The following is a 54,237-nucleotide window of genomic DNA, read 5'->3' on the forward strand; positions in this document are numbered from 1 at the left end:
GCCAAACGACTGGCAGGTTGGCCAGACGGGCAAGGTTGTTGCACCGGAGCTTTACATCGCTGTCGGCATTTCCGGCGCGATCCAGCATCTGGCAGGCATGAAAGACAGCCGCGTCATCGTCGCCATCAATAAGGACGAAGAAGCGCCGATCTTCCAGGTTGCCGATTACGGCCTCGTCGGTGATCTCTTCACCGTGCTGCCGGAAATGGAAAAGCTGGCCTGATCCATTCCCGCAAAGGGACAGATTGAAAAAAAGCCGCTTAGAGCGCCGATCTGATTGGATCAGATCGGCGCTCTAAATGTTTATTTTAACGCGCATCCCGAAAACCGTTTCACACTTTTCGGGATGCGCTCTAAGCGGGTTTTTTATTGTTCAGTCTGCCAGCACCAGCAGATCATGGGCTGCGAAATGCACGGTCACCTTGTCACCGCGCTGTGGCGGCGGCTGCGTCGGATCGTTGAACGTGTCGAAGGACAGGCGGTTTTTGCCGAGCGCCACGCGCGTGCGGATGACGGAGCCGAGGAAATGCACATCCTCGATGGTCGCATCCAGCGAAGTGTCGTGGCTCTTGCGCGCTTCAAGGCTGATGGCTTCAGGGCGCAGCGCCAGCGTCACCGGCTTGCCCTTCGGATGATGGCCAAGCGTGTCGCGCACGGTGATCATGCGACCGTCGAGGTCGATACCGTTCTTCTCCGGTTCGCTGACCGAAGCTTCCAGCATATTGAGCGTGCCCACGAAGGACGCCACGAAACGCGAGGCCGGACGGTTGTAAATGTCGAAAGGCGAGCCGATCTGGTCGGCGCGACCTTCATGCATGACCACGATGCGATCGGAAATCGACAGCGCTTCTTCCTGATCATGCGTCACGAAGACCGTCGTGATGCCGAGCTTTTGCTGGATGGTGCGGATTTCCTCACGCAGGCTGATGCGGATCTTGGCATCAAGCGCCGAGAGCGGCTCATCGAGTAGCAGTACCTGCGGCTTGGTGGCAAGCGCGCGGGCAAGCGCCACACGCTGTTGTTGGCCGCCGGACATCTGATAGGGATAGCGGTCCGCCAGATGGTCGAGGCGGATGAGGCCGAGCATTTCCTTCACCGTGGCGTCGATTTCCGCCTTCGGCTTGCCAGCAACGCGCAGGCCGAACGAAACGTTCTGCGCAACCGTCATGTTGGGAAACAGCGCATAGGCCTGAAACACCATGCCGATATTGCGCTGGTTCGGCTTGAGGTCGACCACGTCGGTGCCGTTGATCTCGATGGAGCCGTTATCCGGGTCTTCGAAACCAGCGATCATCCGCAGCACGGTGGTCTTGCCGCAGCCCGATGGCCCGAGGAAGGAGACGAATTCGCCCTTTTCCACGGCGAGGTTGAAATCGTGGACGACGGTATTGGCGCCGAAGCTCTTTTTCAGGTTCTTGATATTGAGAAAAGCCATGAACGTTACCCGGCGGTTGTCTTGAATTTATTGAGGCGCGAAACGAGCTGCAACATGATGATCGCCAGCCAAGTGATGCCAAACGAAATGATCGCCAGCGCAGACGGTTCGTAAGCGCGGTTGGCGCCCACCAGCTGGAGATAGGGTCCGAAAGCCGGACGGTTCAGAAGCGAAGCCAGCGTGAACTCGCCGATGACGATGGCGAAAGTGATGAAGGCGCCGCTCATCACGCCCGAAATAACATTCGGGAAGATGACCTTGAACATGATCGTGGGCCAGCTTGCACCAAGGCTCTGGGCGGCTTCCGTCAGCGTATTCACGTCGATGGTGCGCATGGCTGTGTCGACCGCGCGATACATGTAAGGCAGCGACAATGTCATATAGCCAAACATCAACAGCACGTCGGTTGCACGCGTGGATGCGGTGAACGGCAGCCAGGAAGACGAGTTGTAGATGCGCAGATAGCCGAACACGATGACGATGGCCGGAATGACCAGCGGCATCAGAGTGATGAATTCCATCACTGGGCGCAATTGCGGCAGGCGCAGACGCACCCAATAGGCGGTCGGTACAACCAGCAGGACACCGAAAATGATGGTCAAAATGCCCAGCAGGATCGAATAGCCGAAGGTTGCCTGGAAATTCGGATCGGTGAAGACGACGCGATAGGCGTCGAAGGAATATTCGCCGCGCCGCATGCGCAGCGAGAACTCGAACGTGCCAATGAGCGGCACGAGGAAGTAGACCGCGCCAATGAAGAAGGCGATCCACGCTCCGATTTTCTGAGCCGTCGAGCCTTTCATCGCTGCCACCTTTCGGCGCGCATACGCAGCCAGATATAGATCAGGTTGGATATGCCGGTGATGACGATCATGCCGAGCGCCAGCGCATAGCCGAGATTCTGGTTATGCAGAACGTCACCGCGGATCTGCGCATAGAGCAGGATCGGCACGATGTTGAGCGACGAGCCGGTCAGCGCATAGGCGGTTGCAATAGCGCCGAAGGCATTGGCGAAAAGCAACAGCGTCGTGCCGAGCAGGCTTGGCCACAGGATCGGGAAGGCCACCATGCGCCAGTATTGCGCATTGGTTGCGCCGAGGATCGAGGAAGCCTCGCGCCATTCCTTCTTCAGACCGTCCAGCGCTGGCGTCAGGATGAGCACCATCAGCGGGATCTGGAAGAAGAGATAGGTCAGCGTCAGGCCGAAGAAGCTGAGGAGGTTAAAGCCGGTCGAATAGAGATTGAAGCCGAACCACTCTCGCAGCAGGATCGTCACGAAGCCAGTGCGCCCGAGCGTCGCCAGAAAGGCGAAGGCAAGCGGCACGCCCGCAAAGTTGGAGGCCACGCCGGAAAAGGTCAGAACGGTCGGGCGCAGCCAGGACGGCAGATTGCCCAACACCACGGCCCAGGCCAGAAAGAAGCCGATGATTGCGCCGCCGATGGCCGATGCAAGGCTGACCTTGATTGAAATCCAGTAGGCGCTCATGATCTGCGGCTGAAACAGGTCGTTGATGTTCTGGAGCGTGAAATTGCCCGCCGGGTCCTGAAACGCACCGATGATGAGATACATCGTCGGCCAGATCAGGAAGAGAATGGCGAAGAGGAAAAACGGCGCCACGCCAAGCCATGTCAGCGGTAGTCGGCGTTTGCGAACGCTACCGACCGGACTGGCTGGGGCTGCTGTATCGGCTACTGAACTCATGCGCTCTTTCTTCGGCTGTTCGTTTCGCATGCGCTGCATGCGAAAACAGGCAAGATACACGACAGATCCGTCGAGTAGAGGCCAAAAAACGGGAAAATTGGAATTGGACCAACCGGGAAACGCCCGGCTGGTCCAATACCTTTTTCACAGGTCCATCGTCAGAAACGAACGAAGTCGCTTACTTGACGTTGGCGCCGACGACGCTGTCCCATTCCTTGGTGATCGTTGCCTGTGCGGCGTCAATCTGTTCCAGGGTCGGGAAGATTGCCTTTTCATAGGCGGTTGCGTCCGGCAGCTTGTCGAGCAGATCCTGCGGGATCTTGCCAGCCTTGCTCATCGCGTTGAAGCGGATCGGGTGGCAGTAGCCCTTCAGATAGCCGATCTGGCCTTCATCCGAATAGATGTATTCCATCCAGAGCTTGGCAGCGTTCGGATGCGGTGCGTAAGCGCTGATGGCCTGCACATAGACGCCGGCAATCACGCCCGACTTCGGGATGATGGTTTCAACTTCCGGGTTGCCCTTCAGCGTGTCGCGGTCGGCGAGCGCGTTGTAGTCCCAACGGATGATGATCGGGGTCGAGCCCTGTGCCAGCGAAGCGGCCTTGCCGATAACCGGAACGAAGTTGCCCTTTGCATTCAGGTCCTTGAAGAATTCCAGGCCCTTCTTGCCAGCGGCTTCGCCCGGCTCTGCGCCAGCTGCGATGCCGGCGGCATGAACGCCGAGAATAGCCTGTGCCGAAACGCGCGGATCGCCAGCCAGCGAAACGGCATTAGCATAATCGCTCTTCAGAAGGTCAGCCCAGTCCTGCGGCGCGTCCTTGATGATGTCCTTGTTCACTTCGAAGGCCAGAACGCCGTAATAATCGCCGTACCAGTAGCCTTCGGCATCCTTGGCGCTATCCGGAATTTCGTCCCAGGTCGAAACCTTGTAAGGCTGGATCAGGCCGTCTTTCTTGGCCGAGGTGCCGAAAGCAAAGCCGACGTCGATCACGTCCGGAGCCTGCGGGCCCTTATTGTCCTTGTTGGCCTTGATGGCTTCAATTTCATCGCCCGAACCGGCATCCGGGTTCAGTTCGTTGACCTTGATTCCGTACTTGTCCTTGAAGTTCTTGATGATATCGCCATAGCCGCACCAGTCGTGCGGGAGTGCGATGGTGGTGAGTTCGCCTTCTGCCTTGGCTGCAGCGATCAGTTCGGCTGACGGCTCGGCAGCGGCGATGGAAACTCCGGCAACGGCGATAGCGGTCGAAAGCGACAGCAGACGCGCTGTATAGCTAAGCATTGTTTGACTCCCCTAATATAGGTCGACGAAAGCCCCCGGCCAATTCCGGAGCCCGCCTACCCGTTACCCGCCCGACATGACGGTTGGATGACAGTTTGCTGCTTGTCACAAATTGCCAACAGCAGAAAGTGAAACACGTTTTCAGTAGCTTAGCAATTCATCCCTGTGGGGAAGGGGCATTTTTATGACAAGAAATGTGACAGAAGTTTCGCGGTTGTCACATTTTGAACGGAAGCTGTTCCCGCTACGACAAGGATTTGCCTGCTCGCGGCGTGGTTGTGTTTTCCAACCCTTCAAACGAAAAAACCCGAAAGGCTTGTGAACCTTTCGGGTTTCGTATGAAAGCTTGGGAGGGTGCTTTCAGGGTGTCTTTTCCGGTCGGTCGGACGGCTAGTGCCCGCCGCCGCCACCGGCCACTTGCTTTGGCTTGCGCAACAGGATGGCGCAGACGGCCAGCGAGCAGAACATCATCGTCAGAATGAAGAACACGTCGATGAAGGACAGAAGCGTCGCCTGCTGCCGGACCATACCCGACAATTTGGAAATCGCGATTGTTGCGCCGTCGAGACCAGCGGCGTTGTATTTCGCTGTCAGGTTGGCGAGCATCTGCTCGGCTTCCGCATTGCCCCAGCGCACATGTTCGGCAAGCCGGTCATAATGCATGTCGCCGCGGCGCGTCAGGATGGTGTTGATGACCGCAAGGCCGACTGCACCGCCGAGGTTACGCGTCAGGTTGAAGAGGCCGGAGGCGTTCTTCAAAAGGGCAGGCGGCAGCGTGCCCAGCGCCAGATTGTTGATCGGCACCATGCAGAGCATCAGCGAACAGCCGCGCAGGATCTGCGGGATCAGCAATTCATGGAAATCCCAGTCGGCGGTCAGGCCGGTGACGGTCCATGTACCAGCGGCAAAGCCGAGGAAGCCGATCATCATCATCAGGCGCGGGTCCATGCGATTGGACAGGAAGCCAGCAACGGGTGCGGTCATGAACATGGCAAGACCGCTGACGAACAGCGCTTCGCCGATCTGCAACGCATCATAGCCGCGCACACTGGCGAGATAGAGCGGATAGAGATAGGTCAGCCCGTAAAGTCCCACGCCCATGACGAAGGAAAACAGCGAGCCAAACGCGAAATTGACGTTCTTGAAGGCACGCAAATCCACGATGGGTTCTTCGGATGTGAAGGCGCGATAGAAGAAGAGGATGCCGCCGACGGTCATGACAATGGTCAGGATGAATATGGCCTGATCCTGCAACCAGTCGTTACGCGGGCCTTCTTCCAGCACATATTCCATGGAGCCGAGGAAGGCTGCCATACCGATAAGACCCCACCAGTCGAACTTGCTGAGAAGCGAGCTGTCGCCTTCGTCGAAGTCGATCAGGTTCCAGGCGGCGATGGTGACCAGAATGCCGGGGCCGACATTGACCAGAAACAGCCAGTGCCAGGAAAAGGCGTGGCTGAGATAGCCGCCGACCGTCGGGCCGATGGTCGGTGCAAGCGTGGCCACAAGGCCGATCATCGGCGAGACGATGGAGCGCTTGGAGGGTGGGAAGATGGTGAAGGCTGCCGCGAACACGCTGGGGATCATGCCGCCGCCGATGAAGCCCTGAATGGCACGATAGACGATCATCTGATCGATATTCGTCGCGGTGGCGCAGAGCATGCTGGCCAGCGTGAAGCCCGCCGCCGAAAGCGTAAACAGCACACGTGTCGACAAGAGCCGCCCGAGGAAGCCGGACAGCGGGATCATGATGACTTCCGCGATCAGATAGGATGTCTGCACCCACGAAATTTCGTCGGAGCTGGCGCTCAGGCCCGCCTGAATTTCGGACAATGATGCCGAGACGATCTGGATGTCGAGAATCGCCATGAACATGCCGAAGACCATGGCCAGAAAGGCGACAGCCTTTTTGGGGTCGATGCGGTCATCTGCCGGGGCTATTGGCCCCATTGTCGTGTCTGCGGCCATGACGGCGCACTCCGGAATGAAGCATTTCCAGCAAAAGTGCGAAGCGGTTTTGCGTTGGACAATGCGGTGCGAAACAAGACTGCATTTCCAGCAAAAGTGCGAAGCGGTTTTGCGTTGGATAATGCGTAAAAATAACTAGAGCGGTTCCGGCGATTCCGTAAAGCGGGAACCGCTCTGGAAGAAAAGACGGCGCGGAACACAAAAGCCGCGCCGCTGCTTATCCTTGCGACAATCGCATCGTCGAACTGTTAGTTCGACTTGTCTTCAGGGGCGGTACGCGTATCGATGTCCACGACAACGCTTAGACCGGCGCGGATTTTACCGGAGTCCAGCGCATCCTGAGGAATGGCGATACGGACCGGTACGCGCTGCACCACCTTGGTGAAGTTGCCGGTGGCGTTTTCCGGCGGCAAAAGCGAGAACACAGCGCCCGAAGCGGGAGCGACCGAAACGACCTTGCCGTCAAACTTGGTGCCGTCGATGGCGTCGACATAGATATGTGCCGTCTCGCCGGTCTTGATGTTGGCGAGCTGCGTTTCCTTGTAATTGGCGTCGATATAGAGCTGACCGACCGGCACCAGTGCTGCGATCTTCTGACCGGCGGATACGAGGTCGCCCTTCTTGCCGGAGAGATTGCCGACCACGCCGTCGAACGGTGCGCGTAATGTAGTGAAGGCCAAATCACGAGCCGCTTTATCACGAGCAAGTTCTAGCGATTTCGTGCCGCTGTCGGTTTCTCTATACTGCGCATTGAGAACGTCGATATTCGCCTTGGCGGAAGCGATCTGTGCATCGGCGCTGGCAACATTGGCGCGTGCCTGATCGAGCGACGACTGGGCCGTGTCGAGATCGGCCTGCGCAACAAAACGCGTGGCGTGCAGTTTTTGCATGCGCGTCAGGGTGGCCTGCGCATTGATCAGGACGGCATTGGCCGCCTGCTTCTGGGCCTCAGCCTGCTGCTGAGTGGCCTGGGCTGCAGTCGTCTGCGCGACGATGCGGGCCAGGGTTTCCTTTTGCGTGGAAAGCTTGGCTTCCGTCTCGTCGAGAGCGATCTGATAATCGCCGGAATCGAGCTGGAAGATCACATCACCAGCCTTGACATGCTGGTTGGCGACGACCGGAATATTGTCGATATAGCCCGTGACTTTCGGCGCGATGGACGCGATATCGCCCTGTACATAGGCGTCGTCGGTCGAAACCATGAAGCGGCCCACGGTCCAATAATCATAGCCATACCAGAGGCCTGCGGCCACGGCGACGATCAAAACACCTGGCAGCACAACGCGTTTGCCGAAGCCCTTTTTCTCGCCACCTTTCACGGTTTCCTTATGCGGCGTCTCCTGTGGACGCGCATTGGGTACAGCGTGGGGCTGCGTTCTCTCGTTCTGCGGTGCATCATTTGTCGCCGGAGCTTCGTCCGGCGTAAAGGTTTTGGCCGTCGGAAACTGGCGAATATCGGCCTGATCTACAGACTTCTTGGCAGTCATAGGAGAAACTTTCTGCACATCCAGTGGATTGAACCGCTCGGTTCGATGTTGACATAATCCAATAAGATGCGCATATCAAGCGATATCGAACCGCTCGGTTCGAAAAAATATAAGAGTTTTGTGATATGAAGCCCGAACGGCACACCGAAGGAAGCCCCGAAACGCTCACCACGCCTGATCTCGATCGGCATGATGCGGGCGAAGTTGCGGCCAATTTCGTCAAGACGGGCTCAAAATCCGAAAAGCTTGCAAAGTCCGAAAAATTTAAAGCCAGTTCACTTGCATGCGCGCCTGAAACCGAATGCGGACGCACAAGGCTCGGCGCGGGTCAGGACCCGGCAAAGCGCAGCCAGATACTGGAAGGCGCGCAAAGCGTATTCCTGCGCATGGGCTTCGATGCCGCCAGCATGAACGATATCACCCGTGAAGCGGGCGTGTCGAAGGGCACGATCTACGTCTATTTCAACAGCAAGGAAGACCTGTTCGTCGCTTTGTGCGAGCATTACCGTCACACCATGTTCAGCACGCTGATCGGCAAGCTGGACAATGGTTTTTCCAATCGTGAAGAACTGACGGAGTTCGGCATCGCGCTGGTGACGCTGATTACGTCTTCGACCGCCATTCGCGCACAGCGCATCGTTCTGGGTGTCAGCGAGCGCAAGCCGGAGCTTTCCGCCCGTTTTTATGATCGGGGTCCGAAGCGCAGTCTGGTCGCCATGGCCGAATATCTGGAAAAGATGATCGAGGACGGCGTTCTGGAACCATTCGATGTCGATCGGGTCGCCTATCAGCTCTCCGATCTGTTTCTGGCCGGGCTTTATCGCCCGCGTCTGTTCGGTGTGATTGCCGACGAGCCATCGGACGAAGCCATCCGCAAAAACGTGGAAACGGCGGTGGATTTCTTCTTCAGAGCCTATGGCAAGACTAGCTAAGCGGCGTATTTGTTCCAATTGGGAACAAGCTTTTTGAAACTGTGCCTTATTTTCACTCTGTTCTTGTGTGTAACAACTTGCGGCACAATAATTGCGAGTTGCCATGAGGCGTATTTTTTTTGTCACTTATAAACAATTAAGCAGTTTGTCGGGCGCGATTCGAAACATGGTCGCCAGCAGGACATAAGGCGACGGACCGAAAGCTTAAGCGGCTTGATTCTTAAGGATATTTCGCATGACTCTTGACCTGATTCATTTTCCTAATTTCAAGAAGACGTTTTTTGGAGCAGCATTTCAGAGCGATACGCTCACACTTTTGACCCGCATCCGCGATGAAGTCGGCTGCCGGCACATCATGCACGCCTATCGTGGCCGCATGAATGAGTGTGCCAAGCTCAATTCCAACGATCTGACGCTGGTGATGACCGTTCCGACCGCCTGGTCGGCGCGCTATTCGACGAAGAACTACTTCGCCATCGATCCTATCTTCCAGGAGGATGCACCCTATTTCTCCAATGACGGCAGCGGCATCGTGCATGATCTGCAGGAAGACGCCAATATTTGTCCGTCAGTTGCGGAACTGTTGCAGGATGCTGAAAAGCACGGGCTCGGCAATATTTTCATTGCCGTTTCCGCGCGCAATCCGAAAGGCGCTTCCGGCTGCACGCTGTTCTCGTTCGAGATCGACAAGGACGAGGATCGCGAACAGTTTGTGGCCAAGCTGCGTCCGCGTCTGCTCAGTGTGTCTGGCGTGATCCACAATGCGCTGTGCGGCCATAAGGACGCCAGCTCTGTGGCAAGCCTGCTCACACCGCGTGAGGTGGATTGCCTGCGTTGGGCGGCCAATGGCAAAACCGACGGCGAAATTGCTGATATTCTCAGCATCGCCCGCTGGACGGTGGTGACCTATTTGCAAAACGCGAAAATCAAGCTGAATTGCTCGAACCGCACTTCGGCTGTGGCAACAGCTTTGTCGCTTGGCATTATCGAAATGCCGGGCACAGAACATCTTATGTAATTCAGTACTTGCCGGCTCGGTGACGGGCCGGTCATGATGCTTACGGACAGACCGGAAGCGCAAACTGTTTTGATTTATTTGGTTTTATTGATTGCATTTTCGAACGCGGGGCGTTCAGCCCCGCTGGAAATACACTAGCCGCTTGAACTGCTTGATGGCACCGGATGCGTTTGCTCGCGTCCGGTGTCATTTTTCAAGCCCGCATTGTCCCGCGCAAAACCGCTTCGCACTTTTGCTGGAAATGCTTTAAGCCCGCTTCTTCAGGGGCAGTCTGGCCTCGCGGAAAGCGTTGCGCAGGCGCGCCGTGTTTTTTGTAGGATCCTGATCGGCATCTTCAAAAGTAATGTGGTTCAGCTCCACACCAGCCGTTTTATCCGTCAGGATCAGCCGGAAATAGGCATAGACGCCCTGATTGCGGAATTCCATGTCCAGCACCACCGATGGCGGTGATTGCCAGTCGCAGCGATAATCGCCGCCATGGCCCAGTTCCAGCGTGCCGGGGAAGAAGTAAAGCTCCGTCGCAGAGCTGACGACATCGGCAATATTGGCAAAAAGCTCGCAGCGGATGAAGGCGATGTAGTCAGCCGGATCGACAAGACGCAGCTCCGTCACCACTTCATGCAGGTTCTCGGCGATGATCGCTTCGCGTTCGTTGGAAAATTGCAGACTCTTCATCGCGTCACCATCGATCGTTGAGAACAGGTCAATAATATTTGGGAATATAATGAAATCATAGTACTACCATTAGTGTACTGCATGCCGCGTATTGATGATGCGGATGAGTTCGGCAACGGCTTTATAGAATTCCGGTGCGATCATCTGGTCTACATTCACCTGTTTATAAAGTGCACGTGCAAGAGGCACGTCCTCGAAGACTGGTATCGAGTGCTGGGCGGCCACTTCTCTTATCTTAAGCGCGATCAGATCCTGCCCCTTTGCAACGACGACCGGTGCGGCGTCTTCATTCGGCTTGTAGCGCAGTGCTACGGAGAAATGCGTCGGATTTGCGACAATCAGTGTGGCGGTCGGCACGGCGCTGATCATACGGCGGCGGGCGCGATCACGTCCAAGTGAGCGCAGGCGCGATTTGACCAGCGGGTCGCCTTCGGACTGCTTCAGCTCGTCCTTGACTTCCTGCCGCGTCATGCGCAGTTCCTGACGCCAGTGGATGCGCGACCAGGCAAGGTCGAAGGCTGCGATGGCTGTAATCGCCAGCACATTGGCAACCAGCAGGCGCACCATGTTTTCGCGCAGGAATTCCGGCAGGGCGCTCGGTTCGGTCGCAATCGCGTCCGTGAACAGGCTGTTGCCCTGAAAGAAGACGATGAAAACGATGAGGCTGGCGGCGAGAAACTTCGCCACCGATTTCAGAAATTCCACCTGACCGCTGCGGCCGAAAATGCGCTGCCACCCCTTGAGTGGCGAGATGCGCGAAGCCTGCGGGCGAATGCGCTCACCGACGATGCGCGGCGCGTTCTGAAAGGCGGATGACGCGATGCCTGCCAGCGGAATGATGATGAAGACCGGCACAAGTGCTGCGCCGACCGCCAGCGCCAGCACGCTGAACAGGCGGCTTGCATCCTCGGCGCTGTTGAGAACCCAATCCTCGGGACGGTCGATCAGTTCGCGCAGAAACATGGCGAGCTTTGTCGTGGCGGGTGCGGCGACAAAGACGGCGATGATCAGAAACGAGGCGACGCCAGCGAGAATCGGCGTTTCGCGGGAGAAGGGCATATTGCCCTTTTCCAAGGCGTCGCGGATCTTCTGCTCGGTCGCTTCTTCTGTTTTGCTTTCCTTATCGGTATCGTCCGCCATGCGTCACACCGGCCTCAGGCAGAAGCTTCGTTCGCGTCGAGGGTGATGATGCCGCGCTCGGAAAGATCAATGGCAATGCGCGAGATCGTACGGCGTGCGTCGGCGATATTCTGGGCGGTGATGTTGCCCTGCTCGGCGCCAAGTTCCGTTTCCACCATGCGGCGACCGCGGGTGGAGAGCGAGGACAGGACGAGTTCCTGAAGCTTGGCGTCTGCGCCACGCAGCGCGGTTGCGATCTGTTCGGTCTGCACTTCATCGAAGAGCAGCAGACGCGCGCGCTGCGACAGGCGCTCGATGTCTTCGAAGGTGAAGAGCTTGGCCTTGATGCGATTGAGATCGTCGCGGTTGAGGTCCTCAAGGCTTGCCATCAGTTCTTCCATCTCGTTCTTGTCGAGCTGATTGAAGATATTGGCAATCTGGCCGTGATGGGCTTTGACCGGGCCGGAATCGCTGCGGCCCAGAAGGTCGCGGCGCAGCACATCTTCCAGCAGTTCGGCTGCGGCGGGCGCGACATTGCCGATATGCAGCGAGCGCTGCACGACGGCATTGCGCAGCTGCGGCGGCAAGGCGACGAACAGACGCGCGGCAAGGTCTGACGGCAGTTTGGAGACGATATAGGCGATGATCTGCGGATGCTGGTCGGCCAGATAGGCTTGCAGGCTGTCGACCGGCAGGCGACCGAGCTGTACCCAGACCGATTCCTGTACCAGCTGCGGCTGCACGCGTTCTTCGAACACGGCATCCACTTCTTCCTGCGGCAGCGTATCGCGCAGCAGGCCTTCGAAGCGTTGCCCCGCTTCCGAAACCGGCGCGCCCTCGGCGAACGAATCCTCGAACTCCTTCACAAGCTGTTCGAAATCGAGCGGCGAGATCGGGTCCAGCGTGCGGGCATGACCGGCAAGCTTGCGCAGATCCTCGGCGCTGAAATGCTTGAGAAGGCGCGACGCAGCCGGGCGGCCGATAGCCACAAGAATGGCTGCCGCCTTTTGCGCGCCGCTCAGCGTATCGATGATGCCGCTGGCGCTTTCTTCAGCGAGGTTTTGCTGCTCTTTTTCGGTCATGGAGATGTCCGGGCCGTTCTGTTACTTGCCGATGATTTCGGTGAGGCTGACGCCGAAACGCGAAGAATCGTCTTCGAGCACGATGACTTCACCACGTGCGATCACACGACCGTTCACGACGATATCGACGGGATCGCCGATCTGCTTGTCGAGGGTGATCACCGCGCCGCGACCGAGCTTCATCAGATTGGCCACCGGCATGGTCGTGCCGCCGAGAACCACCTGCACATCGACGGGAATGCCCATGATGAGTTCGAGATTGGGCTTGGAAGCACCTTTCTGTGCACTGCGCGGCTTATCTTCGCGCAGTTCCTCGATGGCTTCGTCCAGTTCCTGCTGCATGTTCTTGTCCTTGTTGTCAGCGCTCATGCCTGCCCCGCAATTTCAACGGTTGCCTTGCGGACCGCGCGATGCACGAACACCGGCAGCGCATTCTTTTCTTTTTGTTCGACGGCTGGCTCGCGGTTGCGGCCAGCACTGTCCGCGACCGAGCGGGCCAGGGTGTCTGCCTGACGCATGTCGCGGGAAAGTGCCTTGCGCAGGCGGTTCAGTTCCTCAATGGCTTCTTCCATCTCGCGGCGCACGCGCTGTGTTTCGCCAAGGCGGGCTTCCAGCTTCACATTCTCATCGACGAGATCGGTGCGCTCGCTCTGGATCGCCTTCACGGCGCGTTCCAGACCATTGGAGGCAGCCGCGACGCGCAGCGCCAGCACCTTGCCGAGCTTGATCGTTTCGTTGGCCTTGCGACCGACCACGATCAACGCGCCCAGCGAAGCAAGAGCCATCAGCGTGGAAAGAATATTAGCCAGCAACAAGCTCATCGATGAAATCCTCTTCCTGATTGACCGGGTCGCCGACCTTGACGGTGAAATGAATGCCCGACTTGCCGAGCGAGCATTTGAAAAGCTGCTGGTTGCCTGCGCGCAGACGCACCTGCTCCATGGCGTCGGCAGGCAGCTTCAACACCTGTCCGATCTCCAGTTTGGACAGCGCGTCCAGCGTCATCGAACCTTGCTGAATGAAGGCTTCAAGCTCGATGCGAGCGCGGCTGACTTCATTGCGCAGCTTCTTGGCCCAGGTCGGGTCGGCCTGATTCATGGGGCGACGCAGAAAAGCGGCGACGGCATCCTGCATCGGCTTGTGGGTGCTGCGCGGCAGCAGAAGATGCACTTGCCCGGTCTTGCCCGCTGCCGTCACATCGATCCGGCAGGCGAAAAGACGCGACCGTTCGAAATTGGTGCGGTCGAATTCGGCGATGTCGACACATTCACCGGCGGCGAACATTGACTGCGCGCCGCCCGCCCAGCCCGACAGGGAGCCCGCGTTGAACACCTGATCCAGCGCTCCGGCCAGATGACCGGCGAGAAGAGCGGAAATCTTGTGTTCGACCATGCCGAACGGGCGCTCGACATCGACATTGCCGAGATTGCCCTGCGCGCCATACATGGCTTCGATGATCGAGAAGACCAGCGGCGCATCAACAGTCAGATAAAGCGTCGAGCCCCAGCGTTCCACCTTGAGCGGCGCAATGATGGCGGCGCTGTCGAGAATGGCGGAGAAAGCCGCATCGTCCGCGCTTTCCACCGCACCGGCTTCAACTTCGAAAGCCGCCGCGCAACCATGCTTCAACCGCTCGCAGAAATGCGTGGAGGCATCCTTGAACACATGGGCAAGCGACTTCAGATCGTCGCCGGACAGTCCGGCTGCGCGCAGCAGATTGTCGGCCAGCACGTCATTCTTGCGGTGTTGTTCCGACATGGTCGCTTCAACAGTCGTTTCGGACGTTGTCATCTTATGCGGCCTGCTGTGTCGGCGCGCTCGCCATGGTTTCCTGCTCGACCACGTCGATGGTCGGGCGGTCGTAAGCGGAGATGGTCTTGCGTCCGTATTCCACGGCGATCTGCGGCAGCGAACCGTTCATATAGGCAAGCAGCGTCTGCTTCACGACGACATAAAGACGGTTCTTTTTCTCGCGGGTCGATTTGATCTTGGTCGCGATGGGACCGACAACGCCATAGGAAAAGAAGATACCGGCGAAGGTGCCGACAAGGGCCGCACCAATCAGGTGGCCGAGAACTTCCGGCGACTGGTCCAGCGCGCCCATGGCCTTGATAACGCCGAGAACGGCGGCAACGATGCCAAGCGCTGGCAGGGCTTCCGAGATCGTGACCATGGCCTGATAAGGCTTCAGCTTGTCGCGGGCGATGGTGTGAATTTCCTCGTCCATCAGCGCTTCGATTTCGTGCGAGCGCACATTACCGACAATGATGAGGCGGCAATAATCGCAGATGAAGTGGGTGAGGTCTTCGTTTTTCAGAACGCTCGGATAGGCCAGAAAAATCGGCGATTCCTTGGGATTGTCGATATGGACTTCCACTTCATTGCGCGACTTGGCGCGCAATTCCCGCATCAGGCTGTAGAGCAGGCCGAGAACATCCAGATAATCGCGCTGCTTGGGCACGGCGTTGGTGAACGCTTCCATGCAGGCGCGGCCGGTATCCTTCACAAGCGAAAACGGGTTGGCGACGAAGAACGTGCCGAGCGCCGCGCCCAGAATGATGACAAACTCCCATGGCTGGATGAGCACGCTGACATGTCCGCCCATGGCGATAAAGCCGCCCAGCATACAGCCCAGTGTGATGGCGAGACCAATGATAATGCCCAAAGCCCGAGACTCCCGCAGAATAGTTCTTTGAATCGAACATAGGCAGCGCGGCTTGCGCGAAACTTGCCGATGATCGCCCGAGGGCCACGGAGTTTCATCAGCTTCGGACAAGCTTGATCTCGCATAAAGGATGGAACTATCAGCAGGGGGTCATGCACATGGTCGATACGATGACGAGCTATCGCCTGATCGCGTCGGATATGACGCGGTCTTTGCAGCGCGTTTCGAAAGAACCGGTAGTGTCTCGGGAAACGGCGTATTTCCAGGAAAACATCGGCAATGTGAAATCAATCGACGATTTCATGTCGGATACCCGCCTTTTCAATTATGCGATGAAGGCGTTCGGTCTGGAAGACATGGCCTATGCCAAGGCTTTTGTGCGCAAGATCCTGACGGAAGGCGTCACGGATGACGACGCCATGGCCAACAAGTTGACCGACAAGCGCTATAAGGAATTTGCGACCGTTTTCGACTTTGCGGGCAAGGGCGCCGAGGCAACCCAAAGCACCGATGCACAGCAGGGCGTGGTGGATAAATATCTGCGCCAGACGCTGGAAACTGAAGCCGGTGACCAGAATGAAGGCGTGCGTCTGGCGCTCTATTTCCAGCGCAAGGCTTCGACCATCACCAATGCTTATGAAATCCTTGGCGACAAGGCTTTGCTGACCACCGTGCAGACCATGTTCGGCTGGCCGGCCACCATGTCCAATGCCGATATCGACAAGCAGGCGAAGATGGTCGAAGGCAAGATCGATATCTCGCAATTGTCCGATCCCGACTATGTGTCGAAACTCATTTCGCGCTTCACGGCCATGTATGAAATGAACAATCCGAGCGCCAGCAGCCCCGCCTCCATCGCGTCGTTTCTGCTCGGTAGTACGTCGTCCATCGGCATTTCGACGGCCATTCTTACCACCTTGCAGAACTTCAAGCCGGGCGGTCGCTGATCCATGCAGAATAATTCGATCTATGTCGGGCTTTCCTCGCTCATTACGCTTGAACGGCGAATGGATTCGATTGCCCAGAATGTCGCCAACGTTTCGACCGTCGGTTTCCGGGGCGAGGGCACCAAGTTCGATTCGATTGTCTCCAAAAAGGCAAGCGACGATGTGAGCTTTGCCAGCGCGGGCAAGAGCTATATTCGCACCGAGCCCGGCCCGATGGTCAAGACGGACAATCCGCTCGACATCGCCGTCAAGGGCGATGCGTGGCTGTCGCTCAACACGCCGCAGGGCCAGATTTACACGCGCGACGGGCGCATGAAGATGCTGGCGACCGGCGAGCTGGTTTCGATGATGGGCTATTCGGTGCTCGATGTCGGCGGTGCGCCGATGATGCTCAATCCGGACGGCGGCGCGCCCAAGATTTCCGCCGATGGCGCGGTCTATCAGAATGGCGCGCAGATCGGTTCTCTTGGTCTTTATTCCATTCCTGCCGATGCCGAGCTGAAATATGCGGGCAATTCCGGCGTGATCCCCAACAAGGCTGCAACGCCGGTCTTTGACGATAACAGCGTCGGTGTGGTGCAGGGCATGATCGAAGGCTCGAATGTCGACGCCATGACGGAAATGACGCGTCTCATCAGCGTCAGCCGCGCCTTTGAACAGGTCAATAATCTGCTGTCCCAGCAGGAAGCGACCGTGTCTGAAGCCATCAAGACGCTGGGCTCCAAAAACGGATGACGCCAGATTTACCGCTCGCGCGGCTTGCCGCCTTTGCCCGTCAACAGGCCGTGGAACCGAAGCCCTTATCCGGCATCGGCGGCACGGTCAGCGACGTGTCACGCTCGGCGATAGCCGTGCGCGGGCTGTCGCGCGATGCGCGGCTTGGCGATGCGGTGGCGATAAGGGCTGCGGGCGGCACCAGTCTGGCGGAAATCATCCGCGTTGCGGATACGCAGGTTCTCGTAAAGCCTTTCGATGACCGGATCATTCCCTCATTGGGGGCAGCGGTTTTCGAGGAAGGTCAGCTTAGCATCCGCCCCGCGCTCGAATGGCGCGGGCGGGTGATCAACGCGCTGGGGCAGCCGATTGACGGCAGGGGTGCGCTTCTGCCCGGTCCGCGTCCGATGGCGTCTGAAAATCTGGCGCCGGCTGCTCTGCGCCGGGGGCGTGTGGATCGCGGGCTTCGCACCGGCGTCGATGTGATCGACATTTTCACGCCGCTTTGCTTCGGACAGCGTATCGGCATTTTTGCCGGTTCCGGCGTCGGAAAATCCACGCTGCTGGCCATGATGACGCGTGCTGCCGATTTCGACACGGTGGTGCTGGCGCTGACCGGCGAGCGCGGACGCGAAGTGCGCGAGATGCTGGAAGAAACCATGGCCGGCCATCTCGACAAGACCATCACCGTCGTCGCGACAGGCGATGAAAGCCCGATGATGCGCCGTCTCGCACCCAACACGGCGACGGCCATTGCGGAATATTTCCGCGATCTTGGCCAGAATGTCCTGCTGATCGTCGATTCCGTCACACGCTTTGCCCATGCGGCGCGCGAGGTGGCAATTGCGGCGGAAGAGCCGCCGGTTTCGCGCGGTTATCCGCCGAGTGTGTTCAGCCAGCTGCCACGCCTTCTGGAACGTGCCGGGCCTGGGAGCGCCGATACAGGCGGCAGCATTACCGGCATCTATTCGGTGCTCGTCGATGGCGACGATCATAATGATCCGGTATCCGACACCATTCGCGGCACGCTGGACGGCCATATCGTGCTCGACCGTACGATTGCGGCGCTGGGGCGCTTTCCGGCGGTCGATGTACCGGGTTCGGTTTCGCGTCTTGCCAAGCACAACTGGACGGCCGAACAGCGCAAGCTCGTCAGCCAGCTTCGCAGCATGGTGGCCCGCTTCGAGGAAACACGCGATCTGCGCGCCATTGGCGCGTATCAGAAGGGACATGACGGGATCCTCGATCAGGCGGTGGATCTCGTTCCGCGCATCTACGATGCCTTGCAGCAATCGCCCGAGACACCGCGTTCAGACGATCCCTATCAGAAACTCGCCGCCGCGTTGCGCGGGGAAAAACAGGCATCCAATCCATGATGACGGGCAACAAGAACCGACGCAAAAACGCCGAAGAAAAGATTTTGGCCGATCTGGAAGCGGAAGTGGAATCCGTCGCCGCGCAAGAGGGCGGCAAGAGACCGCATAGCAAGGTCGATCGCTATCTCAAGATTGCGGCGGTCACGCTGGCTGCCGGTTGCGCCATGCTGCCTTTCATCACCTATCTCCAGCGCATCGAGCTTGCGCCAGCCGAAAAGGCGGAGCGCAAGATCATCGATCCGCTGGACCGTTCGGAACAGAAGACGGTGCGCCGCTTTCCGTCCTTTCGCCCCTCGGATCGTGTTGCCCCCAATGCGGATATCGACAACACCCTGACCGGCTCGGTCATGTCCAACGGCAAGGGTCTGCCGGGGACAGGTGCGGGCAATGGCGACGAAGGCGGTGGTGACGGACAGGCTTTCCCGAAGCCGGTTTTCGCGCTGCGCGAAGTCGTGGGTGGCATGGCGATGATCGAGGATACATCCGGCTACTGGTTCGTGGAAAAGGGATCGCTGCTGCCGGATGGCAGCCGCCTTGTTTCCATCGGTCAGGGCTCCGGAACCTGGCAATTGACCACGTCGTCGGGCGACGTGATTGAAATGCGGAGGTAGGGGAGTAGGGGAATAAGGGAATAGGGGAGTATGTTTTGGTTGCGGACGACCGCAGCGACCGTAATCTCCTACTGCCCTACTGCCCTACTGCCCTACTGCCCTACTGCCCTACTGCCCTACTGCCTTATTCCCCTACTCCCTTAACCCCCGCAAGCTTGACGCAAGTTCCGCCCCGTAAATTAACGAACGGTAAAGGCGGGAAACTCCATGAGCTCCATTCATCTTTTCGATCTGGCCGCAAGGCAAGTGCAGTGGCTGTCGGTTCGGCAGGCGACTGTCGCTGGCAATGTCGCCAATGCGAACACGCCGGATTTCAAGGCGCGCGACGTTCAGCCCTTCGCCGATGTGCTGGACAAGACGCAGCTCACCATGGCGGCGACCAGTCCGCAGCATCTCGAAGCCGAATCAAACGGCATCGCGGGCGCACGCCTGCGCCCCGACGACATCACCGAGGAAACCCATTCGGGAAATACCGTCGATGTCGAACAGGAAATGATGAAGGCAGGCGAGATTTCCCGCGAATATTCGCTCAACACCAGCATCGTCAAAGCGTTCCATCGCATGATGCTGTCAGTCGCGAAGGGATAATCCATGTCTTCCGACGCCTTGCAGAATTCACTGAAGATCGCAGCCTCGGGCCTTTCGGCCCAGTCGACACGTCTGCGCATCGTTTCGGAAAACATCGCCAATGCCCAGTCGACGGGCAAGACGGCGACCGACGATCCCTATCGCCGCAAGACGGTTTCTTTCCGCACCGAGCTGGAACATGGCACGGGCGCCGCAGAAGTGCGCGTGGCGGAAGTGGGTAAGGATACCTCGCCCTTCGTCGAACAATACGATCCGAGCCATCCCGCTGCCGATGAGCGCGGCTATGTCCGTTACCCGAACGTCAACATGGTCGTCGAAATGGCGGACATGCGTGAAGCCAACCGTTCTTATGAAGCCAATTTGCAGGTCGTCAAGCAGGCGCGTGAGCTGATCTCGATGACCATCGATCTCCTGAGGAGCACATAATGTACGACTCGATCATGAGCATTTCGGCGCGCAATGCCCTGTCGCGCCTTTCCGAAACCGTCGCCGAGAATGGCGTCGGTTCTGCCGCTTCCACGACTGCGCCGCAGGCTGTTCCGACAGCGCCTGGCGCGTCCTTCGGCGATGTGCTGTCGCAGATGACGGATTCGGTCGGCCAGAAATTGCAGGCGGCGGAAGCCACTTCCATTCAGGGCATCAAGGGCAATGCGCCGGTGAACGAGGTGGTCAGCTCGGTCATGGAAGCAGAGCAGTCGCTCCAGACGGCAATCGCGATCCGCGACAAGATCGTGCAGGCCTATCTCGAGATCAGCCGCATGTCGATTTAAAGCATTTCCAGCCAAAGTGCGAAGCGGTTTTGCGTCGGATAATGCGTAAAAACAAATAGTTAGAGCGGCTTCAATGATACCGTTCTAACTGAGCCGCTCTCATCCCGCATACGCTCAGCAGATCAAGGACGCGCCATGAAAGCCCTGACGATTGCCGCAACCGGCATGAACGCCCAGCAGCTCAATCTGGAAGTGATCGCCAACAATATCGCCAATATCAATACAACGGGCTTCAAGCGCGCGCGTGCCGAATTTTCGGATCTGCTCTACCAGTCCGAGCGCACGGCGGGCATCCCCAATCAGGCCAATGAGAGCATTGTGCCCGAAGGCGCGCTGGTCGGCCTTGGCGTCCAGACGGCAGCCGTTCGCAACCTGCATATTCAGGGCAGCTTCAACCAGACCGGCAATCCGTTCGATCTGGCGCTGACCGGGCAGGGCTGGTTCCAGATCCAGAGCCCGACAGGCGAAACGCTCTATACCCGCGCTGGCGCATTCAACAAGAATGCCGACGGACAGATCGTGACGCTCGACGGCAATATCGTGCAGCCGGGTATCGTGGTTCCGGAAAATGCGCTTGAAGTCACCGTCAGCGACACAGGACAGGTCTTCGCGAAGGTGCAGGAGCAGAACGGCATTCAGATCAACCAGATCGGCCAGCTTCAGCTTGCGAATTTCACCAATGAAGCTGGTCTCGAACCGCTGGGCGATAATCTCTATCGCGAAACGGAAGCCTCCGGCGGACCACTGGTGGGCGATCCGGGCGATCCGGGCTTCGGCTCGATCAAGCAGGGTTATCTGGAAGCATCGAATGTCGATCCGGTGAAGGAAATCACCGATCTGATTACGGCGCAGCGCGCCTATGAAATGAATTCCAAGGTCATTCAGGCCGCCGACGAAATGGCGGCGACCGTATCGAAGAACATGCGCTAACGGTGATCGCCATGAAACGCGCCAAAGGAAGTGACATCAAAGCCCGGTCCTGGTTCAGACGCGCCGCATTGGCGGCTGCCGGAGCGGCCGGTCTTGCAGCTGCTGCGATTTCGGGGGCTTCCGCCACCGACCGCATCGCTTTCGTCGTGCCTTCGGCGACCGTTTACCCGGGACAGGTCGTCAGCAATGTCGCGCTGGTCGAGAAGAAGTTCTACATCAGCGCTCCTGCTGCGCAGCAATATGTGCTGTCGGTGGATCAGGCTGACGGAAAGGTCGCGCGCAAGACGCTGATCGCGGGCAAGCCGATCCTCGTTGCTGCCCTTTCGGAGCCGTCGCTGGTCAAGCGCGGCGTGCCGGTGACGATGGTGTTCGATTCCGGCGTCATGACAATTACCGCCGTCGGCATTCCGCTCGAATCCGGCGCGGCAGGAGATTTCATCAAGGTACGCAACAGCGACAGCGGCGTCATCGTGCCCGGCACGGTGCTGGCTGATGGCCGTATTCAAGTGGGGATGCGGTGAGAAAAACCTGGGCTACGCTGATCGCCATTCTGGCTCTCGCGCTTCAACCCGTTGCGGTTCTGGCGGATGAGTCGGCCAAGAACGTGAAGGATTTCGGCAGCGCCGTGGAAGCGGATGCCGATTGGCTTGGTGCGGGCGGCGATCCGTCCAAGATGGCCTATGCGGAGCTTGGCCGTGGCAGCGCTGTCGCGCGCCTCAAGGACATCGCGACCATTCAGGGCGTGCGCGAAAACCAGCTTGTCGGTTACGGTCTGGTGATCGGCCTCAAGGGTACCGGCGACAGCCTGCGCAATTCGCCTTTCACCGAACAGTCCATGCGCGCCATGCTCGATAATCTCGGTATCAATGCGCCGCGCAACTCCACGCGTTCGAAGAATACCGCTGCGGTCATCGTAACCGCCAATCTGCCCGCCTTTGCCGGTTCCGGCTCGCGCATCGATGTGACCGTTTCGTCCATTGGCGATTCCACCTCATTGCAGGGCGGCACGCTGGTCATGACGCAGCTGATGGGCGCGGACAATCAGATCTACGCTGTCGCGCAGGGCAATATGATTGTCTCCGGCTTTACCGCTGAAGGTGATGCGGCCTCCGTCACGCAGGGCGTGCCGACATCGGGCCGCATTCCGAACGGCGCACTGGTCGAGCGCGAGGTTGCCGGTAACTTCGGCAAGGACAGCGAGATGATCGTCGAGCTGCGCGATCCCGATTTCACGACTGCCGTGCGCACTGCCGATACGATCAATATTTTCGCCAAGCGTCGTTATGGACGCGGCGTTGCGCTGGCGCGCGATGCCAAGACGATCCGCCTGTCGCGTCCGAAAAATGTGCCAGCCGCCCGCTTCCTCGCGGAGCTGGAAGGGCTGCCGATCACCACGGATGAAGTGGCGCGTGTGGTCGTTGACGAACGGACAGGCACCGTGGTCATCGGTGCGAAGGTGCGCATTTCCAAAGTGGCGATCAGCCATGGCAGCCTGACGGTGCGCGTGACGGAAACGCCGATGGTTGTGCAGCCTGAACCCTTCAGCGACGGCGTGACGGCGATGGAGCCGAACACTGATATTGCCGTCAACCAGCCAAACGCCAAGATCGGAATTCTGACCGGCGCCAATCTGGAAAATCTGGTCAAGGGCCTCAACCAGATGGGCGTGAAGCCGACGGGCATCATCGCCATCCTTCAGGCGATCAAGTCGTCCGGCGCGCTTCACGCGGAACTGGTGGTGCAATGATGAAGCCGGGGATGAGAGCGGACATGATGGTGAAGCAGGCGATCCGCTATGGTTCGGCTCTGGCGCTCCTTTTTGCGAGCGCCTTGCCGGCATTGGCCCAGGAAACACCGGCTGCCGCGTCGCAGCCAGCCGTGCAGGCAAGCGCGCAGCCTTCTGCGACGCCAGCCTCCATGCCGCCCGCAAATCTCGGCAATCTGGATGAAATCCGCAAATATTGCGGCAATATCGACAATCAGGCGGCAGATGCCCGCTATTCGTTGCAGGCCAAGCAGCTCACCGATCTCAAGGCCGAGGTTGACGAGCGGATGCAGGCGCTGGAAGAAAAGCGCAAGGAATACGAGATGTGGCTGAAGCGCCGCGACGACTTCGTCAGCAAGGCGCAGGATTCGCTGGTCGACATCATTTCCAAGATGAAGCCGGACGCGGCGGCAGCCCAGATGGCGATGATCGGCGATGAGGCCGCAGCCGCCTTGATCCTCAAGCTCAATCCGCGCGTTTCGAGCATCATTTTGAATGAAATGCCGCCAGACAAGGCGGCAAAGCTTGCGCGCATCATCGTCGGCTCGCAGCGCACAACGACCCCGCCGCCAGCGGCGAAGGACCAGCGCGCCCAGGCGCAAACCGGGAATACGGTGCAATGACAGGAAGCATGAACAAGACTATTTTCGCTGCGACCGCTCTGGCGCTTCTGGCGGGTTGCGCCGTGAAGCCGGAAGAAATTGGTCGTGCGCCGGACCTGTCGCCGGTCGCCGCCAATCTCGGCATGCAGAACAATCCGCAATATAACGGCTATCCATCGCGTCCGGCCAAGCCGGATTATTCGTTGTGGAACCAGCGCTCGACCAATTTCTTCAAGGATCCGCGCGCTGCCGAGCCGGGCGATGTCTTGACCGTGATCATCTCCATCAATGATCGCGCCAATCTCGACAACAAGACCGACCGCGAGCGTGTGTCGAAGGGCATTTATGGCGCTGGCGGTTCGTTCAAGACCAGCAGCAGCACCGGTGCCGGTGCTGGCGGCGACATGGATGGTTCCATCAACACCCATTCGGACACCTCGGCCAAGGGCAAGGGTACGATCAAGCGCAGTGAGGATATCAGCCTTCAGGTTGCGGCTATCGTCACCGACACCCTGCCCAATGGCAACATGATCATTCGCGGTTCGCAGGAAGTGCGCGTCAACAATGAGCTGCGTGTGCTGAATGTCACGGGTGTCGTGCGTCCGCGCGATATTTCCGGCTCCAACACCATTTCCTACGACAAGATCGCCGAGGCCCGCATTTCCTATGGCGGTCGCGGACGGTTGAGCGAGGTGCAGCAGCCGCCTTACGGCCAGCAGATCCTCGATCAGGTTTCGCCTTTCTGACCTTTTGTTTCCATGCACATCCCCATTTTCGGGATGTGCTTCAAAGTTGAGCATCGATGAGCGACACGGCACTGGACAAGAATGACGGCAAGGCGAAGGGCTCCATGATGGGGCTGCTGGCGGCTGTCGTTGCTCTCACCGCTATCGCTGCCGGTGGCGGCTGGTATCTGGGCGGGATGATTTCTGCCGACCAGCAGGCAACCGCCAAGACGACGGGCAAGGAAGACAAGCCGAAGCCGGGCGATTTCGAATCGCGTTCCATCGGCGCAGTCGTGCCGTTGAAGCCGATTGTCACCAATCTGGGCATTCCGCAGAACACCTGGGTCCGGCTGGAGGCGTCTCTGGTCGCCAAGCCCGGCCATGAAATACCGGCGGCCATGGCTGCCAATGTTGGCGATGATTTCCTGAGCTTTCTGCGCAGCGTCAATCTCATGCAATTGCAAGGCGCGGCAGGACTTGCCTATCTGCGCGCCGATCTCGAAGAACGCGCCCGCCTGCGCTCGGAAGGCGCGGTGGACCGGGTCTTTATTTCGGCACTGGTCGTAGAATGAAAAAACTCCTTGGTCTCGGCGTTCTCCTGACGCTTGCATTCACTGTTGCTGCCCATGCGCAGCAGGCCCAGCCCGCGCTGACGCTGGAAAATCTGCTGCCCGCAGGCAGCGGCGCGGCCAGCGGGCAGATCGTCCAGCTCTTCGGCCTCCTGACGGTGTTGTCCATCGCGCCGGGCATTTTGATCATGGTGACGAGCTTCACGCGCTTCGCCATCGCCTTCTCGCTTCTGCGGTCAGGCCTTGGTCTTCAGACCGCGCCTGCCAGCATGGTGATGATCTCGCTTGCTCTGTTCATGACTTTCTATGTCATGGCGCCCGCCTTCGACCGCGCCTGGAACAATGGCGTGCAGCCCCTGATGCGTAACGAGATAACGCAACAGGCCGCCTTGACCGAGATTTCGCAGCCATTTCGTGAATTCATGATGGGTCAGGTGCGCGACAAGGACCTGCGCCTGTTCGAAGACCTTGCCGATCCGTCTTTCCGCACCGGTGAGGACGGCATCGTGGATTTCCGCGTGCTGGTTCCCGCCTTCATGATTTCGGAATTGCGCCGTGGCTTTGAAATCGGCTTCCTGATCGTGCTGCCGTTTCTGGTGATCGATCTCGTCGTGGCGACGCTCACCATGTCCATGGGCATGATGATGCTACCGCCAACAGTAATTTCGCTGCCGTTCAAGATTCTGTTCTTCGTGCTGATCGACGGCTGGAATATTCTGGTCGGAAGCCTGATTCGCTCGTTCTCCTGACCCGATTTGGTACAGTTGCGAAAGCGCCCGGCAAAATTCGGCATCAGAATCTAAGTGTTCGTTAAAATTCGACCGAATAAATTAGTATTTCTTTAATGTTTGGGTCTTAAGTCTCGGCACATGGTGGGTTTCCGCGTCTTAGCGGAGACAGGCATGATGCCGCTCCACTATGCCGGTATCCCTCAAGTCCGGCCTGTCCCTCAGTTTGATTTTTCCCAAGGGGCAAAACAATGGCTAGCATTCTTACAAATTCGTCGGCTCTGACCGCTCTCCAGACTCTGGCTTCGACCAACAAGGCTCTGGAAACCACGCAGAACCGCATTTCGACCGGTCTGCGCATCGGCGAAGCTTCGGACAATGCTTCGTACTGGTCCATCGCAACGTCGATGAAGTCCGACAACAAGGCCAACTCGGCTGTTCAGGACGCTCTCGGCCTCGGCGCTGGTAAGGTTGACACGGCTTACACCGCGATCAACGACATCAAGGACCAGGTCGACAAGATGAAGACCCTCCTGATCAGCGCGCAGGGCGCAAGCCTGGAAGATCAGCAGAAAATTTCGACTGAAATCACGGCTATTCAGGGCCAGATCAAGTCGTCTGCAACCAACGCTAACTACGCTGGCGCTAACCTGCTGGTAAACGACGGCGCTGCTACGGAAGACCTGAAGGTTGTCGCTTCGTACAACCGCGTTGGCACTGACGTAACCATCGACACTGTTGATGTTGCTGCTGCTGACGTTCAGGTTCTCGACACGGCTGGCACGGGCGGCATCGTCGGCGGTCTCCTTGCTTCGACCTTCTTCGACACGACCGGCACGACCGCTCTGGATTCGGCTGCGATCAAGACCGCTCTGGAATCCGTTGAAACCGCGCTGGGCAAGCTCACCACCGGTGCAGCGACCCTCGGTGCTGCAAAGTCGCGCATCGAAACCCAGACGAGCTTCATTTCGAAGCTGTCGGACTCGGTTGAAAAGGGCGTTGGCCAGCTCGTCGACGCTGACATGAACGCTGAATCTGCTCGCCTTTCGGCTCTGCAGACCCAGCAGCAGCTCGGCATTCAGGCTCTCTCGATCGCTAACTCGTCGAGCCAGTCGATCCTGTCGCTGTTCCGCGGCTAATCGATAACTGAGTAGACAGCAAAGGAGCCGGTTCGCTGGCTCCCGCGAGTTCTCAGGCAAATCAGGGGTTCGCATCCGGACCGACCTGATCGGACCGGATGTCTTTGGGCGGAAAAGGGGCGCGGGATTTATTCCGCGCCCCGCTTCGTTGTCGGGACTTCTCGCTCCCGAAAACTCCTGCTTTATCAGCCGCCACTTTCGCGCAAGCTTCGCGGTCTAGTTTGCATCCATCATGATGGCGGTGGTGTCGATGCAGCAGAATTTCCAGCAATTGATCGAACAACTCAGGGGAACGCTTGGCAAGCTTGGCGTGCGCAAGCTTGTTGCGCTCGGGCTTGTGGGTGCCGCTCTGATGGGTGCGATCCTCTACACGAGCTTCTATCTCAGCCGTCCATCCTATGAGACGCTTTATGTCGGTCTGTCGCGCGACGACGTGAACCGCATGGGTCTGGCGCTCGGCGAGGCCGGTATTCCTTTCGATGTGAAGTCGGATGGTTCGTCCATTCTGGTGCCGATCGGCAAGGCTGAAACCGCGCGCATGTATCTGGCCGAAAAGGGCCTGCCCACCTCGAACAATGCCGGTTATGAGCTGTTCGACAATATGGGTTCGCTGGGCCTCACCTCATTCATGCAGGAAATCACCCGTGTTCGCGCGCTTGAAGGCGAGATCGCCCGCACAATTCAGGCGATTCGCGGCGTGAAGGCCGCCCGCGTGCACATCGTTCTGGCTGAAAAGGGCTCGTTCCGTCGTGGCGACCAGAAGCCGTCTGCTTCGGTGGTCATCCGCGCGGAAGGCGGTTTTGCAGCCGAATCGGCACAGTCGATCCGCCAGCTCGTTGCCGCCGCCGTGCCGTCGCTCGATGCATCGTCCGTTACAGTTCTTGATACCAATGGCCGTCTGCTGGCCTCCGCAGGCGAAGCCGCCAATGGTGCTGCCCTCCTGACAGCCTCGCTGGAACAGCAGGTTGCCGGTAATGTCGACGACAGCATCCGCAAGGCGCTGGCACCTTATCTCGGTCTCGGTCATTTCCAGACCAGCGTGCAGGCAACGCTCAATACCGACCGCCGCCAGATCAACGAAACGACCTTCGATCCCGAATCGCGTGTCGAACGTTCGGTCCGCGTGGTGCGCGAAAGCGGCGATTCCCGCAACAATCGCGATAACAACGCGACCGGCGTGGAGCAGAACATTCCGCAGGAAGAAATTCAGAACCGCAATGGCGAGACCTCGTCGGAGAAGACCGACCGCCGTGAGGAACTGACCAATTACGAAATGAACAGCAAGACGATTGCGACTGTCAGCGACGGCTATTCCGTCAAGCGCCTGTCGATTGCCGTTGTCATCGATCAGGCCCGCCTGCTGCAAACCGCCGGAACCACGCCGCCGCCTGCCAATTTCGTCGATCAGCAGATCACCAAAATTCGCGATCTCGTTGCGACTGCCGCTGGACTCAATGCAGACCGCGGCGATGTCATCAACGTAACGGCCGTCAACTTCCTTGATCCGGCAGGCGCCGACATGGAGCCGGTTTCGGCGCCATGGACCGATACGCTGCTGCGCCAGAGCGGAAGCTACGTCAACGCGCTGGCCATCCTCGCCGCCGTCGGTCTGCTGATCTGGTTTGGTCTGCGTCCGCTGCTGCGTGACCAGACGGCCAAGCCAGCGGGCACGGAAGTTGCCATCCGTGAAGCCGGCGAAATCGCAGCGCCGAATTTCGTCGGTACACAGGCAGGCACCGAAGGTCATCAGGCTGTCATTGGCGGACCGGAAGCCTATGCCGATCAGATGAAGACCAGTCTGAGCGATCTGCGCCAGCGTATGCGTATGCCCGCCAAGCTTCGTCTGGAGCAGATGATCGAGATGGATGAAGAACGTGTTGCTGCCGTTCTCAAGCAGTGGATCGGCGGAAATGTTGCAAAGCAGCCTGTCCCTGCCGAACGGGTCAATGCACCGGAGCTTGAGGCTGCCTGATAATGAGCGCGCTCCCTCTCAGCCGTTATCTTCCTGATTTTTCGACCCATCGCATTGCCGATGAGGCGGTGGAGATCATTGCTGCCCCGGTGCAGCCGCAGCCATTGAAGCAGGAGCCGACCCAGCGTGCGCGTTCAGCCGAACGCGCAAAGGAAACCAAGGCTCCCCATTTCGCCGACAAGCTTGATGCCGCTGAACAAGCGGAAGTGGCGGCGATTATCGCGGTCGAGGAAGAAAAGCGCACGGCCTTCGAGACCGGTCACGCGCAGGGCCACACGCTTGGCCGCGAGGAAGGCCATAAAGAGGCCGAGGCGCTTTACGAAGCTGAGAAAGCCCGGCTGCTTCGCGAGCATGAGACGGAAATCGAAGATCTTCGCGCCGCCTTCTCGCGTGAACAGGCGCTGTTGCTGGCGCGCAGCCTGACGGAAGCGCTGACCGCGCTGGAACAGAACTGTTCCGCTCAGATTGCCGAGGTTCTGGCGCCGCTTCTCGCGGGGAAGCTTGAGCACGACGCGGTTGCGGAATTTGCCCATCGTATTGCTGCGCTGGCGCTGGAAGGCGAAGCGCCGGAAATCTCCGGCCCGGCAAGGCTGCTGGCCCCGCTGCGCGATCATGCGGCCCTGCTGCCATCCGGTTGCCGGTTTGCCGAAAACGCATCGGATGAACTGTCCTTTTCCTTTGGCGAACGGGTGCTGGAAACGCGCATCGCGCCGCTTCTTGAAGAATTGAAGGCTGCGGTCCAATGAGCATCGATCCCGAAACCAAGCGCGAAATCATCATTGTTCGCCGTGGCGGGCATGACGACCATGACAGTCACCATGGCGGCGTGTGGAAGATCGCCTATGCCGACTTCATGACCGCCATGATGGCCTTCTTCCTCGTCATGTGGCTGATCAACGCCGCCAATGAGGAAACCAAGGCGGCTGTCGCCAGCTATTTCAATCCCGTCAAGCTGATGGACCGGCAGTCCAGCCCGAAAGGCGTGCAGGACATTGACGAGAAAGACGGCAAAGTTCGCTTTGACAGTGACCAGAAGGTTGATGATAGCACTAAGGTCATCAACGACACCAAGGTGCAGCCACCGAGCGAGCAGGAAGAGCGCCAGCTTTTCCGCGAGCCTTATGCGGTTTTGTCGGAACTGGCGCATGAAACCGGCGTGTTGCAGAATCAGTCTGCCAAGGGCGATGGCGGCACATCGCAATCCGGCCCGGCCACGGGTGCCGACGGAGGTGACGCCTATCGCGATCCGTTCAGCCCGGATTACTGGTCGAGCAAGGCTGCGGACGAGCTGACGCCTCCAAATGCCGCTCCCTCCACGCCGCCCAAGCCGGAAACGGCGGAGGCAAAGCCGGAAGAGGCTACAAAGCCTGCCGAAGCGCCTGCAAAAGATCAGGATCAGCTCATCGCGGAACTGAAAAAGGCTGCGGAAGGCGAAAAGTCCACAGCGGCCAAGCAGGGCAGCAAGGCTGAACCCATGCCGGATGTGACGGTGGTGCCCGTTGATGGCGGTGTGATGATCCAGCTTACCGACAAGATCGATTATGGCATGTTCACCATCGGCTCTGCCAAGCCCGATGCGCGCGTGGTCCAGATGCTGGAACGCATAGCGCAGGTGATTTCCCGTCAGCCAGGCGAAGTCATCATCAGCGGCCACACCGATTCGCGTCCGTTCAAAAGCGCCAGCTATGACAACTGGCGTCTGTCTTCGGCGCGTGCGCAGATGGCCTATTACATGCTGGTGCGCGGCGGGCTGGATGAAAAACGCGTACTGCGCGTCGAAGGCTACGCTGATCGCCAGCCAAAAATCGCCAATGATCCGAATGCGGCAGAGAACCGCCGCATCGATATTTTCCTCAAGTCTGCCCCATGAAGCGGTTCGTTCAGCGCTCCCTGATGATTGCTCTGACCGTGAGCCTGCCTCTGGCGGGAACGCCGATGCGTGGCTATGCGCAGGCGCAACAGGGCGGCAGCATAGGCGCTACCTTGCCGGTACTTGAGCCTTATAAGCTCGTGCGTTCGCTGCGCATGTTGCAGGATCAGGTGGTGGCCGGAAAGCCGGAAGCCGTGGTCATGCTGAATAAGCTGCTGGCCTTCATCAGCGCCGATATGGCGCGCGCGCCGAAGGAAGCCTGGCATAATCCCGACAACATCTATGCGGCGATTATCTACCTCTTCAATGGCGGTAATCCCGATGCCGTGCGTAAGGTTCTGGCTGATCTCAACACGGATGTCGTGCCGCAGGAGCTGGTCAAAGGCGCTTTGGCCTATGCCTCCGGGCAGATGATCGAAGTCGTGAAGCTGTTCTCCGTTCCGCTGTCGCCCGATGTGCCTTCGGAGTTAAAGGCTTCCATCGTGCTCGTGACTGCAAGCCAGATGACCGCCTTCGATCCGGCCACAGCGCTGCTGCGGCTCGATCAGGTGCGGCTCGAAGCGCCGGGCACGCTGTTCGAAGAAGCGGCGATCCGCCGTTCGATGCCGATTGCCGCCAAGCTGGGCGATGCCGAAAAGATCAGAATGCTGGCGCGCAACTATCTTCAGCGCTTTCCCCGCTCACCCTATATGCGTGATTTCATGGGACAATTCGTCAGCGCGGCGCTCAAGCTCAATGACCGTATTGGCAATGCTGAACTGGTGAAGCTGATCGCTGCCGCCGATCCGGTGATGCAATATTCGCTTTACCTCCAGATTGCGCGCGGCGCTCTGGTGGACGGCCAGACCGAGCGGGCGCGTTTCATGTCTGCCGAGGCGCGCAAGCTCGCCGACCGGCTGAAGGCCGATCCGACACGCGCTAATCTTTATGCGGCGGCCAGCGGTGTCGCTTCCGATTCGGCGGGAAGCGCCTTGCGTGAACTGTCGCAGATTTCGCCTGATCGCCTGCAGGAACCGGACCGCAAGTTGTTGAAGGCTGCCGAGACGGTGGGTTCGGTCGTGACCCGCGCGCCAGACGCCCTGCCGCCAGCCAAAGCAGCGCCTGAGCCCGATCCGGAAGACCGGAATGTACCCGCCATGGCGGTGGCCGATGTGCCCGCTACAGCACCTGTCGCAACGCCCGTTGCCACACCTGTGGCGGCACCGGTTTCGTCGCCGGTTGCGGGCTGGAAACCGACTCCGGCGCAGCCCGCAGACGATTTGCAGAAGACCATGGACGATGCCCGGCGCAAGCTTGCCGAGATCGACGCTTTGCTAGGGGAGACCATTCGATGAGCGTGGATATTTTGCTCGGTCAGGCTGGACGGATGGCGTCGCCGACCCGCAGTCTGGCGCCCCAGCAGGCTAACGGACAAGGCAAGGCAGCAGTGGATGGGCAGGAAAATTCCGATCCGTCGCAGCTGTTCGGCGCGCTTCTGGAAAAGCCGCATGGCAAGCCGGTCGCCAAGGGAGAAGATGCCGACACAGCGCAGGCCGAAGAGCAGGACGAGCAGAAATCGGATGCCTCAACGCAGGCTTCATCCTGGGTGGTGTCGCAGAATGTCCTTTCTTTAGCCGCGAATATGCCCAATTTGAATGGCGAAAGCCACAATTCCGCCACAGAAAATCTGGCGAAAAAGACTGGAAAGGCTGCGCTTGCACAAGCTGATGGCGTGGATGCAGACGCCATCGAAGGCAAGGAAGCGCAGGTCGGGGCAGACGCCGCCATCGACGTGAAGCGCAAGGGCGAAGCAACCCAAAATCTCGCGCCAGCTGCAAACACAAAGCCGTCTTCCAAATCCGCTCAGGCCGCGTCCAGCGAGGCAACTGCCACGCAACAGGACACAGTTGCCGAAAAGCCCGAAGCCGACCTTGCTGATCTCTTGAAAGCTGACAAGCCAGCCGGTAGTCAGCCGGCTAATTCCGGTGCTGCTGATCGCGGTTTCTTCCAGCCGCAGCAGACCGCCAGCAAGTCCGCCGGACCAGCGGAAGGCAAGGCTGCGGCTGCCACCCAGCAGGCTGTACGGGTGGCAGATGTGCAGGTGGTTTCCGAGCGCAGCTTCGGCTCGGTGAAGACGCTGCAAATCCGGCTCGATCCGGTCGATCTGGGGCAGGTGACGGCGCGCATCCGCGTTGTGCCGGATGGGGTGGAAGTGCACCTTGTGGCGGATAAGGCGCAGGCTGCCGAAGCGCTTTCCGCCGACCGCTCGGTGATTGAAAAAGCGCTGAAAAGTGCAGGTATCGGAGACGATGCACGTATTACCGTGACAGTCGCTGACCGCAGCGCCGCAAGCGCGGTGCAGCACGCCGCTGCAAGCCAGAATGCTGGTCAGCAACAGGCGGGCGCACAACAGCAATCATCCGGCCAACAGCAGGCTTTCAACATGCAAGGCGGCTTCGATGGCCGCAATGGCGCGCAGTCTCAGGCACAGGCACAGTTTGCAAGCGGCGAGGGCAGGCAGAATGGCGATTCCAGCCAAACGGGACAAGACCGGTCCGGCAAGCAGTCAGGTTCCGAAACTGCGGCGCGTGACACTGTTGCAGGCACTGCTGGCCGCAGTCGCGGTCTGGTTGTGTAGCACCAGCATTGCAGCAGCGGAGAATGTCTGCGAGCGCGAAATGCACCGTGCTTCCGCGCGCTATGATGTGCCGCTCGGCATTCTCTACGCTGTCGGACTGACGGAAACCGGACGCAAGAATTCATTGCAACCTTATGCGATGAATATCGAGGGCCGGGCAGAATTTCTCCCGTCACAAGGTGCGGCCCTGAAGCGCTTTACCGAGGTGCGTGCCGGGGGCGCAAAGCTGATTGATCTTGGTTGCATGCAAATCAACTACTACTATCACGGGCAGGAATTTCCGTCAGTCGCGTCCATGCTGATACCGAGCCTCAATGTCGATTACGCGGCCCGTTTTCTAAAGCAGCTTCGTACCCGTGAAGGCAACTGGACGATGGCCGTCGCACGCTATCATGCAGGCCCGAACAACAACCCGGCACAGAAGCGATATGTCTGCCGGGTGATGGCGAATATGGTCGCGACCGGGTTCGGAAACTGGACGCCGGACGCAAAAATATTTTGCGGTGTCTAAAACCTGTCCTCGCAATATCACTAAAATTTTAACGGTTGTAGAGCGGCGCTCCATACACGCCGTTCGAGGCTGTACAATCAGTGATTGTCTTTCGGATTGCAGACTAATTTAGGTTAGCAATAATTAAGCCCTTGTAATGAATCGTAAAACATCGTGAGCCGTTAACGTCTCTTTAAGGGTCGGCCCGCTATTCTTCCCATGTGCAATGCAATCTGCACGATTCCCTTTAAATTAGATAATGCTAAAGTGCCTCCCAATTTATTGCGGGCAATTTCTTGCCATTGTCGCCGAGTCACTCCGCCAGTTACCTCTGTCTTGCTTGGGCTAACATATTGATTCGGAAGGCGGGCCGATGATTGTCGTCGTGGATGACAGAGATATTGTCACTGAAGGCTATGCCTCATGGTTTGGCCGTGAAGGCATCACGACGACGGGCTTCACACCGGCAGATTTCGACGAATGGGTAGAGACCGTTCCGCGGCAGGATATTATGGCCGTCGAAGCGTTCCTCATTGGCGAATGCGCAACCCAGCATCGTCTTCCCGCCCGAATTCGTGAACGCTGCAAGGCCCCCGTCATTGCGCTCAACGACCGTCCCTCGCTCGAGCATACGCTGGAGCTTTTTCAATCCGGGGTTGACGATGTTGTGCGCAAGCCCATCCACGTTCGCGAGATCCTGGCCCGCATCAATGCGATCCGCCGCCGCGCGGCTGGTGCGCAGAGCGTTGCAGAGGCCGGCACCGATCTCGGCCCCATCCGCGTTTTCTCCGATGGGCGCGATCCGCAGATCAACGGCGTTGATTTTCCGCTGCCGCGCCGTGAGCGCCGCATTCTGGAATATCTAATTGCCAATCGCGGTCGCCGCATCAACAAGGCGCAGATTTTCGGCGCGATCTACGGCATTTTCGATAGTGAAGTCGAAGAGAACGTCGTGGAAAGCCACATCAGCAAGCTGCGCAAGAAGTTGCGCGAGCAGCTTGGCTTCGACCCCATCGATTCCAAGCGCTTCCTCGGCTACTGCATCAGCATCGAGTAGTGCCCCATTCGTTCTTTGAATGGTTTGCTTGTTTCAGGTTCTGAGTTCCCAGTCAGTGTCTCAGTGTAGTTCAGAGCCGGATTCCGGTCTTTCAAAAGCTGCGCCCGTGTCCCGGTAAAAAGGCAAAAATCTCGCGACGCTACAGCTTCACGCAAGCATGGCACGTTAGAATCGTAACAAGTTCTAAAATTCTCGGCTAGAAATGTCAGGAGCTGGCAATGAGTCTCTACGGTATGATGCGGACGGGTGTTTCGGGCATGAATGCTCAGGCAAACCGTCTCTCGGCTGTCGCGGACAATATCGCGAATGCGAGCACGATCGGTTACAAGCGCGCTGAAACGCAGTTTTCGTCGCTTGTTCTCCCGAGCAGTGGCGGCCAGTACAATTCCGGCAGCGTGCTGACCTCGGTGCGTTACGGTATTTCGGATCAGGGCGGCATCCGCTCCACATCGTCGACGACCGACCTTGCCATTGACGGCAACGGCTATTTCCTCGTGCAGGGCGCGGATGGCGCGACCTATCTGACGCGCGCGGGATCGTTCGTGCCCGACAAGGATGGCAATCTGGTCAATACGGCTGGCTATTACCTGCTTGGTTCGGCTGACGGCAGCGTTGCGCCGGACCTGAACGGCCTTTCGATCGTCAATGTCAATGCGCCTGATCTGACGGCTATCGGCAGCACGGCGGGCACGTTCACGGTCAATCTGCCGACAACCGATACGCCGCCTGCGACCGCGGGTGACTATAATCACAAGACCTCGCTGATCTCCTACAACAATGCCGGTGAGGCGGTTAAGCTCGACGTCTATTTCACCAAGAATGCGGATGATACCTGGTCGGTTTCGGTCAAGAACGCTGCCGACAATGTCGAAATCGGCACCGGCACGCTGACCTTCGATCCGGTAACGGGTGCGGTGGTTTCCGGCGGTAACGTTTCTGTCGACCTGACCGGCTACAATGGCGGCACACTGGACCTCAATCTCGGCGCATCGACGGCGCGTACAGGCAGCTACACGATTTCGCAGGCCACCATCAACGGCCAGGCGCCGTCGTCGCTGCAAAGTGTCGATGTGGGCGCGGATGGTTCGGTTGTCGCGATTTACGAAAACGGCTCGCAGCAGGTGCTCTACCGTTTGCCGCTGGCAACCGTGGCCAGCCCCGACCGCATGACGGTGGTGAGCGGCAACGTGTTTTCGCCAAGCGCTGCATCGGGCGCGGTTACGGTCGGTTATCCGCAGAGCGATGGTATGGGCAAGATCATGTCCGGCTCGCTTGAGGAATCAAACGCCGATATCGCGCAGGAGCTGACCGACATGATCGAAGCCCAGCGCAGCTATACGGCCAATTCGAAAGTCTTCCAGACCGGCTCAGAACTGATGGACGTTCTGGTCAATCTGAAGAGATAAGTTAAGCGTTTGCGGGAAGCCTGACCTTCCCGCAAACGCTCTATTTTGTTTATGAGGGGAAAAGGATGTCACTCAGTTCTGCTCTATCGACGGCCAAAAGCTCGCTTGCGGCAACGTCCAAGCAGACATCGGTTGTTTCGCGCAACATTGCTGGCGTGAACGATCCCGACTATTCGCGGCGTACCGCCTCCCTCGTTTCTGGGCCTTACGGCTCTCTTTATGTGAATGTCACCCGCTCGGCGGATGAGGCGCTGTTCAATCGCTACATCCAGTCCAACAGCACGGCGGCCTCTTCTTCGGCTCTTGCAAGCGGTCTCGACCGCCTTTCGTCGATTTATTCGGCAGACAATTACTCTGGCTCGCCATCGGCTCTGATGGGCGATCTGCGCGATGCTCTCCAGACCTATGCGGCCTCGGCGTCCAATTCGTCGCTCGGCGACAGCGTCGTGTCCACGGCGCAGGCGCTTGCCAATGCGCTGAACGACGGCACCAAGCAGGTGCAGGCGCTGCGCGAGGATGCCGATAGCGAAATCGCCGTGTCGGTCGCCAATATCAACGATCTTCTGTCCAAGTTCGAACAGGTCAACAAGGACGTTGTCAGCGGCACGCGCGCGGGGCGCGACGTGTCGGACGCGCTGGATCAGCGCGACGCGCTTCTGAAGCAGATTTCGGGCGAACTCGGCATCACCACCATGACGCGCGGCGACAACGACATGGTGATCTTCGCCGATAATGGCGTGACGCTGTTTGAAACCACCGCACGCGCCGTGACCTTTGCGCCATCGGGCAGCCTGACTGCCGGTACCGCGGGCAATGCCGTGCTGGTGGATGGCGTGCCGCTCAGCCACGATACGTTCGACCAGCCTTATGGCACGGGCCGCCTCAGCGGGCTTCTGCAGTTGCGCGACCAGATTGCGCCGCAATATCAGATGCAGCTCGATGAGATTGCGCGCGGCCTCGTCTCGATGTTTTCCGAATCGGATCAGTCCGGTAATGGCGGCGCGGACAAGACGGGCCTCTTCAGCTGGTCGGGTTCGCCAGCCGTGCCGGGCGCAAGCCTGACATCCGGGATAGCAGGAACGATCAAGGTATCGTCGGCCTTCATTTCGTCGGAAGGCGGCAGCCCGAGCTATCTGCGTGACGGCGGCGCAAATGGCGCCGACTACGTCTATAATTCGAACAACGCCGCCGGTTTCACAGACCGTCTGCTCGCGCTCAATGAAGCGTTTTCGACGCCGTTCAGCTTCGACGCTGCGGCCGGGCTCAAGGCCAATTCGAGCCTGATCGACTATGGTTCGTCCTCGGTCAGCTGGCTTGAAGGCAAGCGCAAGACGGCCAACAACGAATATACCTACAACCAGACGGTAGCGACCCAGGCCGATCAGGCCATGTCCAACGCCAACGGTGTCAATATCGATACCGAAATGGCGCTGCTTCTCGATCTGGAACATTCCTATCAGGCATCGAGCCGCGTGCTGACGACGGTCAATTCGATGCTCGACGATTTGCTCGCGGCGGTGTGAGGCTCATGAAAGCGCAATCAGTTTCCAACTATGGTGCAGCTTCCGCCCTCCGGGCGCTTGTCAGCAAGAGCAAGGCTGATCTGGTCAAGGCCCAGCAGGAAGCGACGACGGGAACCGTCTTCGATGTCGGGCTGGCACTTGGCACGAAGTCCGGCCAGAGCGTTTCCTTGCGCAAGGAATATGACCGGCTGAGCGTTTTGCTGGACATGAACAATCTTGTGCAGCAGCGGATGACGACGACGCAGACCGCGACGAGTTCCGTCATTGAAACGACGCAGGATTTTCTCGCCAGTCTGACTGGCGTGAGCAATTCCAGTGAAAGCGGCCAGACGATTGCCGAAACCGCCCGCGCCGCGCTGAACAGCGTTACGGGTCTGCTCAACACCAGCTATAACGGCGAATATATCTTCTCCGGCGTCAATACGGATGTGAAGCCCATTGCCGACTATACCGACGGCGGCACCGCGCAGACCGCGATCCGCGACGCTTTTGCAGCGCATTTCGGCTTCACGGTGGACGATCCTCAGGTCGCCAACATCACCGCTGACGAAATGACCACATTTCTCCAGGGCGATTATGCCGACCAGTTCAACGATGCCAATTGGGACGCCAACTGGTCCGACGCATCGGATACGGCCATCAAGAGCCGTATTTCACCGACCGAAACGGCTGATACCTCGATCAGCGCCAATGCCAACGGCTTCCGCAAGGCGATCATGTCTTTTGCGATGATCGCAGAGTTTTCCAATATCGGGTTGAACGACTCGGCGTTTCAGGCGCTGACCACCGAGGCGATGCAGACAACCACGCAGGCCGTGACCGCGGTGACGGCGTCACAGACCACGCTTGGCCTTGCGCAGTCGCGCACCTCGCAGGCAGTAACGCGCATCACCGCGCAGCAGAAAATCCTGAACGACTCGGTTCTCAATCTCGAGGAAGTCGATCCTTACGAGGCAGCGACCCGCGTCAACGATCTGAAGACGCAGATCGAAACCTCCTATCAGCTGACGGTTCAGCTCCAGAGCATGAGCCTGCTCAACTATTTGAAATAAAGCGGGCAACATCATAACAGCGGTAGCATGAGGCGACCCGCACCGGTGGTGCCCATCGGAGCACATCCCGAAAAGTGTGAAACGGTTTTCGGATAAGATGTGCGTAAGAACAACCATATAGAGCGCCGATCTGATCTAATCAGATCAAAAGGCGCTCTAGCGGAGACGACATGTATCAGTTGCGCTACGAAGATGTCATGAATGACGATATGGCGAGCGCCAAGGACCGCGAACGGATGCTTTTCGACCGTTCGATAGACATGCTCGCGGCTGCCAAGGTCAATGGCGCCGGTTCGCGTGAAGGCATTGATGCCGGCTATTTCACGATGCGGCTCTGGACCACGATCATCGACGATCTGGGTTCGGAGGAGAATGCGCTGCCGAAAGAGCTGAAAGCGGCAATCATCTCCATCGGCATTTTCGTGCTCAAGGAGCTGGAACGCATTCGCCAGGGCGAAAGCAACGATTACGATACGCTGATCGATATTACGCGGTCGATCCGGGACGGTCTTTGAAATGGCGGTCAACGGCAAATCGGCAATCCGCCTGTCGCTTCGGGCGGGCGAGAAAATCTACATCAACGGCGCAGTGCTGAAGGCTGACCGCAAGGTATCGCTGGAACTGCTCAACGATGCGACGTTCCTTCTGGAAAACCATGTGCTCCAGCCGGACCAGACGACGTCACCGCTGCGCCAGCTTTATTTCGCGGCGCAGATGATGCTCATCGAGCCTTCCTTGCGCGAGCAGGCGCGCCAGACCTTCGGGCAAATGCTGAAAGGCATGTTCAAGGCATTTTCCGATCCGGAAATCCTGAATGCGCTGAAGATCGTCGACGAGCTGGTGCATAACGGGCGCGTTTTCGAAGCATTGAAAACGATCCGCGCGCAATATCCGCGCGAGGCGGAGCTGATGCCGGAACAGAGCGTCATGCCGCGAGCCAAGAATCCGGATCAGGTCAGGGAGACAGGTCTATGACCACGACAACAGCGGTTACCAATACGACGACCACCACCAATAATTCGTCGAGCTCCAGCTCGGCGGCGAAGGCGGACGTCGATTACAACTCGTTTTTGAAACTGCTGGTCGCCCAGATGAAGAATCAGGACCCGACGCAGCCGATGGACGCGACGCAATATGTCTCGCAGCTCGCGACCTTTTCCGGCGTCGAGCAGTCCGTGCAGATGAACACCAAGCTGGAAACGCTGATCGCCAACTCGTCGCTGTCGCAAGCGGAAGGTTGGATCGGTCGCACGGTGACCAGTGCCGATGGCACGATTTCCGGCGTGGTGAAATCGGTCACGATCCAGCAGTCCGGCATGCTCGCCGAGCTGGAAGACGGGCAGACCGTCACCATCGGCCAGGGCGTCAAGGTCAGCTAAGGACTATCCCGGTGAACGAAGCTGATGCGCTGGATATCGTCAATTCGGCGGTATGGACCGTACTGATGGCCAGCGGCCCGGCGGTTCTTGCCGCCATGCTTATCGGCATCGGCATCGCGCTGTTTCAGGCTCTGACGCAGGTGCAGGAAATGACCCTGACCTTCGTTCCGAAGATTGTCGTCATCTTCATCGTGCTGGCCGTAACCGCACCTTTTGTCGGCGCGCAGATCAATTCCTTCACGCTGCTCGTCTATTCGCGCATCGAAAAGGGATTTTAGCGCTCCTCATAAGTCGCAGGACATGACGACGGAAAGCGATTGGAAGCCCAGGCGGTGAAACAAGGCATGAGCCTGCTTGTTATCCAGATTGCTTTCGAGGAACATTCTGCGAATACCACCCGCACGGCATTGATCGCGAACCCAATTCAGCATCGATGAGCCGATTCCTTTGCCGCGACTGCTTTTGCTGACCAGTAAATCTTCCAGTATCGCATAGGGGCAAGCGGCATCGAGCCTAACAGTCACGAAACCGATGCCCACAAGGGTATGATTTTTCATGGCGATGGCCAGGGATATACCCGACCGGGCCGATCCTGCGCACTCGTTTCCCTTGGCTTGGATTGCGAGCTTCTCGATATTTTCACGCAGTCCGGGGCTCCATTGCCCGATGCCCGATGCACGTCCCCACTGAATATCCGTGTGGGAAATATATGTCGGGCTGACATTGGAAACGAAGAACTCGGCGACATCGTTTGCATCAGGCTGACCGTCGTACCAACCGAAAATGACGTCCTCCGCTTCGGGAAAGCTGCTTTTGCCATTTGAAATCATGTTGTTCTCTTGAAAAGGAACAGCTTCCGCCGCTGGCGACACGGTCGTCAATACCAACAACTTGCTCCGGCGTTTTGCCGTTGCGAAGTCCTCGCGCAAGCTTCGCAAGCTAAGGTCCGCTTCGTAACAGGAGACGGACGTGCAGCAGGCAGCGGCTAAACCCTTCATAAAAAGCGGATTTCTGACCGGCAGCGATATGGGGCTGGCGGCAGGCATGATCATCATCCTGACGGTGCTTTTCCTGCCCGTTCCAGCTATGGTGCTGGATATCGGTCTGGCCTTTTCCATCGCTTTCTCGGTGTTGATTCTGATGGTGGCGCTGTGGATTCAGCGGCCGCTTGATTTCTCGGCCTTTCCGACCGTCCTGCTGATCGCGACCATGATGCGCCTCTCGCTCAATATTGCGACGACGCGTGTGATTCTCACCCACGGCAATGAAGGCTATCTCGCTGCGGGCCGCGTGATTCACGGCTTCTCGCAATTCGTGATGGGCGGCGATTTTGTCATCGGTCTCGTCGTTTTCTGTATCCTGATCATCGTCAACTTCCTCGTCATCACCAAGGGTGCGACGCGTATCGCGGAAGTGGGCGCACGCTTTACCCTCGACGCCATCCCCGGCAAGCAGATGGCCATTGATGCCGACCTTTCGTCGGGCCTGATCGATGAAAAGGAAGCCCAGCGCCGTCGCCGTGAACTGGAAGAAGAAAGCTCCTTCTTCGGCTCGATGGACGGTGCCTCGAAATTCGTGCGCGGCGACGCCATCGCCGGTCTGATCATCACCGCCGTTAACATATTCGGCGGTATCATCATCGGCGTTACCCGCCATGACATGAACATTTCCCACGCGGCTGACGTCTTCACCAAGTTGTCGGTCGGTGACGGTCTCGTCACGCAGATTCCTGCTCTTATCGTTTCGCTCGCCGCCGGTCTTCTGGTGTCGAAGGGCGGAACGCGCGGCTCTGCCGATCAGGCGATTTTCGGCCAGCTTGGCGCTTATCCAAAGGCGCTTCTGGTTGCGTCCATGCTGCTGTTCGTTCTCGGCATCATGCCGGGCCTTCCGGCATTTCCGTTCTTCATGCTGGGTGGCGCAATGGCGTTTGTCGGTATTGCCGTCCCCCGCCGTCAGGCGCGCCAGCGCGAGGCCGAAGCCGCTGAAGCCGGCAAGAAGCAGCGCGAGGCCGAGGATCAGGAGCGCAATTCCGTCAAGGCATCGCTGGAAACCAGCCAGATTGAACTGTGCCTTGGCAAGCAGCTTTCCGCACGCCTGATGGCGTCGCAGCAGGAGCTGGCGCATCGCGTCAACAAGATGCGTCGCAAATTCGCGCAGGAATACGGCTTCGTTATTCCCGAGATCAAGGTGACGGACGACCTTGCCCTGCCGCCGAAAAGCTACCGGATCAAGATTCATGGTACGTCGGTGGCCAGCCATGAACTGCGCGTCGGTGAAATTCTGGTGGTGCTGGGCGAGCGCCCGATTCCGTCGATCCCCGGTGAGGAAACCCGCGAGCCGGCCTTCGGCATGCGCGCCTATTCGGTGCCCGAAACCTTCGCTTCGGATTTGCGCCGCGACGGCTATATGACGGTCGATAATCTGTCCGTCCTGCTCACCCATCTCAGCGAAATCGTGCGCAACAATCTGGCTCAGCTCCTGTCCTACAAGGATATGCGCATTCTGCTGGATCGTCTGGGGCCGGAATATCGCAAGCTGGTCGAGGATATCAGCCCGGCGCATATTTCCTATTCCGGTTTGCAGGCCGTGCTGAAGCTGCTGCTGGCCGAGCGGGTGTCGATCCGCAACCTGCATCTCATTCTCGAAGCCATTGCGGAAATCGCGCCGCTGGTGCGCCGTCCGGAAATGATTGTCGAACATGTGCGCATGCGCATGGCGCAGCAAATCTGCGGCGATCTTTCCGATAATGGTGTGCTCAATGTGCTGCGTCTCGGCAACCGCTGGGATCTGGTGTTCCACCAGAGCCTCAAGCGCGACGCCAAGGGTGAAATCGTCGAGTTCGATATCGACCCGCGCCTGCTGGAACAGTTCGGCACGGAAGCATCGACAGTTATTCGCAAGCATTTCGACAATGGCGAGCGATTCGTCCTCGTATCGTCGCCGGAAGCGCGGCCCTATATCCGGATGATCATCGAGCGCCTGTTCGCAACCTTGCCGGTGCTGTCGCATGTCGAAATCGCACGCGGCGTGGAAGTGAAGTCGCTCGGCGCGATTTCATAGGTCCAGGTTCTTCGATTCCCTTGACCCCTCGATCCTTCGAGACGGTTCCCTTCGCTGCGCTCAGGGCACCTCCTCAGGATGAGGGGAAAGTCTGGCTCCCCCTCATCCTGAGGAGACCCTCCGAGCTTGGCGAAGGAGGGGCGTCTCGAAGGATCGAAGGACGAGGGGATCAAGAGGACGGTTATATGATTCTTATGCGGAAAGGGGCCTGAGTGCCGATCGCGCAACTGCCGCTCAACGACATCATTCTGGCAGCCGTTCTGGCGTTCTGCCGCGTCGGCGCATGCCTGATGCTGATGCCGGGGATTTCGAGCGCGCGCATTCCCTTGCAGGTCCGGCTCTTCATCGCGCTGGCGTGCTCCTTCGCAGTGTTGCCGCTGGTGTTGTCACGCATTGTCACAGCCGTTGATGGCGGCGCGCCGTGGACGCTGTTCCGCCTGATGGCGAGCGAGATGTTTGTCGGCGCGGTGATCGGCATTCTGGCGCATATCTATTTCTGGGCGCTGCAATTCATGGCCAACACCATGGCGATGGCCATAGGCTTTAGCGGCGCGCCCGCGGACGCGATTACCGAATCGGAGCCGCAGGCAACATTGGCGACCATCGTGACATTCAGTGCGCTGTTGTTGTTCTTCGTCACAGACATGCATCTGGAAATTCTGCGCGCGCTGCTCAATTCCTATACGGCCATTCCGGTGGACGGACGATTCCGGCCCGATGCGGCGATGATCGATTTTACCGATGCGCTGTCATCGGCCTTCATGGCCACGTTGCGAATCGCAGCGCCATTCATCGTCTTTGCGATTCTCGTCAATTTCGCGATTGGTCTGGTCAACAAGCTGACGCCGTCGATCCCGATCTACTTCGTGTCGATGCCTTTCGTGCTGGGGGGCGGGCTGCTGGTGATCTATTTCATCCTGCCGGAACTCCTGCGCTTCTTTACGAACGAAACCGCTACGCAAATGCGCGCTTTGTTTTGAGGTGGCTATGGCCCAGACCAACACACGCAACCTCAAGAAGCTGATCGATTTGCAGAAGCTCGGCAGCGCCCGGCTCGAATCGGCGCTTGCCGTTTCCAATGCGCGCAAGCTGGCGCTGGAAGAGGAGCGCCTGGCGCTCATCGCCATGCAGGACCGGCGCTATGACGGCGCGGCCTTCGATATCGATCCGTCGCTGCTCATCAAGCGTCTTGGCGCAAACGCAGTCGAATCGATGGCGCTCGAATCAAAGCTCGAGTCGGAGCGCAGCGCGCTTTTGAAGGAACAACGGCGGGTTGAATTGCTGGAAGATCGGCTGGAAGAGGCCAAAAGCGAGCTGGACCGGCACGAACTGGCCAGTCTGATCGAGGAATTTGTTAGCCGGAAAACCACGAAAACGCCGTCTGGGCCGCGCTGAACTCGCCCACAAGTTTCAGTCAAGTTTGACCCATTATGGTGCACTCATAGGATGAAGAAGGAAACCTTGCATGGCGATCAACCCGCCGTCAGATCTGGTGATGGATGTAGCCCGCGCGGCCGATCCGCAGGCCTATCGCATGGCGGCGGAACGGTTGAAGTCGGTATCCGGCACCATGCAGGCGACGGCGTCGTCCGTGACGGGACTGACGCGGGACAATTTCGCGAGCTTTTCCGACAGTCTTTCGGCGGGCGTGACCATGCGGCCCGACGCGCAGAATACGATCAATCCGGCCTATCGGAAATTCGAGGCCTTCATGCTGCAATCCTTTGTCCAGTCGATGTTTACCAGTGACACGACCGCGACCTTCGGCAAGGGCATAGCAGGCGATTACTGGAAGTCGATGATGGCGGAAGCCATGGCGAACAAGATGGCGGATGTCGGCGGTGTCGGCATTGCCAAACTGCTTGAGGAGCAGGCGGCGCGCAAAGGGCGGGCAGATGCGCCGACCACTGCAGCATTAGGAGATGTGATCAACAATCTGGGAGAGACTATGAGCAACAATGCGGTTTCGAAAGACATTGTCCATGGCTTCGAACGCACGCTCATCCAAAAGCAGCTTGAGAAAAACGACGACGCGGATAGTGCGCGCGGCTGAACGATAAATGCCGCAGAGCGCAACGCGACGTCCCCCGAAATTGAGGAACCTTGAAATGACCGAGACAAGCTCTGAAACCAGCCTGCCGCCGGAAGAATCGCTGGTTCTCGCCCAGGCGAGCGAACAGGTGCATGATTTGGCGAAGTCGGAACTGGCAATGGAACCGGTGCAGAACCCGACTTTGAAGCCGGTGGTTCGTGCAATCCAGCGTCTTGAGGACGTCATCGATACCGAAACGCGCCTTCTCATGGAAGGTGGCAATCCCGATCTCGCTGAAATCAATTCGCGCAAAAGCCGCGGCCTCTATGATTTCAACAAGGCTATCAAGAAGGCTGCCGGTCTGGCCGAGCCTGCGTCGCTGAAAGGCTTGCAGCCGCTGCTCGACAGCCTGAAGCAGAAGCTTGAGAAGAACTGTGAAGCGTTGCAGCTGCATCTGCGCGCAGTCGGTGAGCTTGCCGACGTGATCCGCGGCGCATTGGAAACGCAGGAAGCCGACGGCACCTATTCCATGCAGAGCGCGAGGCTCGGTCACGCGCGATGATCCGCATTTTCGTCATTGGCCTGTGGATTTGCGCTGTCGCCTTCGGGTCGCTGTTTATGGCGACCCGTCAGAATGCGGGATCGTCCGGTGAGACGCAGGCCGCTGTTGGCGGCTTCGGCGGCGTGGATTACGTCAAGACGGACGTGATGAGCGTGCCGATCATCTCCAATGGCGGTGTCGCGGGCTATGTCGTGGCTCAGCTCGTCTACACGGTCGATTCGAATATCCGCAAGAAGCTGAGCGTGCCGCTGGAGCTGTTCATCAGCGACGAGATTTTCCGCAAGTTCTACGGCAGCTATTCGGATACGAAAGAGGTTGAGAAAGTGCAGTTCGAGGATGTCCGCGCCTCGATCATCTCAGACCTGAATGCGCGGTTCCCGGAACCGGTGATCAAGGACCTGCTGGTCGAGCAGTTCAACTATATTTCTGCTGAAGAAATCCGCGCCATGAACATGCGCGGCGAGCCGACATCAACCGCCCCGGCCAACCAGACGCCCGGAAAGCAGGCCAATGCCAATATCAATAATGGGCAGGCGGCTCACAGCGAATAGTATTTTCCGCCAAGCTGGGCCAGCCGTTCGCTGTCCAGCGGTGTGACGGTCGGATCGGTGATCAATTCGACGCCGATTTCCCGGCCGTTGCGCCAGGCGATGCGGGCCAGAAGGGCGCGCTTGTAATAGTCGTCGAACAGCCAGAACCTGTCGGGCAAGGTCGGGGTTTCCATGGTTCTCAGCTTGGCGCCATGAGGGGACAAGTCGCTGAACTGGCACTCAACGATAAACTGTCCGTCCAGGTCTATCAGTTTCCCCGAACGTAACCTTGTCCTCTGTCTTTCTTCCCTGCGCCGCTCCTGCGGCGACTTCATGCGCGCCATATGAAAATCTTACCCACTAATCCCCTGAACTAGGTATTTTTAGCAGATTTCGATTTCCGAAGCGTTACTTTTAAAGTTTCACTTCCAAAATTAGGTACTTCCAATGGGTTAGGCTCTTGTTAGGCTTGGGGGACCTAGTGATCGCCACAGGCCTGGCACAAGCCGCGCAGTTCGAGCGTCGTCTTGCGCGACTTGAAACCGTTTTGCAGGCTCCAGGCGCTGACGAGATTTTCGATCGCAGCATCGGAAAATTCAGTTACCTGACCGCACTTCTCGCAGATCGCAAAGGCGACAAGACCCTGCTGATGGCATTGCGGATGCGCGCAGGCCACGAAAGCATTGAGGCTTTCGAGGCGATGGATAAGTCCATAATCGAGCAGCTTTTCCAGTGCACGATAGACCTGAAGCGGCGCGCGAAAGCCGTCATCCCGCAGCTGGTCGAGTATCGTATAGGCGCTGAGCGGCCCTTCCGCCTTGGACAGAACATCGAAAACGAGGGTCTGGTTGCGGGTCAGATCCTGTTGCGTGTGATGATGGTGGTGATGCGTGCTCATTGTTCAGCAGTCCGTTCCGGTGTGGCCTCAGCTCTCTTATGTAAGGGCAGAAGGCTGAAAATGAAAATGGCAAGCGCCGCGACCACGATGGAAGGGCCTGACGGCGTGTCGAAATGGATGGAGCCGAAAAGCCCGCCGACAACGCCTGCCGCGCCGATCAGCGATGAAAGCACCGCCATTTGCTCAGGCGTGGAGGCGAAACGGCGGGATGTCGCAGCCGGTATGATCAGCAGGGATGTGATCAGCAGAATGCCGACAATCTTCATCGCAATGGCAATCACGATTGCCAGAAGCAGCATGAAGATGACGCGCGAAACGGCGGGGTTCATCCCTTCGGCCCGTGCGATATCTTCGCTGACGGTCGCGGCCAGCATGGGCCGCCACAACCAGGCCAGTATAGCGAGAACGAAAGCGCCGCCAGCATAGATATAGACGATATCCATCCGCGAAACGGCCAGAAGATCACCGAACAGGAAAGAAAGAAGATCGACGCGAACCCAAGTCATGAAGGCGACGATCACCAGACCGAGCGACAGCGTGGCATGGGACAGGATGCCGAGCAGCGAATCCGCCGACAATGTGTGGCGGCGCTGCAAGAGCAGCAGGATCGCGGAAATCGCGACCGACACAGCGAAAACGCCGATCATCAGATTGATGTCGAAGATCAGAGCCAGCGCCACGCCAAGCAAGGCGGAATGGGCCATGGTGTCGCCGAAATAGGCCATGCGCCGCCAGACGATGAAGCAGCCGAGAGGGCCAGTCGTCAGCGCCAGCCCGATACCGGCAATCAAAGCGCGGGTGAAAAAGTCGTCAAGCACGGTGTACACCTTCCCCATGATGATGTTGGTGATGCTCGTGCTCGTGCTCGTGCTCGTGCTCGTGATGATGACCGTCATCGGCATGGCAATGATCCGTCACCGAACCGTCACTGTGCAGCACGCGCCCGTCTGGCAGGTGCGTGTGATCGTGATGATGCTCATAGACGGCGAGCGGCCCAACGGCGCGACTGCCGAACAGGCGCATATATTCCGGGCTTGCCGTCACGTCGCGCGGGGTTCCGCTGCAACAGACATGACCGTTGAGACAGATGACCCGGTCAGTCGCCGCCATGACGAGATGCAGATCGTGCGAGATCAGCAGCACACCGCAGCCGGTCTCGTCGCGGAGCCGCGCAATCAGTTCATAAAGCGCGGCCTCGCCGGAAAAGTCCACGCCCTGTACAGGTTCGTCCAGCACCATGATATCCGGCTTTCGCGCCAGCGCACGCGCCATCAGGGCGCGCTGGAATTCGCCGCCGGAAAGATGAGCCGTCTCGGCTTTCAGGAGGTGCGGGATACCGACCGCTTCAAGCGCCGCAGCTATTTCCTGTTTGCTCAAGGGGCCGGTCAGCGTCAGCAGACGCTCGACGGAAAGCGGCAGGGTGCGGTCGATATTGATCTTCTGCGGAACATAGCCGATGCGCAGGCCGGGCTTGTGGATGATTTCGCCTTCGTCGGGCTTGAGAATGCGCAGTGCCATCTTGGCGGCGGTGCTTTTGCCCGCGCCATTCGGCCCGATGAGCGTGACAATCTCACCGCGCTCGACCTTTAGATCGACATTGCGCACAAGCCAGCGCCCGTCGCGATAAACACCGGCGTTCTTCAGTTCAATCAGCGTTTCCCGCGCCTGACTGGTGGCCTGGCTGGCGGGGATTGTATTCTTTCTGACCATTGCAATCGGGGCTTTCGCTACCTGTATCTTCGTATCGATCTCATTCAGTCAGATCGATACGCGTTCTAACGGATCATCCGCCGATTCGGACTTTTTCCCAGCGTCTTTTTCGGGCGGCGTGACACGCCATATCCCGATTATGAAATCCACCCGCCCATGCTGTCACACAGGACAGCAATTTCAGGATGAATGCGATATCGCCAAAAAAGCCGGGGTGAATTTCTCCAAAAAAGGGTTGCTTGACCTTATGGCAGACGTTATAGCATAACGCAACTGATGTAATAAAATAACATATCATCAGATATGATGTTCATCCCCGCTCATTCAAGAGAGATAACATGAAACATTTGCGTTCCCTGCTGCTCGCCTCCGCATTTCTCACCGGTCTGGGCGGCAGCGCCTTTGCCGCTGAACGAGACGGCGTTGTCGTTTCGATCAAGCCGCTCCATTCGCTTGTTTCTGCTGTCATGCAGGGCGTCGGCGAGCCGAAACTGATCGTGCAGGGCGCGGGTTCGGAGCATGTCTATAGCCTCAAGCCTTCGGATGCGGAGGCCATCGAACATGCCAAGGTGATCTTCTGGGCAGGCCCGTCGATGGAAACCTTCCTCGACAAGCCAATCGACACATTGGGCGAAGGCGCAAAGGTCGTCGCGCTCGGTGAATCGGAAGGGCTGACACGGCTGAAATTCCGCGAAGGCGGTCCGTTCGAGGCACATGATCATGGCCATGAGGGTGAAGGTCATTCGGAAGCGGGCGAGGGACACTCCCATGAAGGCCACGACCATGCCGATAAGCATGACGATGATGACAAGAAGGAAGCGGAAGCTGGTCATGATCACGCTGCCGAAGCGAGTGAAGGCGCGCATGAGCATCATCACCACGGCGAATATGATCTGCATTTCTGGCTCGATCCGGAAAATGGCAAGGTGCTGGTCACCAACATTGCCAAGGTTCTGAGCGAAAATGATCCGGCCCATGCTGCACAATATGAGCAGAACGCAAAGAACTATGCCGAAAAGCTGGACGCACTGACCAAGGACATTGCGACGGAATTGCAGCCGGTGAAGGACAAGCCGTTTGTCGTGTTCCACGATGCCTATCAGTATTTTGAAAACCGCTTCGGCGTTAAGGCTGCGGGCTCCATCACGGTCAGCCCGGAGAAGGCTCCCGGTGCTGCCCGCATCCAGCAGATCCACGACAAGATCAAGTCGCTCAAGGTGGCTTGCGTGTTCTCTGAACCCCAGTTCGAACCGAAACTCGTCAATACGGTTATCGATGGAACGGATGCCAAGACCGGCGTTCTGGATCCGCTTGGCGCAGAATTGAAGGACGGCCCCGATCTTTATCCGCAGTTGATCCGCAATCTGGCGGATTCGCTGAAAGGTTGCCTGTCCTCGTAATAGCTGCGGTTGCTGTCCCTTCCCGGAGCATTTCCAGCAAAAGTGTAAAGCGGTTTTGCGTTCGGAAATGCTTAATACAAACAGATAGAGCGGTTCCGACGATCAGATTGAAGCGGGAACCGTTCCCGGTGTCAGCCTGTTTGCAACCGCAACGGCGTCGGGCCATTCCCTCGGGTGGCCCGACGCAAGATAATCCGTCAATGGCGGCGTTGCCGCCTGTTTTTTGAACTTCGAATGTAATGATATAACATTAAGGATGGAGAGATGCACAACTTCTCAAAACTGTGGTCGGTAGGCTTGGCGGCGATCTTGCTGGCACCTGTTACCGCCGGCGCACATGGCATCTGGATTGCTGAGCGCCACGGCACGCAGGCGGTGGTCTATGGTCACGGTGCCAGCGATGAGGCTTACGATCCGCAAAAACTCAAGACGGTTTCCGCCAAGGATATGGATGGCAAGGCGGTGGCCGTCGAGATCAGGCGGCAGGACGACCATGCCCTTCTCGATGTGCCGGAAAATGCAGTGGTCGTCAGCACTATATTTGATAACGGTTTCTGGGCCGAAGGTCCGGACGGCAAATGGGTCAACAAGCCGAAAGCCGAGGTGCCCGGCGCAAAGCAATCCAGCAAGAGCCAGAAATTCGCGGTCGCCATACTCGATCACCTGCGCAAGAAGCCGCAAGCTCAGGGACTGCCTTTCGAAATCGTGCCTCTGGTGGATCCGACGATTCTTGCAGCGGGCAATGATCTGCCGGTGCAGGTTCTGTTCGACGGCAAGCCCGTGGAAGGGGTTTCCGTCACGGCGGATTACGTCACTGACAGCCACGCCGCGCCGGTGAAAACCAATGCCGAGGGCATGGCCACGATCAAAATCCGCAATGCGGGGCTGAATGTCGTCGGGGCCGCTCATTCCAGCCCCACGCCCGATTCCAGCGATGCGGACAAGCTCAGCTACTTCACTACGCTGACCTTCAATCTCGATCAGCATCATCACGACTGACCCCAACCCAACCTCTGAATTCAAGGAACGGTGTCATGAGAAAAAGGCTTCCCGTTACAGTTCTTTCCGGCTTCCTCGGTGCCGGAAAGACGACGCTTCTCAATCATGTGCTCAACAACCGCGAGAAGCGCCGCGTTGCGGTCATCGTCAATGATATGAGCGAGATCAATATTGATGCGTCTCTGGTGCGCGAAGGGGGTGCCAATCTCTCGCGTACCGAAGAGCAGCTGGTGGAAATGACCAATGGCTGCATCTGCTGCACGCTGCGCGACGATCTTCTGAAGGAAGTCTCACAACTGGCCGAGCAGGGGCGCTTTGATTACCTCCTGATCGAATCGACAGGCATTTCGGAGCCGCTGCCCGTGGCGGCGACCTTCGAGTTTCGCGACGAACAGGACAAGAGCCTGGCCGATGTGGCGCGGCTCGATACGATGGTGACAGTCGTGGATGCGGCCAATCTGTTGAAAGACTATGCGTCGAACGATTTTCTGCGCGACCGGGGTGAGTCGCTGGGCGATGAAGACGAGCGAACCCTTGTCGATCTCCTAGTCGAGCAGATCGAGTTTGCCGATGTGGTGGTGCTGAACAAGGTTTCGACGGCGTCGCCCGAAGAGCGAGATCTGGCCCGCAAGGTCATTCATTCGCTCAACCCCGATGCGCGTATCGAAGAGGTTGATTTCGGGCAGGTTCCGCTGGATGCCATACTGGACACGCGCCTGTTCGACTTCAACAAGGCGCATGAACATCCGCTTTGGTATAAGGAGCTTTACGGCTTCAACGATCATGTGCCGGAAAGCGAGGAATATGGCGTTCGTTCCTTCGTCTATCGCGCGCGTCGGCCTTTCGACCCCGCAAAGTTCCAGTCATTTCTCGATAAGAGCTGGCCGGGCGTTGTGCGGGCCAAGGGTTTCTTCTGGCTGGCGACCCAGCCGGATTTCGTCGGCGAGATCAGTCAGGCTGGCGCATTGGTGCGCACAAACAAGCGCGGGCGCTGGTGGTCGGCGGTGCCGAGGAACTATTGGCCGACCGAGCCGGGCTGGACGAGCGCGATGGAGCCTTACTTCCACAAGGTCTGGGGTGATCGCCGTCAGGAGATCGTCTTCATCGGTGTCGATCCGATGCGCGAGGAAGCGCTGACCGCCGAGCTGGACACATGTCTGGTGGAAGATGAAACCTTTGCGCCAGAACGCTGGTCGGCGCTGACCGATCCGTTCCCGAACTGGTCGGTTGCCGCTTAAGCTCGCGCCTACTCCGACAGCGAGGCGAGCGCCTTGCTGTCGGCAAGCGTGCGGTGATCCAGCACATTGGCAATGGCCTCTCGCACATCCAGCATCATCAGGCGCACTTCACATTCTTCTTCGTCGCAGTCGTCGCAAGGGTGATAGTCGGTCTTGCTTGCACAGGCGATGGGAGCCAGCGCGCCATCCAGCGCACGGATGATATTGCCGATGGCAATTTCATTGGCCGGACGTGCCAGACAAAATCCGCCGCCCTTGCCTTTGCGGCTGACGACGAAACCGGCATTGCGCAGCTCGGTGAAAATATTGTCGAGGAATTTTCGCGGAATATGATGCTTTTCGGCGATCTCACTGGCTGAGGCCAGTTGTCCATCGGCAATTCCCGCCAGATGAACCATGGCTTTCAGGCCGTATTTGCCTTTCTTGGTAAGCATGCCACCCCTGCGAGACTTTCAGATAAAAAGCGTAGCGGCTAAACCGAGCTGCGACAAGTCTTTTCGCCCCGCCGGCTCATCTTATTGGCCGTCCCGCAAAGCTAGCGCCAATGCGCCTTGCAAAGCATCGCCAAGCGGTTGCTTATAAAGTGCGCGGTACGGCAGACAGGGCAGCGCGGCATAGGCATTCGCCAGCCCGCCGGTCATGCTGAAGCGACCAAGCTTCTCTACGCCCAGACGATCCAGTCCGCGACGGAGGGAATCGCAGGCTCGTTGTGTGATCCAAAGGCCGACAGGGTCACCTTCCATCGCCCATTTAAAGACCAATGGCGCAAAAGCAGCGTAGTCGGCAGCGGTAGCCCCGCGAGAAAACGTGGTGATCTCACGCGCATCATTCTTAAACTGTGCGAGTACCGCGTTGATCAACTCACTGCGCGCGGCCATGCCATCTGCAACGAGCAATGCTTCTTCCAGCAGCTCGCGTCCCAACCGCGCGCCGCCCGCATGGTCGCTGAGCATGAAGCCACGCCCGCCGACAATCTCAACGGTCTCGTCTGTACGCTTGATAAAGGCCGAGCCGGTACCGACAATGACCATCACGCCGTCGCCATCGCCGAGTGCGCCTTGCAGCGCAGTGACCGCATCCGACACGATCCTGACTTGCCCGAAAGGCAGCGCATTATAATGCGCCTCGCGGTTGGCCAATGAGTTGGCCCCGGCGAGACCCAGCACTGCACGTGCTTCACCTAAGACTGCAATGTCGAGCCCGGCATTCACAGCGGCCTGTTCTGTCACTTCTATTATATGTGCGAGAGCGGCTGGCGTATCGGCGCCAATATTGGCTGGACCGCTGGTGGCGCGGCCCAGAATGTTTCCGGCTCCGTCCGTCAGGATTGCCCTGCATCCGGTTCCTCCGCCATCAACGGCAATGCGATACGGTATGTCCTTGATTGTCATATGTTTGTCGCAACTGTTCGAATCGACAGGTTTTGTCGGTTGATTTTACGTTAAAAGACACCATATTGGCTGTGGAAAAGAAAATCGCTTTTTTGGTGAAACGCGTGTTGACAGTTTGAGAGCTGGGGGCCTATATAGCGCCACAACGAGGGCGGCGACGCTGCTAGCGGCAGGTTGCTTCGTCCTTGAGTTCTGGTGAAAGTGGTTGACTTAGTGTTGGCT

The 54,237-nt window shown here is 58.4% G+C and carries 61 protein-coding genes; 41 read left to right on the forward strand and 20 right to left on the reverse strand.

The genetic code is table 11. The features are described 5' to 3' along the window. A partial coding sequence (locus FGI60_RS23885) for an electron transfer flavoprotein subunit alpha/FixB family protein (RefSeq protein ID WP_210238469.1) occupies window positions 1-223 on the forward strand: 223 nt, incomplete at its 5' end. A gap of 150 nt (window positions 224-373) precedes the next feature. Here FGI60_RS23885 and FGI60_RS23890 read toward each other — a convergent pair. From FGI60_RS23890 to FGI60_RS23920, 6 genes are all read right to left on the reverse strand, one after another. Further along, the gene (locus FGI60_RS23890) at window positions 374-1,435 is read right to left on the reverse strand and encodes an ABC transporter ATP-binding protein (RefSeq protein WP_138787278.1); all 1,062 of its coding nucleotides are present in this window, start codon (window positions 1,433-1,435) and stop codon (window positions 374-376) included. A gap of 5 nt (window positions 1,436-1,440) precedes the next feature. Continuing rightward, a complete protein-coding gene (locus FGI60_RS23895) occupies window positions 1,441-2,238 on the reverse strand; it encodes an ABC transporter permease (protein ID WP_078340844.1) in 798 nt (265 codons plus the stop codon). Then, entirely contained in the window at window positions 2,235-3,137 is a 903-nt protein-coding gene (locus FGI60_RS23900; protein ID WP_138787279.1) for an ABC transporter permease, read from the reverse strand. Before FGI60_RS23900 ends, FGI60_RS23895 begins: the two co-directional genes overlap by 4 nt. A gap of 178 nt (window positions 3,138-3,315) precedes the next feature. Further along, window positions 3,316-4,419 carry an ABC transporter substrate-binding protein gene (locus FGI60_RS23905; protein ID WP_138787280.1) on the reverse strand — a complete coding sequence of 368 codons (1,104 nt, stop codon included), beginning with the start codon at window positions 4,417-4,419 and terminating at the stop codon, window positions 3,316-3,318. 390 nt (window positions 4,420-4,809) lie between these two features. Further along, the gene (locus FGI60_RS23910) at window positions 4,810-6,387 is read right to left on the reverse strand and encodes a DHA2 family efflux MFS transporter permease subunit (RefSeq protein WP_138787281.1); all 1,578 of its coding nucleotides are present in this window, start codon (window positions 6,385-6,387) and stop codon (window positions 4,810-4,812) included. 248 nt (window positions 6,388-6,635) lie between these two features. Further along, entirely contained in the window at window positions 6,636-7,874 is a 1,239-nt protein-coding gene (locus tag FGI60_RS23920; RefSeq protein WP_138787283.1) for an HlyD family secretion protein, read from the reverse strand. Window positions 7,875-7,999: 125 nt separating this feature from the next. On the opposite strand from FGI60_RS23920, the gene FGI60_RS23925 reads away from it, so the two are divergent. After that, window positions 8,000-8,806, forward strand: a complete 807-nt coding sequence (locus tag FGI60_RS23925; protein ID WP_138787284.1) for a TetR/AcrR family transcriptional regulator — start codon at window positions 8,000-8,002, stop codon at window positions 8,804-8,806. 235 nt (window positions 8,807-9,041) lie between these two features. Beyond that, the gene (locus tag FGI60_RS23930) at window positions 9,042-9,824 is read left to right on the forward strand and encodes a helix-turn-helix transcriptional regulator (protein ID WP_078340849.1); all 783 of its coding nucleotides are present in this window, start codon (window positions 9,042-9,044) and stop codon (window positions 9,822-9,824) included. A gap of 246 nt (window positions 9,825-10,070) precedes the next feature. Here FGI60_RS23930 and FGI60_RS23935 read toward each other — a convergent pair whose 3' ends face one another. The 7 genes from FGI60_RS23935 to motA all read right to left on the reverse strand — a co-directional run bounded on the left by FGI60_RS23935 (window position 10,071) and on the right by motA (window position 15,365). Next, a complete protein-coding gene (locus FGI60_RS23935) occupies window positions 10,071-10,499 on the reverse strand; it encodes a hypothetical protein (RefSeq protein WP_138787285.1) in 429 nt (142 codons plus the stop codon). Window positions 10,500-10,568: 69 nt separating this feature from the next. Further along, complete coding sequence (gene flhB / locus FGI60_RS23940) at window positions 10,569-11,639, reverse strand: flagellar biosynthesis protein FlhB (protein ID WP_138787286.1); 1,071 nt, start codon at window positions 11,637-11,639, stop codon at window positions 10,569-10,571. Window positions 11,640-11,653: 14 nt separating this feature from the next. Further along, window positions 11,654-12,700 carry a flagellar motor switch protein FliG gene (locus FGI60_RS23945; protein ID WP_138787287.1) on the reverse strand — a complete coding sequence of 349 codons (1,047 nt, stop codon included), beginning with the start codon at window positions 12,698-12,700 and terminating at the stop codon, window positions 11,654-11,656. A gap of 21 nt (window positions 12,701-12,721) precedes the next feature. Continuing rightward, window positions 12,722-13,069, reverse strand: a complete 348-nt coding sequence (gene fliN, locus FGI60_RS23950; RefSeq protein WP_078340853.1) for a flagellar motor switch protein FliN — start codon at window positions 13,067-13,069, stop codon at window positions 12,722-12,724. Further along, complete coding sequence (locus FGI60_RS23955) at window positions 13,066-13,521, reverse strand: BAB2_0123 family type IV secretion system effector (RefSeq protein ID WP_078340854.1); 456 nt, start codon at window positions 13,519-13,521, stop codon at window positions 13,066-13,068. The genes fliN and FGI60_RS23955 overlap by 4 nt, the downstream gene beginning before the upstream one ends. After that, a complete protein-coding gene (locus FGI60_RS23960; RefSeq protein WP_138787288.1) occupies window positions 13,502-14,491 on the reverse strand; it encodes a FliM/FliN family flagellar motor switch protein in 990 nt (329 codons plus the stop codon). Before FGI60_RS23960 ends, FGI60_RS23955 begins: the two co-directional genes overlap by 20 nt. Before the next feature lies 1 nt (window position 14,492). Further along, complete coding sequence (gene motA / locus FGI60_RS23965; RefSeq protein ID WP_078340856.1) at window positions 14,493-15,365, reverse strand: flagellar motor stator protein MotA; 873 nt, start codon at window positions 15,363-15,365, stop codon at window positions 14,493-14,495. A gap of 158 nt (window positions 15,366-15,523) precedes the next feature. Between motA and FGI60_RS23970 the strand changes: the two genes are divergently transcribed. The 29 genes from FGI60_RS23970 (at window position 15,524) to fliQ (ending at window position 40,473) form a co-directional block, all read left to right on the forward strand. Next, a complete protein-coding gene (locus FGI60_RS23970; RefSeq protein ID WP_138787289.1) occupies window positions 15,524-16,312 on the forward strand; it encodes a DUF1217 domain-containing protein in 789 nt (262 codons plus the stop codon). 3 nt (window positions 16,313-16,315) lie between these two features. Then, window positions 16,316-17,047 (forward strand): flagellar basal-body rod protein FlgF, encoded by a 732-nt coding sequence (gene flgF, locus FGI60_RS23975; RefSeq protein ID WP_113534932.1) that lies wholly within the window; start codon window positions 16,316-16,318, stop codon window positions 17,045-17,047. After that, window positions 17,044-18,402, forward strand: a complete 1,359-nt coding sequence (gene fliI, locus FGI60_RS23980; RefSeq protein ID WP_138787290.1) for a flagellar protein export ATPase FliI — start codon at window positions 17,044-17,046, stop codon at window positions 18,400-18,402. The genes flgF and fliI overlap by 4 nt, the downstream gene beginning before the upstream one ends. Then, window positions 18,399-19,013 (forward strand): hypothetical protein, encoded by a 615-nt coding sequence (locus tag FGI60_RS23985; protein ID WP_138787291.1) that lies wholly within the window; start codon window positions 18,399-18,401, stop codon window positions 19,011-19,013. The genes fliI and FGI60_RS23985 overlap by 4 nt, the downstream gene beginning before the upstream one ends. A gap of 207 nt (window positions 19,014-19,220) precedes the next feature. After that, window positions 19,221-19,601, forward strand: a complete 381-nt coding sequence (gene flgB / locus FGI60_RS23990; protein WP_138787292.1) for a flagellar basal body rod protein FlgB — start codon at window positions 19,221-19,223, stop codon at window positions 19,599-19,601. Window positions 19,602-19,604: 3 nt separating this feature from the next. Next, entirely contained in the window at window positions 19,605-20,027 is a 423-nt protein-coding gene (flgC, locus tag FGI60_RS23995; RefSeq protein WP_078340860.1) for a flagellar basal body rod protein FlgC, read from the forward strand. Beyond that, window positions 20,027-20,371 carry a flagellar hook-basal body complex protein FliE gene (locus tag FGI60_RS24000; protein WP_078340861.1) on the forward strand — a complete coding sequence of 115 codons (345 nt, stop codon included), beginning with the start codon at window positions 20,027-20,029 and terminating at the stop codon, window positions 20,369-20,371. The genes flgC and FGI60_RS24000 overlap by 1 nt, the downstream gene beginning before the upstream one ends. 135 nt (window positions 20,372-20,506) lie before the next feature. Continuing rightward, window positions 20,507-21,301: a flagellar basal-body rod protein FlgG gene (flgG, locus tag FGI60_RS24005; protein WP_078340862.1), complete on the forward strand. Its 795-nt coding sequence runs from the start codon at window positions 20,507-20,509 to the stop codon at window positions 21,299-21,301. Window positions 21,302-21,312: 11 nt separating this feature from the next. Continuing rightward, on the forward strand, window positions 21,313-21,822 hold the full coding sequence (flgA, locus tag FGI60_RS24010; protein WP_078340895.1) for a flagellar basal body P-ring formation chaperone FlgA: 510 nt from the start codon (window positions 21,313-21,315) through the stop codon (window positions 21,820-21,822). Next, window positions 21,819-23,048: a flagellar basal body P-ring protein FlgI gene (locus tag FGI60_RS24015; RefSeq protein ID WP_078340863.1), complete on the forward strand. Its 1,230-nt coding sequence runs from the start codon at window positions 21,819-21,821 to the stop codon at window positions 23,046-23,048. Before flgA ends, FGI60_RS24015 begins: the two co-directional genes overlap by 4 nt. A 23-nt stretch (window positions 23,049-23,071) precedes the next feature. Next, on the forward strand, window positions 23,072-23,689 hold the full coding sequence (locus FGI60_RS24020) for a MotE family protein (RefSeq protein WP_138787293.1): 618 nt from the start codon (window positions 23,072-23,074) through the stop codon (window positions 23,687-23,689). Beyond that, window positions 23,686-24,414 carry a flagellar basal body L-ring protein FlgH gene (gene flgH / locus FGI60_RS24025; protein ID WP_078340864.1) on the forward strand — a complete coding sequence of 243 codons (729 nt, stop codon included), beginning with the start codon at window positions 23,686-23,688 and terminating at the stop codon, window positions 24,412-24,414. Before FGI60_RS24020 ends, flgH begins: the two co-directional genes overlap by 4 nt. A 56-nt stretch (window positions 24,415-24,470) precedes the next feature. Continuing rightward, window positions 24,471-24,965 carry a flagellar basal body-associated FliL family protein gene (locus FGI60_RS24030; RefSeq protein ID WP_078340865.1) on the forward strand — a complete coding sequence of 165 codons (495 nt, stop codon included), beginning with the start codon at window positions 24,471-24,473 and terminating at the stop codon, window positions 24,963-24,965. Further along, window positions 24,962-25,711, forward strand: a complete 750-nt coding sequence (fliP, locus tag FGI60_RS24035; protein ID WP_078340866.1) for a flagellar type III secretion system pore protein FliP — start codon at window positions 24,962-24,964, stop codon at window positions 25,709-25,711. The genes FGI60_RS24030 and fliP overlap by 4 nt, the downstream gene beginning before the upstream one ends. A gap of 230 nt (window positions 25,712-25,941) precedes the next feature. After that, complete coding sequence (locus FGI60_RS24040; RefSeq protein WP_138787294.1) at window positions 25,942-26,829, forward strand: flagellin N-terminal helical domain-containing protein; 888 nt, start codon at window positions 25,942-25,944, stop codon at window positions 26,827-26,829. Between the two features lie 235 nt (window positions 26,830-27,064). Further along, window positions 27,065-28,801, forward strand: a complete 1,737-nt coding sequence (gene fliF / locus FGI60_RS24045; RefSeq protein WP_138787319.1) for a flagellar basal-body MS-ring/collar protein FliF — start codon at window positions 27,065-27,067, stop codon at window positions 28,799-28,801. A gap of 2 nt (window positions 28,802-28,803) precedes the next feature. Then, window positions 28,804-29,547, forward strand: coding sequence for a hypothetical protein (locus FGI60_RS24050; protein ID WP_138787295.1), 744 nt, complete (start codon window positions 28,804-28,806; stop codon window positions 29,545-29,547). Continuing rightward, window positions 29,544-30,671, forward strand: a complete 1,128-nt coding sequence (locus FGI60_RS24055) for a flagellar motor protein MotB (RefSeq protein ID WP_138787296.1) — start codon at window positions 29,544-29,546, stop codon at window positions 30,669-30,671. The genes FGI60_RS24050 and FGI60_RS24055 overlap by 4 nt, the downstream gene beginning before the upstream one ends. Continuing rightward, window positions 30,668-32,005, forward strand: coding sequence for a chemotaxis protein (locus FGI60_RS24060; protein WP_138787297.1), 1,338 nt, complete (start codon window positions 30,668-30,670; stop codon window positions 32,003-32,005). Before FGI60_RS24055 ends, FGI60_RS24060 begins: the two co-directional genes overlap by 4 nt. Next, window positions 32,002-33,288, forward strand: a complete 1,287-nt coding sequence (gene fliK, locus FGI60_RS24065; protein ID WP_138787298.1) for a flagellar hook-length control protein FliK — start codon at window positions 32,002-32,004, stop codon at window positions 33,286-33,288. The genes FGI60_RS24060 and fliK overlap by 4 nt, the downstream gene beginning before the upstream one ends. Continuing rightward, window positions 33,245-33,799, forward strand: coding sequence for a transglycosylase SLT domain-containing protein (locus FGI60_RS24070; protein ID WP_318282883.1), 555 nt, complete (start codon window positions 33,245-33,247; stop codon window positions 33,797-33,799). The genes fliK and FGI60_RS24070 overlap by 44 nt, the downstream gene beginning before the upstream one ends. Window positions 33,800-34,151: 352 nt before the next feature. Continuing rightward, complete coding sequence (gene ftcR, locus FGI60_RS24075; RefSeq protein WP_138787300.1) at window positions 34,152-34,835, forward strand: flagellar transcriptional regulator FtcR; 684 nt, start codon at window positions 34,152-34,154, stop codon at window positions 34,833-34,835. 218 nt (window positions 34,836-35,053) lie between these two features. Further along, complete coding sequence (locus FGI60_RS24080) at window positions 35,054-36,241, forward strand: flagellar hook protein FlgE (RefSeq protein ID WP_078340872.1); 1,188 nt, start codon at window positions 35,054-35,056, stop codon at window positions 36,239-36,241. Window positions 36,242-36,306: 65 nt separating this feature from the next. Further along, window positions 36,307-37,764: a flagellar hook-associated protein FlgK gene (gene flgK / locus FGI60_RS24085; RefSeq protein ID WP_138787301.1), complete on the forward strand. Its 1,458-nt coding sequence runs from the start codon at window positions 36,307-36,309 to the stop codon at window positions 37,762-37,764. 5 nt (window positions 37,765-37,769) lie between these two features. Continuing rightward, a complete protein-coding gene (locus FGI60_RS24090; RefSeq protein ID WP_138787302.1) occupies window positions 37,770-38,816 on the forward strand; it encodes a flagellar hook-associated family protein in 1,047 nt (348 codons plus the stop codon). A 170-nt stretch (window positions 38,817-38,986) separates the two neighbouring features. Further along, entirely contained in the window at window positions 38,987-39,331 is a 345-nt protein-coding gene (gene flaF, locus FGI60_RS24095; RefSeq protein WP_078340875.1) for a flagellar biosynthesis regulator FlaF, read from the forward strand. Between the two features lies 1 nt (window position 39,332). Next, window positions 39,333-39,791, forward strand: coding sequence for a flagellar biosynthesis repressor FlbT (flbT, locus tag FGI60_RS24100; protein WP_138787303.1), 459 nt, complete (start codon window positions 39,333-39,335; stop codon window positions 39,789-39,791). Beyond that, a complete protein-coding gene (flgD, locus tag FGI60_RS24105; protein WP_138787304.1) occupies window positions 39,788-40,195 on the forward strand; it encodes a flagellar hook assembly protein FlgD in 408 nt (135 codons plus the stop codon). Before flbT ends, flgD begins: the two co-directional genes overlap by 4 nt. 11 nt (window positions 40,196-40,206) lie before the next feature. Then, the gene (gene fliQ, locus FGI60_RS24110) at window positions 40,207-40,473 is read left to right on the forward strand and encodes a flagellar biosynthesis protein FliQ (protein ID WP_078340878.1); all 267 of its coding nucleotides are present in this window, start codon (window positions 40,207-40,209) and stop codon (window positions 40,471-40,473) included. A gap of 6 nt (window positions 40,474-40,479) precedes the next feature. Here the strand turns inward: fliQ and FGI60_RS24115 are convergent, their stop codons facing one another. After that, complete coding sequence (locus FGI60_RS24115; protein ID WP_171058849.1) at window positions 40,480-41,082, reverse strand: GNAT family N-acetyltransferase; 603 nt, start codon at window positions 41,080-41,082, stop codon at window positions 40,480-40,482. A gap of 82 nt (window positions 41,083-41,164) precedes the next feature. Here FGI60_RS24115 and flhA point away from each other — a divergent pair, with 82 nt between their 5' ends. The 6 genes from flhA (at window position 41,165) to FGI60_RS24145 (ending at window position 46,400) form a co-directional block, all read left to right on the forward strand. Then, window positions 41,165-43,255, forward strand: a complete 2,091-nt coding sequence (gene flhA / locus FGI60_RS24120; protein ID WP_138787306.1) for a flagellar biosynthesis protein FlhA — start codon at window positions 41,165-41,167, stop codon at window positions 43,253-43,255. 212 nt (window positions 43,256-43,467) lie between these two features. Then, entirely contained in the window at window positions 43,468-44,235 is a 768-nt protein-coding gene (fliR, locus tag FGI60_RS24125; protein WP_138787307.1) for a flagellar biosynthetic protein FliR, read from the forward strand. A 7-nt stretch (window positions 44,236-44,242) separates the two neighbouring features. Next, a complete protein-coding gene (locus tag FGI60_RS24130) occupies window positions 44,243-44,650 on the forward strand; it encodes a hypothetical protein (RefSeq protein ID WP_138787308.1) in 408 nt (135 codons plus the stop codon). Between the two features lie 70 nt (window positions 44,651-44,720). Further along, window positions 44,721-45,308, forward strand: a complete 588-nt coding sequence (locus FGI60_RS24135) for a rod-binding protein (RefSeq protein WP_138787309.1) — start codon at window positions 44,721-44,723, stop codon at window positions 45,306-45,308. Window positions 45,309-45,465: 157 nt separating this feature from the next. Further along, on the forward strand, window positions 45,466-45,849 hold the full coding sequence (locus FGI60_RS24140) for a flagellar protein FlgN (RefSeq protein WP_374844094.1): 384 nt from the start codon (window positions 45,466-45,468) through the stop codon (window positions 45,847-45,849). Further along, window positions 45,846-46,400, forward strand: a complete 555-nt coding sequence (locus tag FGI60_RS24145) for a hypothetical protein (RefSeq protein ID WP_138787311.1) — start codon at window positions 45,846-45,848, stop codon at window positions 46,398-46,400. Before FGI60_RS24140 ends, FGI60_RS24145 begins: the two co-directional genes overlap by 4 nt. On the opposite strand, the gene FGI60_RS24150 is transcribed toward FGI60_RS24145, so the two are convergent. From FGI60_RS24150 to FGI60_RS24165, 4 genes are all read right to left on the reverse strand, one after another. Beyond that, window positions 46,388-46,723: a PilZ domain-containing protein gene (locus tag FGI60_RS24150; RefSeq protein WP_078340886.1), complete on the reverse strand. Its 336-nt coding sequence runs from the start codon at window positions 46,721-46,723 to the stop codon at window positions 46,388-46,390. The genes FGI60_RS24145 and FGI60_RS24150 overlap by 13 nt on opposite strands. 134 nt (window positions 46,724-46,857) lie before the next feature. Next, complete coding sequence (locus tag FGI60_RS24155; protein WP_078340887.1) at window positions 46,858-47,277, reverse strand: Fur family transcriptional regulator; 420 nt, start codon at window positions 47,275-47,277, stop codon at window positions 46,858-46,860. Next, on the reverse strand, window positions 47,274-48,113 hold the full coding sequence (gene znuB / locus FGI60_RS24160; RefSeq protein ID WP_138787312.1) for a zinc ABC transporter permease subunit ZnuB: 840 nt from the start codon (window positions 48,111-48,113) through the stop codon (window positions 47,274-47,276). Before znuB ends, FGI60_RS24155 begins: the two co-directional genes overlap by 4 nt. Then, window positions 48,088-48,987 (reverse strand): ATP-binding cassette domain-containing protein, encoded by a 900-nt coding sequence (locus tag FGI60_RS24165; RefSeq protein ID WP_138787313.1) that lies wholly within the window; start codon window positions 48,985-48,987, stop codon window positions 48,088-48,090. The genes znuB and FGI60_RS24165 overlap by 26 nt, the downstream gene beginning before the upstream one ends. 338 nt (window positions 48,988-49,325) lie before the next feature. On the opposite strand from FGI60_RS24165, the gene znuA reads away from it, so the two are divergent. The 3 genes from znuA to zigA all read left to right on the forward strand — a co-directional run bounded on the left by znuA (window position 49,326) and on the right by zigA (window position 52,624). Then, window positions 49,326-50,387, forward strand: coding sequence for a zinc ABC transporter substrate-binding protein ZnuA (gene znuA, locus FGI60_RS24170; RefSeq protein ID WP_138787314.1), 1,062 nt, complete (start codon window positions 49,326-49,328; stop codon window positions 50,385-50,387). 264 nt (window positions 50,388-50,651) lie between these two features. Further along, entirely contained in the window at window positions 50,652-51,386 is a 735-nt protein-coding gene (locus tag FGI60_RS24175) for a DUF4198 domain-containing protein (RefSeq protein ID WP_138787315.1), read from the forward strand. 35 nt (window positions 51,387-51,421) lie between these two features. Next, on the forward strand, window positions 51,422-52,624 hold the full coding sequence (zigA, locus tag FGI60_RS24180) for a zinc metallochaperone GTPase ZigA (protein WP_138787316.1): 1,203 nt from the start codon (window positions 51,422-51,424) through the stop codon (window positions 52,622-52,624). An 8-nt stretch (window positions 52,625-52,632) separates the two neighbouring features. Here zigA and FGI60_RS24185 read toward each other — a convergent pair whose 3' ends face one another. Together FGI60_RS24185 and FGI60_RS24190 are read right to left on the reverse strand one after the other, a co-directional pair. Further along, on the reverse strand, window positions 52,633-53,058 hold the full coding sequence (locus FGI60_RS24185) for an RrF2 family transcriptional regulator (protein ID WP_138787317.1): 426 nt from the start codon (window positions 53,056-53,058) through the stop codon (window positions 52,633-52,635). 81 nt (window positions 53,059-53,139) lie between these two features. Then, window positions 53,140-54,015 (reverse strand): BadF/BadG/BcrA/BcrD ATPase family protein, encoded by an 876-nt coding sequence (locus tag FGI60_RS24190; protein ID WP_138787318.1) that lies wholly within the window; start codon window positions 54,013-54,015, stop codon window positions 53,140-53,142. Window positions 54,016-54,237: the final 222 nt, after the last annotated feature.

The organism is Brucella haematophila, from assembly GCF_005938105.1.
Taxonomy (GTDB): Bacteria; Pseudomonadota; Alphaproteobacteria; order Rhizobiales; family Rhizobiaceae; genus Brucella; species Brucella haematophila.

What these genes read in the sequence shown, in the direction of transcription:
- FGI60_RS23890 (WP_138787278.1), bottom strand. Translation starts at nt 1,435, where the DNA reads ATGGCTTTTCTCAATATCAAGAACCTGAAAAAGAGCTTCGGCGCCAAT.
- FGI60_RS23895 (WP_078340844.1), bottom strand. Translation starts at nt 2,238, where the DNA reads ATGAAAGGCTCGACGGCTCAGAAAATCGGAGCGTGGATCGCCTTCTTC.
- FGI60_RS23900 (WP_138787279.1), bottom strand. Translation starts at nt 3,137, where the DNA reads ATGAGTTCAGTAGCCGATACAGCAGCCCCAGCCAGTCCGGTCGGTAGC.
- FGI60_RS23905 (WP_138787280.1), bottom strand. Translation starts at nt 4,419, where the DNA reads ATGCTTAGCTATACAGCGCGTCTGCTGTCGCTTTCGACCGCTATCGCC.
- FGI60_RS23910 (WP_138787281.1), bottom strand. Translation starts at nt 6,387, where the DNA reads ATGGCCGCAGACACGACAATGGGGCCAATAGCCCCGGCAGATGACCGC.
- FGI60_RS23920 (WP_138787283.1), bottom strand. Translation starts at nt 7,874, where the DNA reads ATGACTGCCAAGAAGTCTGTAGATCAGGCCGATATTCGCCAGTTTCCG.
- FGI60_RS23925 (WP_138787284.1), top strand. Translation starts at nt 8,000, where the DNA reads ATGAAGCCCGAACGGCACACCGAAGGAAGCCCCGAAACGCTCACCACG.
- FGI60_RS23930 (WP_078340849.1), top strand. Translation starts at nt 9,042, where the DNA reads ATGACTCTTGACCTGATTCATTTTCCTAATTTCAAGAAGACGTTTTTT.
- FGI60_RS23935 (WP_138787285.1), bottom strand. Translation starts at nt 10,499, where the DNA reads ATGAAGAGTCTGCAATTTTCCAACGAACGCGAAGCGATCATCGCCGAG.
- flhB (WP_138787286.1), bottom strand. Translation starts at nt 11,639, where the DNA reads ATGGCGGACGATACCGATAAGGAAAGCAAAACAGAAGAAGCGACCGAG.
- FGI60_RS23945 (WP_138787287.1), bottom strand. Translation starts at nt 12,700, where the DNA reads ATGACCGAAAAAGAGCAGCAAAACCTCGCTGAAGAAAGCGCCAGCGGC.
- fliN (WP_078340853.1), bottom strand. Translation starts at nt 13,069, where the DNA reads ATGAGCGCTGACAACAAGGACAAGAACATGCAGCAGGAACTGGACGAA.
- FGI60_RS23955 (WP_078340854.1), bottom strand. Translation starts at nt 13,521, where the DNA reads ATGAGCTTGTTGCTGGCTAATATTCTTTCCACGCTGATGGCTCTTGCT.
- FGI60_RS23960 (WP_138787288.1), bottom strand. Translation starts at nt 14,491, where the DNA reads ATGACAACGTCCGAAACGACTGTTGAAGCGACCATGTCGGAACAACAC.
- FGI60_RS23970 (WP_138787289.1), top strand. Translation starts at nt 15,524, where the DNA reads ATGGTCGATACGATGACGAGCTATCGCCTGATCGCGTCGGATATGACG.
- flgF (WP_113534932.1), top strand. Translation starts at nt 16,316, where the DNA reads ATGCAGAATAATTCGATCTATGTCGGGCTTTCCTCGCTCATTACGCTT.
- fliI (WP_138787290.1), top strand. Translation starts at nt 17,044, where the DNA reads ATGACGCCAGATTTACCGCTCGCGCGGCTTGCCGCCTTTGCCCGTCAA.
- FGI60_RS23985 (WP_138787291.1), top strand. Translation starts at nt 18,399, where the DNA reads ATGATGACGGGCAACAAGAACCGACGCAAAAACGCCGAAGAAAAGATT.
- flgB (WP_138787292.1), top strand. Translation starts at nt 19,221, where the DNA reads ATGAGCTCCATTCATCTTTTCGATCTGGCCGCAAGGCAAGTGCAGTGG.
- flgC (WP_078340860.1), top strand. Translation starts at nt 19,605, where the DNA reads ATGTCTTCCGACGCCTTGCAGAATTCACTGAAGATCGCAGCCTCGGGC.
- FGI60_RS24000 (WP_078340861.1), top strand. Translation starts at nt 20,027, where the DNA reads ATGTACGACTCGATCATGAGCATTTCGGCGCGCAATGCCCTGTCGCGC.
- flgG (WP_078340862.1), top strand. Translation starts at nt 20,507, where the DNA reads ATGAAAGCCCTGACGATTGCCGCAACCGGCATGAACGCCCAGCAGCTC.
- flgA (WP_078340895.1), top strand. Translation starts at nt 21,313, where the DNA reads ATGAAACGCGCCAAAGGAAGTGACATCAAAGCCCGGTCCTGGTTCAGA.
- FGI60_RS24020 (WP_138787293.1), top strand. Translation starts at nt 23,072, where the DNA reads ATGATGGTGAAGCAGGCGATCCGCTATGGTTCGGCTCTGGCGCTCCTT.
- flgH (WP_078340864.1), top strand. Translation starts at nt 23,686, where the DNA reads ATGACAGGAAGCATGAACAAGACTATTTTCGCTGCGACCGCTCTGGCG.
- FGI60_RS24030 (WP_078340865.1), top strand. Translation starts at nt 24,471, where the DNA reads ATGAGCGACACGGCACTGGACAAGAATGACGGCAAGGCGAAGGGCTCC.
- fliP (WP_078340866.1), top strand. Translation starts at nt 24,962, where the DNA reads ATGAAAAAACTCCTTGGTCTCGGCGTTCTCCTGACGCTTGCATTCACT.
- FGI60_RS24040 (WP_138787294.1), top strand. Translation starts at nt 25,942, where the DNA reads ATGGCTAGCATTCTTACAAATTCGTCGGCTCTGACCGCTCTCCAGACT.
- fliF (WP_138787319.1), top strand. Translation starts at nt 27,065, where the DNA reads ATGGCGGTGGTGTCGATGCAGCAGAATTTCCAGCAATTGATCGAACAA.
- FGI60_RS24050 (WP_138787295.1), top strand. Translation starts at nt 28,804, where the DNA reads ATGAGCGCGCTCCCTCTCAGCCGTTATCTTCCTGATTTTTCGACCCAT.
- FGI60_RS24055 (WP_138787296.1), top strand. Translation starts at nt 29,544, where the DNA reads ATGAGCATCGATCCCGAAACCAAGCGCGAAATCATCATTGTTCGCCGT.
- FGI60_RS24060 (WP_138787297.1), top strand. Translation starts at nt 30,668, where the DNA reads ATGAAGCGGTTCGTTCAGCGCTCCCTGATGATTGCTCTGACCGTGAGC.
- fliK (WP_138787298.1), top strand. Translation starts at nt 32,002, where the DNA reads ATGAGCGTGGATATTTTGCTCGGTCAGGCTGGACGGATGGCGTCGCCG.
- ftcR (WP_138787300.1), top strand. Translation starts at nt 34,152, where the DNA reads ATGATTGTCGTCGTGGATGACAGAGATATTGTCACTGAAGGCTATGCC.
- FGI60_RS24080 (WP_078340872.1), top strand. Translation starts at nt 35,054, where the DNA reads ATGAGTCTCTACGGTATGATGCGGACGGGTGTTTCGGGCATGAATGCT.
- flgK (WP_138787301.1), top strand. Translation starts at nt 36,307, where the DNA reads ATGTCACTCAGTTCTGCTCTATCGACGGCCAAAAGCTCGCTTGCGGCA.
- FGI60_RS24090 (WP_138787302.1), top strand. Translation starts at nt 37,770, where the DNA reads ATGAAAGCGCAATCAGTTTCCAACTATGGTGCAGCTTCCGCCCTCCGG.
- flaF (WP_078340875.1), top strand. Translation starts at nt 38,987, where the DNA reads ATGTATCAGTTGCGCTACGAAGATGTCATGAATGACGATATGGCGAGC.
- flbT (WP_138787303.1), top strand. Translation starts at nt 39,333, where the DNA reads ATGGCGGTCAACGGCAAATCGGCAATCCGCCTGTCGCTTCGGGCGGGC.
- flgD (WP_138787304.1), top strand. Translation starts at nt 39,788, where the DNA reads ATGACCACGACAACAGCGGTTACCAATACGACGACCACCACCAATAAT.
- FGI60_RS24130 (WP_138787308.1), top strand. Translation starts at nt 44,243, where the DNA reads ATGGCCCAGACCAACACACGCAACCTCAAGAAGCTGATCGATTTGCAG.
- FGI60_RS24135 (WP_138787309.1), top strand. Translation starts at nt 44,721, where the DNA reads ATGGCGATCAACCCGCCGTCAGATCTGGTGATGGATGTAGCCCGCGCG.
- FGI60_RS24140 (WP_374844094.1), top strand. Translation starts at nt 45,466, where the DNA reads ATGGAACCGGTGCAGAACCCGACTTTGAAGCCGGTGGTTCGTGCAATC.
- FGI60_RS24145 (WP_138787311.1), top strand. Translation starts at nt 45,846, where the DNA reads ATGATCCGCATTTTCGTCATTGGCCTGTGGATTTGCGCTGTCGCCTTC.
- FGI60_RS24150 (WP_078340886.1), bottom strand. Translation starts at nt 46,723, where the DNA reads ATGGCGCGCATGAAGTCGCCGCAGGAGCGGCGCAGGGAAGAAAGACAG.
- FGI60_RS24155 (WP_078340887.1), bottom strand. Translation starts at nt 47,277, where the DNA reads ATGAGCACGCATCACCACCATCATCACACGCAACAGGATCTGACCCGC.
- znuB (WP_138787312.1), bottom strand. Translation starts at nt 48,113, where the DNA reads ATGGGGAAGGTGTACACCGTGCTTGACGACTTTTTCACCCGCGCTTTG.
- FGI60_RS24165 (WP_138787313.1), bottom strand. Translation starts at nt 48,987, where the DNA reads ATGGTCAGAAAGAATACAATCCCCGCCAGCCAGGCCACCAGTCAGGCG.
- znuA (WP_138787314.1), top strand. Translation starts at nt 49,326, where the DNA reads ATGAAACATTTGCGTTCCCTGCTGCTCGCCTCCGCATTTCTCACCGGT.
- FGI60_RS24175 (WP_138787315.1), top strand. Translation starts at nt 50,652, where the DNA reads ATGCACAACTTCTCAAAACTGTGGTCGGTAGGCTTGGCGGCGATCTTG.
- zigA (WP_138787316.1), top strand. Translation starts at nt 51,422, where the DNA reads ATGAGAAAAAGGCTTCCCGTTACAGTTCTTTCCGGCTTCCTCGGTGCC.
- FGI60_RS24185 (WP_138787317.1), bottom strand. Translation starts at nt 53,058, where the DNA reads ATGCTTACCAAGAAAGGCAAATACGGCCTGAAAGCCATGGTTCATCTG.
- FGI60_RS24190 (WP_138787318.1), bottom strand. Translation starts at nt 54,015, where the DNA reads ATGACAATCAAGGACATACCGTATCGCATTGCCGTTGATGGCGGAGGA.